The sequence below is a fragment of the Microtetraspora malaysiensis genome (assembly GCF_001528665.1).
Lineage (GTDB): Bacteria > Actinomycetota > Actinomycetes > Streptosporangiales > Streptosporangiaceae > Microtetraspora_A > Microtetraspora_A malaysiensis.
The window spans coordinates 1-55852 of sequence record NZ_BBYJ01000041.1 but is presented as its reverse complement, the minus strand read 5'-3'; the positions used below and the strand labels follow the sequence as shown (position 1 = coordinate 55852).

General features: G+C 69.5%; 58 protein-coding genes (1 of these 58 cut by a window edge). 28 read left to right on the top strand and 30 right to left on the bottom strand.

Annotated features, from left to right (window positions below):
- Positions 1–131: the 5' end (the start) of a trypco2 family protein gene (locus AWQ71_RS37625; RefSeq protein WP_174550790.1), read on the bottom strand. 232 nt of this gene lie to the left of the window's left edge; 131 of the gene's 363 nt are visible here — the first part of the coding sequence; the start codon lies at positions 129–131; its stop codon lies beyond the left edge, outside the window.
- 218 nt (positions 132–349) lie between these two features.
- Between AWQ71_RS37625 and AWQ71_RS37620 the strand changes: the two genes are divergently transcribed.
- The 3 genes from AWQ71_RS37620 (at position 350) to AWQ71_RS37615 (ending at position 2016) form a co-directional block, all read left to right on the top strand.
- The gene (locus AWQ71_RS37620; RefSeq protein ID WP_245658925.1) at positions 350–937 is read left to right on the top strand and encodes an HAD family hydrolase; all 588 of its coding nucleotides are present in this window, start codon (positions 350–352) and stop codon (positions 935–937) included.
- 4 nt (positions 938–941) lie between these two features.
- Positions 942–1235, top strand: coding sequence for a CPCC family cysteine-rich protein (locus AWQ71_RS44800; protein WP_084259733.1), 294 nt, complete (start codon positions 942–944; stop codon positions 1233–1235).
- 289 nt (positions 1236–1524) lie between these two features.
- On the top strand, positions 1525–2016 hold the full coding sequence (locus tag AWQ71_RS37615) for a hypothetical protein (RefSeq protein ID WP_067143504.1): 492 nt from the start codon (positions 1525–1527) through the stop codon (positions 2014–2016).
- Between the two features lie 325 nt (positions 2017–2341).
- Here AWQ71_RS37615 and AWQ71_RS37610 read toward each other — a convergent pair whose 3' ends face one another.
- Positions 2342–3178, bottom strand: a complete 837-nt coding sequence (locus AWQ71_RS37610) for a HEAT repeat domain-containing protein (protein ID WP_084259732.1) — start codon at positions 3176–3178, stop codon at positions 2342–2344.
- A gap of 175 nt (positions 3179–3353) precedes the next feature.
- Positions 3354–4109, bottom strand: a complete 756-nt coding sequence (locus AWQ71_RS37605; protein ID WP_067143498.1) for a Pr6Pr family membrane protein — start codon at positions 4107–4109, stop codon at positions 3354–3356.
- A 195-nt stretch (positions 4110–4304) separates the two neighbouring features.
- Here AWQ71_RS37605 and AWQ71_RS44165 point away from each other — a divergent pair, with 195 nt between their 5' ends.
- Positions 4305–5732, top strand: a complete 1428-nt coding sequence (locus AWQ71_RS44165; RefSeq protein ID WP_067143495.1) for a helix-turn-helix transcriptional regulator — start codon at positions 4305–4307, stop codon at positions 5730–5732.
- Between the two features lie 20 nt (positions 5733–5752).
- On the opposite strand, the gene AWQ71_RS42350 is transcribed toward AWQ71_RS44165, so the two are convergent.
- Both AWQ71_RS42350 and AWQ71_RS37590 read right to left on the bottom strand, forming a co-directional pair.
- Positions 5753–5893 (bottom strand): hypothetical protein, encoded by a 141-nt coding sequence (locus AWQ71_RS42350; RefSeq protein ID WP_157570816.1) that lies wholly within the window; start codon positions 5891–5893, stop codon positions 5753–5755.
- A gap of 152 nt (positions 5894–6045) precedes the next feature.
- Positions 6046–6666: a TetR/AcrR family transcriptional regulator gene (locus tag AWQ71_RS37590; protein ID WP_067143488.1), complete on the bottom strand. Its 621-nt coding sequence runs from the start codon at positions 6664–6666 to the stop codon at positions 6046–6048.
- Between the two features lie 128 nt (positions 6667–6794).
- Here AWQ71_RS37590 and AWQ71_RS37585 point away from each other — a divergent pair, with 128 nt between their 5' ends.
- Genes AWQ71_RS37585 through AWQ71_RS37570 form a run of 4 tightly spaced genes read left to right on the top strand, consistent with a single transcriptional unit; the run spans position 6795 to position 10383 of the window.
- The gene (locus AWQ71_RS37585; RefSeq protein ID WP_067143485.1) at positions 6795–8228 is read left to right on the top strand and encodes an MFS transporter; all 1434 of its coding nucleotides are present in this window, start codon (positions 6795–6797) and stop codon (positions 8226–8228) included.
- A gap of 33 nt (positions 8229–8261) precedes the next feature.
- The gene (locus AWQ71_RS37580) at positions 8262–9050 is read left to right on the top strand and encodes an SDR family NAD(P)-dependent oxidoreductase (RefSeq protein WP_067143482.1); all 789 of its coding nucleotides are present in this window, start codon (positions 8262–8264) and stop codon (positions 9048–9050) included.
- Positions 9047–9868 (top strand): alpha/beta hydrolase, encoded by an 822-nt coding sequence (locus AWQ71_RS37575; RefSeq protein ID WP_218002129.1) that lies wholly within the window; start codon positions 9047–9049, stop codon positions 9866–9868. Before AWQ71_RS37580 ends, AWQ71_RS37575 begins: the two co-directional genes overlap by 4 nt.
- Positions 9865–10383 carry a hypothetical protein gene (locus AWQ71_RS37570; RefSeq protein ID WP_067143477.1) on the top strand — a complete coding sequence of 173 codons (519 nt, stop codon included), beginning with the start codon at positions 9865–9867 and terminating at the stop codon, positions 10381–10383. The genes AWQ71_RS37575 and AWQ71_RS37570 overlap by 4 nt, the downstream gene beginning before the upstream one ends.
- Positions 10384–10520: 137 nt before the next feature.
- Here AWQ71_RS37570 and AWQ71_RS37565 read toward each other — a convergent pair whose 3' ends face one another.
- On the bottom strand, positions 10521–11507 hold the full coding sequence (locus AWQ71_RS37565) for a CU044_5270 family protein (protein ID WP_067143475.1): 987 nt from the start codon (positions 11505–11507) through the stop codon (positions 10521–10523).
- On the bottom strand, positions 11507–12166 hold the full coding sequence (locus AWQ71_RS37560; RefSeq protein ID WP_084259736.1) for an RNA polymerase sigma factor: 660 nt from the start codon (positions 12164–12166) through the stop codon (positions 11507–11509). The genes AWQ71_RS37565 and AWQ71_RS37560 overlap by 1 nt, the downstream gene beginning before the upstream one ends.
- 546 nt (positions 12167–12712) lie before the next feature.
- Here AWQ71_RS37560 and AWQ71_RS37555 point away from each other — a divergent pair.
- Together AWQ71_RS37555 and AWQ71_RS37550 are read left to right on the top strand one after the other, a co-directional pair.
- Entirely contained in the window at positions 12713–13588 is an 876-nt protein-coding gene (locus AWQ71_RS37555) for a DMT family transporter (RefSeq protein WP_084259731.1), read from the top strand.
- A 171-nt stretch (positions 13589–13759) separates the two neighbouring features.
- Positions 13760–14134 carry a DUF1622 domain-containing protein gene (locus AWQ71_RS37550; protein ID WP_067143472.1) on the top strand — a complete coding sequence of 125 codons (375 nt, stop codon included), beginning with the start codon at positions 13760–13762 and terminating at the stop codon, positions 14132–14134.
- A 202-nt stretch (positions 14135–14336) separates the two neighbouring features.
- Here AWQ71_RS37550 and AWQ71_RS37545 read toward each other — a convergent pair whose 3' ends face one another.
- Complete coding sequence (locus tag AWQ71_RS37545) at positions 14337–15227, bottom strand: RNA polymerase sigma-70 factor (protein ID WP_067143528.1); 891 nt, start codon at positions 15225–15227, stop codon at positions 14337–14339.
- Positions 15224–16321: an NAD(P)/FAD-dependent oxidoreductase gene (locus AWQ71_RS37540; protein ID WP_067143469.1), complete on the bottom strand. Its 1098-nt coding sequence runs from the start codon at positions 16319–16321 to the stop codon at positions 15224–15226. The genes AWQ71_RS37545 and AWQ71_RS37540 overlap by 4 nt, the downstream gene beginning before the upstream one ends.
- Before the next feature lie 285 nt (positions 16322–16606).
- Here AWQ71_RS37540 and AWQ71_RS37535 point away from each other — a divergent pair, with 285 nt between their 5' ends.
- The 3 genes from AWQ71_RS37535 (at position 16607) to AWQ71_RS37525 (ending at position 19135) form a co-directional block, all read left to right on the top strand.
- Complete coding sequence (locus AWQ71_RS37535) at positions 16607–17308, top strand: hypothetical protein (protein WP_157570814.1); 702 nt, start codon at positions 16607–16609, stop codon at positions 17306–17308.
- A gap of 148 nt (positions 17309–17456) precedes the next feature.
- The gene (locus tag AWQ71_RS37530) at positions 17457–18125 is read left to right on the top strand and encodes a HEAT repeat domain-containing protein (RefSeq protein WP_067143463.1); all 669 of its coding nucleotides are present in this window, start codon (positions 17457–17459) and stop codon (positions 18123–18125) included.
- On the top strand, positions 18122–19135 hold the full coding sequence (locus tag AWQ71_RS37525; RefSeq protein ID WP_369407238.1) for a MerR family transcriptional regulator: 1014 nt from the start codon (positions 18122–18124) through the stop codon (positions 19133–19135). Before AWQ71_RS37530 ends, AWQ71_RS37525 begins: the two co-directional genes overlap by 4 nt.
- An 89-nt stretch (positions 19136–19224) precedes the next feature.
- On the opposite strand, the gene AWQ71_RS37520 is transcribed toward AWQ71_RS37525, so the two are convergent.
- Positions 19225–19755, bottom strand: coding sequence for a GNAT family N-acetyltransferase (locus tag AWQ71_RS37520; RefSeq protein WP_067143457.1), 531 nt, complete (start codon positions 19753–19755; stop codon positions 19225–19227).
- 482 nt (positions 19756–20237) lie between these two features.
- Between AWQ71_RS37520 and AWQ71_RS42345 the strand changes: the two genes are divergently transcribed.
- On the top strand, positions 20238–20402 hold the full coding sequence (locus tag AWQ71_RS42345; protein ID WP_174550789.1) for a hypothetical protein: 165 nt from the start codon (positions 20238–20240) through the stop codon (positions 20400–20402).
- A 54-nt stretch (positions 20403–20456) separates the two neighbouring features.
- Here AWQ71_RS42345 and AWQ71_RS37510 read toward each other — a convergent pair whose 3' ends face one another.
- Entirely contained in the window at positions 20457–21047 is a 591-nt protein-coding gene (locus tag AWQ71_RS37510; protein ID WP_067143454.1) for a TetR/AcrR family transcriptional regulator, read from the bottom strand.
- A gap of 125 nt (positions 21048–21172) precedes the next feature.
- Between AWQ71_RS37510 and AWQ71_RS37505 the strand changes: the two genes are divergently transcribed.
- On the top strand, positions 21173–21961 hold the full coding sequence (locus tag AWQ71_RS37505; protein WP_067143451.1) for an SDR family NAD(P)-dependent oxidoreductase: 789 nt from the start codon (positions 21173–21175) through the stop codon (positions 21959–21961).
- A gap of 189 nt (positions 21962–22150) precedes the next feature.
- On the opposite strand, the gene AWQ71_RS37500 is transcribed toward AWQ71_RS37505, so the two are convergent.
- Complete coding sequence (locus AWQ71_RS37500; protein WP_067143522.1) at positions 22151–22693, bottom strand: GNAT family N-acetyltransferase; 543 nt, start codon at positions 22691–22693, stop codon at positions 22151–22153.
- Positions 22694–22981: 288 nt separating this feature from the next.
- Positions 22982–23713: a class I SAM-dependent methyltransferase gene (locus tag AWQ71_RS37495; RefSeq protein WP_067143449.1), complete on the bottom strand. Its 732-nt coding sequence runs from the start codon at positions 23711–23713 to the stop codon at positions 22982–22984.
- 451 nt (positions 23714–24164) lie between these two features.
- Between AWQ71_RS37495 and AWQ71_RS37490 the strand changes: the two genes are divergently transcribed.
- On the top strand, positions 24165–25751 hold the full coding sequence (locus AWQ71_RS37490; protein WP_169806723.1) for a serine/threonine-protein kinase: 1587 nt from the start codon (positions 24165–24167) through the stop codon (positions 25749–25751).
- A 48-nt stretch (positions 25752–25799) separates the two neighbouring features.
- On the opposite strand, the gene AWQ71_RS37485 is transcribed toward AWQ71_RS37490, so the two are convergent.
- From AWQ71_RS37485 to AWQ71_RS42340, 5 genes are all read right to left on the bottom strand, one after another.
- Positions 25800–26705: a hypothetical protein gene (locus tag AWQ71_RS37485; RefSeq protein ID WP_157570813.1), complete on the bottom strand. Its 906-nt coding sequence runs from the start codon at positions 26703–26705 to the stop codon at positions 25800–25802.
- Between the two features lie 403 nt (positions 26706–27108).
- Positions 27109–28236 (bottom strand): hypothetical protein, encoded by a 1128-nt coding sequence (locus tag AWQ71_RS37480; RefSeq protein ID WP_067143438.1) that lies wholly within the window; start codon positions 28234–28236, stop codon positions 27109–27111.
- A gap of 114 nt (positions 28237–28350) precedes the next feature.
- Positions 28351–28863, bottom strand: coding sequence for an FBP domain-containing protein (locus tag AWQ71_RS37475; protein ID WP_067143435.1), 513 nt, complete (start codon positions 28861–28863; stop codon positions 28351–28353).
- Positions 28864–29168: 305 nt separating this feature from the next.
- Positions 29169–29903: a Type 1 glutamine amidotransferase-like domain-containing protein gene (locus AWQ71_RS37470; RefSeq protein WP_067143519.1), complete on the bottom strand. Its 735-nt coding sequence runs from the start codon at positions 29901–29903 to the stop codon at positions 29169–29171.
- A 486-nt stretch (positions 29904–30389) separates the two neighbouring features.
- Positions 30390–30833: a hypothetical protein gene (locus AWQ71_RS42340; RefSeq protein WP_157570812.1), complete on the bottom strand. Its 444-nt coding sequence runs from the start codon at positions 30831–30833 to the stop codon at positions 30390–30392.
- Positions 30834–30844: 11 nt separating this feature from the next.
- On the opposite strand from AWQ71_RS42340, the gene AWQ71_RS37465 reads away from it, so the two are divergent.
- Entirely contained in the window at positions 30845–31792 is a 948-nt protein-coding gene (locus AWQ71_RS37465) for a CDP-alcohol phosphatidyltransferase family protein (protein WP_067143432.1), read from the top strand.
- A 169-nt stretch (positions 31793–31961) separates the two neighbouring features.
- Positions 31962–32495, top strand: a complete 534-nt coding sequence (locus AWQ71_RS37460; protein ID WP_174550791.1) for a sugar O-acetyltransferase — start codon at positions 31962–31964, stop codon at positions 32493–32495.
- Positions 32496–32534: 39 nt separating this feature from the next.
- Here the strand turns inward: AWQ71_RS37460 and AWQ71_RS37455 are convergent, their stop codons facing one another.
- Both AWQ71_RS37455 and AWQ71_RS37450 read right to left on the bottom strand, forming a co-directional pair.
- Entirely contained in the window at positions 32535–33386 is an 852-nt protein-coding gene (locus AWQ71_RS37455; protein ID WP_067143426.1) for an SAM-dependent methyltransferase, read from the bottom strand.
- 246 nt (positions 33387–33632) lie between these two features.
- Positions 33633–34448 (bottom strand): glycerophosphodiester phosphodiesterase, encoded by an 816-nt coding sequence (locus AWQ71_RS37450; RefSeq protein WP_245658926.1) that lies wholly within the window; start codon positions 34446–34448, stop codon positions 33633–33635.
- A 377-nt stretch (positions 34449–34825) separates the two neighbouring features.
- Here AWQ71_RS37450 and AWQ71_RS37445 point away from each other — a divergent pair, with 377 nt between their 5' ends.
- A complete protein-coding gene (locus AWQ71_RS37445; RefSeq protein ID WP_067143424.1) occupies positions 34826–35263 on the top strand; it encodes a hypothetical protein in 438 nt (145 codons plus the stop codon).
- A gap of 72 nt (positions 35264–35335) precedes the next feature.
- Here AWQ71_RS37445 and AWQ71_RS37440 read toward each other — a convergent pair whose 3' ends face one another.
- Positions 35336–36235 (bottom strand): LysR family transcriptional regulator, encoded by a 900-nt coding sequence (locus AWQ71_RS37440; protein WP_218002128.1) that lies wholly within the window; start codon positions 36233–36235, stop codon positions 35336–35338.
- A gap of 250 nt (positions 36236–36485) precedes the next feature.
- Between AWQ71_RS37440 and AWQ71_RS43070 the strand changes: the two genes are divergently transcribed.
- The 7 genes from AWQ71_RS43070 to crcB all read left to right on the top strand — a co-directional run bounded on the left by AWQ71_RS43070 (position 36486) and on the right by crcB (position 41886).
- Complete coding sequence (locus AWQ71_RS43070; RefSeq protein ID WP_067143418.1) at positions 36486–37148, top strand: class I SAM-dependent methyltransferase; 663 nt, start codon at positions 36486–36488, stop codon at positions 37146–37148.
- Between the two features lie 99 nt (positions 37149–37247).
- Positions 37248–39509 (top strand): 5-methyltetrahydropteroyltriglutamate--homocysteine S-methyltransferase, encoded by a 2262-nt coding sequence (gene metE / locus AWQ71_RS37430; protein ID WP_067143416.1) that lies wholly within the window; start codon positions 37248–37250, stop codon positions 39507–39509.
- Positions 39510–39633: 124 nt separating this feature from the next.
- A complete protein-coding gene (locus AWQ71_RS37425) occupies positions 39634–40008 on the top strand; it encodes a hypothetical protein (protein WP_218002127.1) in 375 nt (124 codons plus the stop codon).
- 71 nt (positions 40009–40079) lie between these two features.
- A complete protein-coding gene (locus AWQ71_RS37420) occupies positions 40080–40685 on the top strand; it encodes a UTRA domain-containing protein (protein WP_218002126.1) in 606 nt (201 codons plus the stop codon).
- A 42-nt stretch (positions 40686–40727) separates the two neighbouring features.
- Positions 40728–41195, top strand: coding sequence for a fluoride efflux transporter FluC (locus AWQ71_RS37415; RefSeq protein ID WP_067143407.1), 468 nt, complete (start codon positions 40728–40730; stop codon positions 41193–41195).
- Complete coding sequence (locus AWQ71_RS37410) at positions 41192–41530, top strand: DUF190 domain-containing protein (RefSeq protein ID WP_067143405.1); 339 nt, start codon at positions 41192–41194, stop codon at positions 41528–41530. The genes AWQ71_RS37415 and AWQ71_RS37410 overlap by 4 nt, the downstream gene beginning before the upstream one ends.
- Complete coding sequence (crcB, locus tag AWQ71_RS37405; RefSeq protein WP_067143402.1) at positions 41527–41886, top strand: fluoride efflux transporter CrcB; 360 nt, start codon at positions 41527–41529, stop codon at positions 41884–41886. Before AWQ71_RS37410 ends, crcB begins: the two co-directional genes overlap by 4 nt.
- Positions 41887–41995: 109 nt before the next feature.
- On the opposite strand, the gene manA is transcribed toward crcB, so the two are convergent.
- The 7 genes from manA to AWQ71_RS37370 all read right to left on the bottom strand — a co-directional run bounded on the left by manA (position 41996) and on the right by AWQ71_RS37370 (position 51297).
- Positions 41996–43096, bottom strand: a complete 1101-nt coding sequence (manA, locus tag AWQ71_RS37400) for a mannose-6-phosphate isomerase, class I (RefSeq protein ID WP_067143399.1) — start codon at positions 43094–43096, stop codon at positions 41996–41998.
- A 144-nt stretch (positions 43097–43240) separates the two neighbouring features.
- The gene (locus AWQ71_RS37395) at positions 43241–45712 is read right to left on the bottom strand and encodes a glycoside hydrolase family 2 protein (protein ID WP_067143397.1); all 2472 of its coding nucleotides are present in this window, start codon (positions 45710–45712) and stop codon (positions 43241–43243) included.
- Positions 45709–46671 carry an ABC transporter ATP-binding protein gene (locus AWQ71_RS37390; RefSeq protein WP_084259734.1) on the bottom strand — a complete coding sequence of 321 codons (963 nt, stop codon included), beginning with the start codon at positions 46669–46671 and terminating at the stop codon, positions 45709–45711. Before AWQ71_RS37390 ends, AWQ71_RS37395 begins: the two co-directional genes overlap by 4 nt.
- On the bottom strand, positions 46671–47615 hold the full coding sequence (locus tag AWQ71_RS37385; protein ID WP_067143394.1) for an ABC transporter ATP-binding protein: 945 nt from the start codon (positions 47613–47615) through the stop codon (positions 46671–46673). Before AWQ71_RS37385 ends, AWQ71_RS37390 begins: the two co-directional genes overlap by 1 nt.
- Before the next feature lies 1 nt (position 47616).
- Complete coding sequence (locus AWQ71_RS37380; protein WP_067143391.1) at positions 47617–48465, bottom strand: ABC transporter permease; 849 nt, start codon at positions 48463–48465, stop codon at positions 47617–47619.
- Positions 48462–49454: an ABC transporter permease gene (locus tag AWQ71_RS37375; protein ID WP_067143388.1), complete on the bottom strand. Its 993-nt coding sequence runs from the start codon at positions 49452–49454 to the stop codon at positions 48462–48464. Before AWQ71_RS37375 ends, AWQ71_RS37380 begins: the two co-directional genes overlap by 4 nt.
- Before the next feature lie 85 nt (positions 49455–49539).
- Entirely contained in the window at positions 49540–51297 is a 1758-nt protein-coding gene (locus AWQ71_RS37370; protein ID WP_067143385.1) for an ABC transporter substrate-binding protein, read from the bottom strand.
- A 309-nt stretch (positions 51298–51606) separates the two neighbouring features.
- On the opposite strand from AWQ71_RS37370, the gene AWQ71_RS37365 reads away from it, so the two are divergent.
- A complete protein-coding gene (locus AWQ71_RS37365) occupies positions 51607–52626 on the top strand; it encodes a LacI family DNA-binding transcriptional regulator (RefSeq protein ID WP_067143383.1) in 1020 nt (339 codons plus the stop codon).
- Positions 52627–52758: 132 nt separating this feature from the next.
- On the opposite strand, the gene AWQ71_RS37360 is transcribed toward AWQ71_RS37365, so the two are convergent.
- Positions 52759–53232 carry a MarR family transcriptional regulator gene (locus AWQ71_RS37360; protein ID WP_245658922.1) on the bottom strand — a complete coding sequence of 158 codons (474 nt, stop codon included), beginning with the start codon at positions 53230–53232 and terminating at the stop codon, positions 52759–52761.
- 92 nt (positions 53233–53324) lie between these two features.
- Here AWQ71_RS37360 and AWQ71_RS37355 point away from each other — a divergent pair, with 92 nt between their 5' ends.
- Positions 53325–54341 carry a nitroreductase/quinone reductase family protein gene (locus AWQ71_RS37355; protein ID WP_067143381.1) on the top strand — a complete coding sequence of 339 codons (1017 nt, stop codon included), beginning with the start codon at positions 53325–53327 and terminating at the stop codon, positions 54339–54341.
- 35 nt (positions 54342–54376) lie between these two features.
- On the opposite strand, the gene AWQ71_RS43520 is transcribed toward AWQ71_RS37355, so the two are convergent.
- Entirely contained in the window at positions 54377–54703 is a 327-nt protein-coding gene (locus tag AWQ71_RS43520; protein WP_218002125.1) for a response regulator transcription factor, read from the bottom strand.
- Positions 54704–55852: the final 1149 nt, after the last annotated feature.

Sequence of the window (55852 nt, the reverse complement as noted above, 5' to 3'; positions counted from 1 at the left end):
CTCAACCGCTCACCCTCACCAGCGGCCATCGCCTCAGCCAGTTCAGCCCTGACGCTCTTGACAGCGTCAGCCAGGCCAACCCACGCACTTTCGCCCATAAAACGGACACTCCTTTCCGGGAGCTGCTCCATGCCAAAATGTCACAGGAGCCACAAAAAGTCTTGTGCGATTAACGGATAGCTACCACATGTACAGGCTTGAGGTAGAACCGTTCTGACAGTGAGTAGTCCAGCTCTCGCGGACTCCCTCTGATTTGCTATGTAGCATCATCTCTACGATTGACCAATATGCAACAACTTGCGCTCTTTGGCCTGGATAACACTCTCATCGACCTGGACAGGCATTCCGGATGTGGGGCGAGGAATTCGCAGACGAGCACGAATTGGGACACGAAGCGATCGACTGGCTCATTGCGCTCGGCCAGGCCGGTTATCCGCACCGTGAGATGTTCTTCAGCAGGGTCCGAGAGCACTTCGCGTTGCCCGAGCCGGTTGAGGAGCTATGGAGCCGCTACCGAAAGCAGATGCCATACCTCGTGCGCTGTCGGCCCGAAGTCCTGGGCGGCCTGGCTCTGCTACGCGCGTCCGGGTGGCGAGTCGCGATCGTCACCAACGGCATGGCGGACAACCAGCTTGGGAAGATCCAGCAGACCGGATTGGCCGAGGCTGTAGACGCCTACGCGCTGTCGGGAGCCGAGGGCATCCGCAAGCCCGAGGCTGGTCTGTTCGAGATCGCGGCCAAGCGCTGCGGCGTGGCTCTCGCCGAGGGCGGATGGGTGATCGGTGACAACCTCACCGCTGACATAGCTGGAGGACACGCCGCGGGTCTCCGAACCATCTGGATCGACCGGGGCACCTGGCCCGAGCATGAACACTGCGCTGATCATGTCGTGACGGACGTGCTCCAGGCGATGGAGATCCTGGACCGAGAGCGGTGATCGAATGGCCTTCGTGAGCATCTACCGACCAAAGGCAGACGAGCCTTATCCGTGCCCTTGCTGCGGCTACCTCACCCTTGCTGAGAGAGGTGCGTATGGGATCTGCCCGGTGTGCTTCTGGGAAGACGATGGCCAGGACGACCACGATGCTGACGAGGTTCGTGGCGGCCCAAACTGCGAACTTAGCTTGGCGCAAGGACGCCGGAGCTTCAAAGAGTTCGGCGCGAGCCGCAGACAGGATCTCAGCCATGTTCGCGCCCCTTACCCTCACGAGCAGCCGTGCCATCGATCTTGCTAACGCCGCTGCTAACAACAGCGCTGGACGACCATGGACATCGCTGGAATCTCGGAAGCCGGATACCGCCTCTGAGCAGGCGTTTGTGTCAACGCTGGACGCCTGTGGACATCCCCGATCTTGCTACGGATCAGAAGGTTGGGGGTTCGAGTCCTCCCGGCCGCGCCAGACAAAGAAGGTCCCTGAGCAGGCATTACATCTCCAGGGACCTTCTTGTTTTCCCGGATCATCCGGTCTCTTTCCCCTCGTTGGGAGCCACCCTGGGAGCCGCGAGGCGGCGCGCAGCGCCGCTGTGATCGATCCCGAGGCGCCCCTCAACCTGATCGACTTCGGCGTGCACTTTAGCGGTGACCGAGTACAGGGCGATCGGCTACACAACCAGCTGCTGACGCTGCCTGACCAGCCGTCGAGCTGGGCACTGGATGAGACGGGAACGGTTCAGGAACTCGCGCGCCGATCCACGCGCTGGTTCCAGTCCATGCTGTGCAGGCCCGTGGTGTTGTACGTCTGGCTGCATGACGGCTACGCCTACGCGGCCAGATATGTCCTGGCGGACACTGACGAGACCATCAGCCAGTGTTACAACGATCACCTTGCCCCGTCCGGCCAGGCGGAGGAACTGATCGCGGCCGGGCACGTGTACGGCAAGGACTGGATACAGACGGTAGGACTGCCCGTCCCGGACCTCTACTTGCATATCCGCGGGGACCTGGACGAGGCCGTAATGAACAACATCAGAGCCGCCACAAAACGTGGGCCTATCACCGGGGTCTGGTACGAGTAGCCGCAAGCGTTCGACCTGTACCGCCACGGGGTGGTGCCTGCGGCACCTCTGGAGTGGTGCCCAGGGAGACAGGCTTTGCCTTCGGCGGGGGCGCTCCGGCTCCAGGATGCTGCGGAGCTGGAGGGCGCGGGCCGTAAATGGCTGAGGTAGGAGCCCGCGCAGGTCACGAGTCCGTTCTAGTTGCAGTCTTACCGTTCCAGGAGGACCGCCGAGCGGCGTTGGTCCAGGTGGAACGGATCGGGACGGGCAAGATCCGAGCTGCTAATGCGGTTTGGCGGACATGCCGGAGCAGGTTACCGATTTCTCGCTCAAGCGGGCGCAGAGATCAGGCGCGCGAGGCCGGACGCGACGCGCATGCTTGTAGAGCTTGATCAAGAGCTTGGTGTCGCGGCTCGTCATCGTCCGGCCAGCCGTCGGTCTTGAGCCTTTCCAGGAGTGGCAGAAGTTCCGGGTCACCCAGCTCCGCCGCAGCTTCGACGTAGAGGTTGCCCACGTCCGGGGTGGCGAGCACGCGCTTCAACGTGGGCAGGACCCGGGGATCATGCCGTATCGCCAGTGCTACCGCTGCCTCACCAGCTGTATTCGCGCCTGGATCGTCCAGACGCTCGACGAAGGCGTCCCGGATCTCCTTGGTGTCGTTTTCGGCGCGGCTGCCCAGCTTCATGGTGGCCCAGTCCCGCACCTCGGCATCCGGATCACGCATCAACGCCAGCAGCACCCGCACCGCATCCTCAGGAAGCGGATCGACGCCGACTGGAATCCCACGCGCCACCTGCCAGCGGATATCCGCGTCCGGGTCGGCAGCGAAGCGTAAGAGCGGAAACAGGACCCGTTCGTCGTCGCAGATGGTGGCGAGTGCATGGGCGGCGGCCTCGCGCACGAACTCATGTTTCCTGTCCAACGGAAGGGCGTCCGCCGCCTCAATCAGGGGCGGAACGTGCCAACAGAAGTTGAGTGCCTGAACCGCAAGCAGGTCGAATCCGAGCGCCTGCACCCTCTCATCAGGATCAGACCACCAGGCCCGAGCCAGGGCTATGACCTCTTCAGGATCAGAGATCGATTCGAACAGCCTGTCCATGGCCTCGAAATGCTCTCGAGAGGATGTCTCATCCCAGTCGAGCAGCTCGGCGAGTCGGCTACTGGGGATTGATGGTGTCGACATGTCCTTCCCTTCTTAGCGTCAGAGACGAGTTGTGCGTAGTCACCCGATCTCCGCCACGTCGTGATTGCCCGCTTTGCACCGCCAGATCGCGCTGCCGCCGTTCTCCAGCGGGTGGAGCCCGGTTCGGTGCGGGAGCACAGACCCGCGTCGTATCCGCGTCGCCGCGAGCGCTCAGCTAGCCGTTTCCGTGGCGTTTCAGCACGTGCTGCGCCACAATCGTCGGGCTGACAGGATCCGACGTGCCCGCTTCCGGGTGATCTTCGCGCCACAACGCTCGCCACACGCCGCCTGACCACCGCGCCCTGCTGGCGAGCACGGCACCAAGACCGAGTATGGCAATCACGAGGTGGATCACAGCCACGAACACGGCGACACCGCCCCATCCGCCTGCCTCAACGGGATCGAGAAAGAAGTACGGGTACCAGTGGTCGCTCGACTCGGCCGCGTAGGTGAGGGCCATGGCCGTCCAGATGGCCGGGTGGAGAAGCCACAGCGCCGCCGCGGCGACGGACAGCGGCCGGGTGGGCGGCACGACGATCCACCACGTGACCATGAGAACCGGCATCGCCTGGTGGAGCACGAAGTCGGAGAGGCTCCATGGCGCCCCCGGTTCAGCGAGCAGGACGTTGGCGACGATCCCGGTGATGGCCATGTCCACCACGGCGAGCCCGCGCAAGTACTCGGCCGCCTGGCCCGGATGCCGGCCACGCACCAGCGCGACCCCGAACACCACGCAGGCGGTGACGGCCAGCAGGTTCGACTGGGTCGTGAAATACAGGAACAGTCGGCCGCGGCCGAGGAGCGGGTTGGCATCGTCCCAGGCGAGCAGTGGATCGATGACGACAAAGGTGACCGTCGCGAGCAGCAGCAGCGCGACCGCGACGAGGACGGGCAGGATCGGACGAGGGCGGGCGGGAGGAGTAGCGACCACGGGATACCTCTCTGATCGAGTATGTGTTGGGGTACCACCGAGCAATCTCGCGTGCTGGGGTCATGGCCGGTATCCGGAGCAGCCCTGACATGGCCGTTGCGGTGTACGGGGTAGCCCTGAATCTGGGCCTGGCATGTCTTGTCCGGATAAACTCGCTTCCGGATAGGCGCCGGAGGAGAACTCCCTGGAGGGCCGATGCACGACGCACGCATGTGGCCCGACGTTCTGTGGCGGTGGCGGAGTCTCGTGCCCGTCCTATTCATCGCGGGACTCGGGCTGTGCTCGGTGGCCATACTCGCCTTCGCGCGTGCCAGTGGTACCGGCGGTTACGCGACCCACCCGATCTCGACGCTAGCCCTCGCGGGCGGTGCGACAGGGATCGCGCTGCTATCCCGACGGCTTGCCGACCGGGGTGACCGTACCGGCGGCGATTGGCTTCTCGCGCTGGCAACCGCCGTACTCATCTACCTCGTGCTCGGTGCACTCGCCGTCGTCGCGGTCACCGCTGATTCCGGCATGGCGCCTCTCCTCCTCGGCGCCTGGGGTGGATGGTGGCCCGTTCCGCTCGCCGTACTGCAGCTCGCGGCGCTGCGCGCCGAGCCGCGTGCCCGCCAGTGGTCGATCGGATTCGGCGTCGTCGTTGCCGGCGCCGCCGTCTGCATGGCGCTGGCACTGGAGCCTGTGAAGCCGTTCGCCGGCCACCCGCCGGCAGCGCCGGAGGGTTGGCGAACCCCCGCTGTTACAGCTGCCTCCACCATCCTCGTCAGCGTCGTGATGCTCGCCGCTGTGCTGTTCCTGGCTAGTCGCGCGGCCCGCGTCCCGGCGGACGAACGCGCAAGCGCCACGCTGGGCGCGGCCGCTGCGGCTGTGGGACCCCTGTTGATCGTCGTATGCATGGGCACGGCCGTAGCCAGCGGTCCAGGCGACATCGCGCCGACGGACGGCAGTGTCGCATACCTCGTCTCGCTGGCCGCGGGTTGCCTTGTCGGGGCGTGGGCGCTCATCGTGTCCGCTAACAGAGCCCGTCCCTCGGCGGTGCGCCGGCTGCTGCATGGGGTGCTCGGTGGATATGCCGTGATCGGCGTGACTCTCGCGGTGACCTGGACCGGGGCTGTGCTCCGCCCCGCAGGCCCGTTGATCTCCGGTCTCGCCGTGGCCGCTGTCACTGCCGTCATCGGGGTCGCCTGGTGGCGGGCGTCCTCCGCGCTGACGGGGTTCGCCGTACCCCTCGTTCCTGAGCCCGCTGAGCCACCGGCACCGTCAGTCGTACCACCGGCGCCACCGCGGCCGGGCACGGAGTTGCCCCCTGGGCTCGAAGTGCTCAGCCCCCGTGAGCGCGAGGTTCTCGCTCTCGTCGCCACGGGTGCCCGCGACGCGGCAATCGCCGAGCATTTGCACCTTTCGCGGCGCACCGTCGAGACACATCTGCGGCGTATCTTCACAAAACTCGGGCTCGAGAGCGACGACGGCCGCAACCGTCGGTTGCTCGCCGCCCGGGTCTGGCTGGAGGCCATGGGCACCGACGCAGCAACCGACCGCGGACCTGTCAGTGCGATGCACCGTCCAGCCGGAGCCAGGTCAACTCGACACGAGAACGTCCCCATCCGTCGCACAGCAGGTTGATCAGGCCTTATGCCATAGCTCTATAGACAGGCCTCGTCAACGCCGATCATCGTTCCCAGCGCCCCCAGGTCGGTGGTGCTGCCCCCGGGCTCCGTCGACCGCAGCACGTGGGCGTTCTTCTCCAGGGCGCTCACCACGGGGGACTGCTTACTGCCTGACACCGGCGCAGGGGCCGCCTGGCACCCGGCAGTCGCCAGTACCGCCAGAGCCCCCTGGTCATCCGGGTGACGGCCATCGGGTAGGGTCCGCAGCCCCGTTTGGTCACCCCTGAGCAGGCCCACCCGCGAGGCGGCCCCGAATCACACGGCTCCCGTCACGCGACGCCGGCGCGCGCCGCCGCCAGCGCTCCTGCCGCGGCGCGCTCGGCGGCGTCATCGTCGAGCGGTTCCCCCGTGTTGAGCAGCGCGTAGTACAGGGGCGCGGAGACGGCTGCGATCACCCGTCGCGGATCGGTCCCGGCGGGTAGCTCTCCTCGCTCGACGGCGTCGCCGACGCAGCCGGCCCATTCGTCGATGCGTTTGGCGTAGAAGCGGTGCAGCGCCTGGGCCGCCTCGTCGTTGCAGAGCGAGGCGGCGATCAGTGCCTTGAACAGACGTCCCTGCCGGGGGTCGGTGAGGGTCTTGACGACCAGCCGGGCGTTGTCCCGCAGATCCTCCTCGACGCTGCCGGTACGAGAGCGGGGCAACGATCCCTGGGCCATGTCGTCGAGCAGGTCGGCGGCGAGAGCGCCGGGCGTGCCCCAGCGACGGTAGACGGTGGTCTTCCCGACCCCGGCGACACGGGCGATCTCGGCCAGGTCGAGGGCGTCGAATCCCTTCTCGGCCAGGACGTCTCCTGCGGCCTGAAGAACGGCTTCGCGGACGCGGGCGGTGCGCCCACCGGGCCGGACGGCGCCCGGCGGCGGTGCGGCGCTCTGCTGCGATACGGCGGCCATATGGACTCCTCTCTCAAGAGATGCCCTTATTGGGACCCCAGTTCCCTTAGGGCGGCAACGGTGTTATCGTTCCTCACATATTAACGGAACCCGAGAACCGTTTAAGCGCTCATAGGAAGTTCCCTGTCATGACCATGACCACAAAGCCTGTGTCCAGACCCCCGGCCCCGCAGCGGCTGACCGGCCGCATGAAAGCCGTCCTCGTGGTGCTGCTGGTCGCCCAATTCATGCTGGCCGTCGACTTCTCGATCCTGAACGTGGCCCTGCCCAAGATCGGCGACACCCTCGGCTTCTCCCTGGCCGACCTGCAGTGGATCGCCACCTCCTTCGCCCTGGGCGCGGCCGGGTTCACCCTCTTCTTCGGCCGCATCGGCGATCTGATCGGCCGCAAGCGCATCTTCCTCGGCAGCCTGGCCCTCCTCGGCCTGGCCTCACTCGCCGGCGGGCTCGCCCCGAACCCCGAGATCCTCATCATCGCCCGCATCGCCCAGGGACTCGCCACCGCCGCCGCCACCCCGGCCGGGCTCGCCCTGCTCACCACTTCCTTCCCCGACGGCCACCTGCGGCAGAAGGCCCTCGGCCTCAACGGCGCGCTCATGTCCGCCGGGTTCACCGCCGGCGCCATCCTCGGCGGCGTCCTGACCGACCTGCTCTCATGGCGCTGGGCCTTCTTCATCAACGTCCCCGTCGCGCTCATCGTTCTCCTCGTCGCCCCCAGCGTCATCACCGAGTCCCGGCCCGCCACTCGGCCCAAGGTCGACCTGCCCGGCGCCCTGACCGTCACCCTCGGGCTGCTCGGCATCGTCTATGGCCTGACCCAGGCCGGCGAGCACGGCTGGACCCATCCCGTCGCCCTGGTGGGCCTGCTGGCCGGCGCGGCCCTGCTGGCCGCCTTCTACTTCGTCGAGCGCAGGGCCGCCCAGCCCCTGGTTCCGCTGCACGTCCTGAAGAAGCGCACCGTGGCCTGGGGCAACGTGCTGGGACTGCTCGCCTTCGTCACCGAGACCTCCCTGGTGTACCTGCTCACGCTGTACATGCAGAAGACGCTCGGCTTCTCAGCCCTCACCGCCGGGCTCTCCTTCGGCGTCCTGGGGCTCGGAACCGTGGCCGGGGGCCTGCTCGCGCCGAAGTTGATCTCCCGGACCTCCACTCTGACCGTTCTGGTCGGGGGCGGGCTGTTGCAGGCGGCCTTCACCGGCGTCCTGCTCTTCCTGGGCAGCACCTCGGCCTCGATGACGCTGATGCTGCCGGCGACCTTCCTGGGCGGGGTCGGCAACATGCTGGTCATCGTCGGCTTCATGGTCACCGCCACCACCGGCCTGCCGGACCACGAGCAGGGCCTGGCCACCGGACTGGCGTCTATGTCCCAGCAGATCGGCATCACTATGGGGACTCCCGTCATGTCCGCGATCGTCACCACGGCCACCATGGGCGCCATGTCCGCCGGTGCGATCCTGCACGGCGTCACCGTCGCCATAGCCGCCAACGCCGCCCTCGTCCTCCTCGGCGTCCTCATCGCCGCCGTCTTCCTGCGTGCCCGGCACGGCCGCACGCAGAACTGACCGCCGGCCCCTTCCCCCTTCAAGGAACACAACATGGATCTTCAGCTCTCCGGCAAGGTGATTCTCGTGACGGGCGCGACCAGCGGGATCGGTCTGGCGACCACTCACCTGCTCGCCGCGGAGGGAGCCCGCGTCGTGGCGCTCGCCCGCGGCAGCTCGGCCACCCCCACGCTGCCGCCCACCACGCAGTTCATCCGCGCCGACCTCACCGACCCCGCCACGGCGGCCTACGCCGTCTCACAGATCCTGGCTCGTCACGGCAGGCTGGACGGCCTGGTCAACAACGCGGCCACCCTCACCTCCCGCCCCACCTTCGCGGACATCGACGACGATCAGTGGCACACCACCTTCGAGCTCAACCTCCACTCGGCCGTCCGGCTCACCCGCGCGGTGCTGCCGATCCTGGAGAAGAACCCGGGGGGAGGCAGCATCGTTCATGTCGCCAGCGAGGCGGCCCGCCTGCCCGACGTGACCATCGCCGACTACGCCGCGTCCAAGGCGGCGCTGCTGTCAGTGTCGAAATCCCTGTCCGCGGCCTTTGGACCGGCCGGGGTGCGCTCCAACGTCGTCTCCCCCGGCCCCACACGCACCGCGCTCTTCGACGCCCCTGGCGGCTTCGCCGAACAACTCGCCGAGCGGTTCGACCTGCCGCCCGCGGACGCCGTCGAACACTTCATCCGCGTCGAGCGCCGCCTGCCGACCGGACGCGTCGGCACCCCCGATGAGGTGGCCGGCGTCATCGCCTATCTCCTGTCACCCTGGGCCGCACAGGTCACCGGCGCCGAGTGGGCCATCGACGGAGGAGCTCTGCGTCAGCTATGAGCCTGGCCATATCGATGCCGGCCCGTGGCGGGAGCGGCGCCCCGCAGTGGTCCCGCCTCATCCTTCCCGGGCCGGATCCCGTTCCGGTCCAGATCTACCGGCCGGCCCCGGCCGACGACCCCCCGGCCGGCTTCCTGGTCTGGGCGCACGGCGGCAGTTGGCGGCACGGTTCGGCCGCCGAGTGGCACCACGCCACGGCGACCCTGGCCGAACGCTCCGGCTGGACGGTAATCAGCGTCGACTATCGGCTCGTGCCGCGGCACCGCCACCCCCGAGCCGTGCATGACGTTCTCACGGCGCTTTACTGGACCGCCGGGCAGGCGGCGGGGGCACCGCTCGCAGTAGGCGGCGACAGCGCCGGCGGTACGCTCGCCGCCTGCGCCGCCCTGGTCGCGCGAGAGCGCGGCCTGCCGCTGACGGCGCAGGTCCTGGCCTACCCACCGCTCGACCCCACGTGCAGCAGCCCGTCCTACCACCGGAGTCCCCAGGCGTTCCCGCAGGCCGCCCTGCTGCGGCAAGCCTGGCGGGCCTGGCGCGGCGACGGCGAGCCCGCCATCTACGACGAGGACGGCACCCGGGTGTATTCGACGCCCTGGGAGGCGCCGTCCTTGGCAGGCCTGGCACCCGCTGTCCTCGCCGTAGGCGCCCACGACCCGGTACACGACGACGTCGACTCCTACGCGCGCCGGCTCCGCCGCGACGGGGTTCCGGTGCGCCTGCTGCACCCGCCGGGGGCCGTGCACGGAGACGTGCTCCGCCAGGACAGCCCCGTTCTCGACCACATAGCCCGAGCCATCAGCCGGAAGGGCCTGCCATGAGCACCATGAGCACCGGCGGGCACGGCGCCCCGCCCGCTCCCTTGGAAGCCCTCGTCCGCCACTTCAGCGACCTGCGCGACGGTGCCCACGCCGGCGAGATCACCCGGCGCGGCAAGGAAGCCGCGTTCGAGCGGGCCGTCCGCCTGCTCGACGCGCCCGCCCGCCGGGTTCTCGCCGAGTTCGACCAGTACCTCCTGCTTGGTACGGGCACACTGCAGGCCACCGGAACGCGCCGGGACCTCCAAGGCGGCAGCTTCGCCGCCTGGCGGTTGTCGTGGCCGCGGCAGCGCGAGGCGGGCATCGCCCCGATCACTTTGACCGCCCACTACGGCGCCACGTTCCACCATCCGCATCTGCGCGGCGCCACCCTCGGGGAGTGGCCGCTCAACGTCGCCGACGCGGAACAGGCGGCCGAGCTCGTCCCCGTGATGCGCGCCATCGCCGCCGCCGACCTGCACAACCTCGTCTTCCAGCGTGACTGGCGGATCGCCCCCGCCCTCCACCCGCAGGATTAACGGAACTCAGTTGCCATTAAGTGCTACATCCCCTATCGTTCTCATTAACAGAACTGGAGTCCTATTAAGGATTACTTTGGCTGATCGGTGGCGACCGGTGCCTCTGCCCCTGTCACAGGCACCGGCCACCGCCTCGGTTACGGGACGCCCCCCGCGTTGTCCACGATTCCGGCGGTCACCTGAGCCACCGAGAAGACCACCTCGCCCTTTGGCAACTTGCTATACGGGGACTGCGACTCCGATCCGCCGACATAGACCCGGCGCCCCCCGAGCAGGACGTAGGTGTTCGGGTCGATGATGACTTCCTGGCGTATCCCCTCGTCGTCGTCCGTGTAGATTCCCACGCCTTCTCTGCCCAACAGATCGCGCACCTCCTCCACGCCGACGTCGTCCAACTGCGAGAGGACGGTGTAGAGAGCAGCGCGCAGGCGAGCCGCCGGAGCGCCTTCCTGAAGGATCATCAGGACCTGATGGGACACCGCCCGCATCTCGGGCAGGGGAATCACACCCGCCGTGTCCCTTTTCAGGCGTTCCAGCAAAGCGGACGGCTCCAAGGGCAGCGAACGCAGGTAGGCGGGGTCGAACCGCAGACGGGGATCTTCCCCGCCTTGGCGCCTCGTGATCGTCTTGCTGCCTTCGTTCCGCTGGGCCCTTTCCTTGCCGTCCCCCCGAGTCCACATTTCGGCCGTGTACCGCGAGCCTGTCTTGCCTCCTCCGACCGGCGGCACGACTGACTCGGGCAGCATCTTGGGTGATGAGTAGAAGTCCCTTTTGACGTAGACCCACTGATCGGCTCGCGGGTAGACGTCCGTCTGGCGCGCCGCCGCTGCCGTCGCGCGCTTGGCCAGGGTCTCCACGTTCGCCACGGGCAGCCACGCCGGAGCACTGGCGGCTCCCTTCCCCTGGCCATCCGTACGGGGGGTCTGCACCACCATGACGCCGGCCGTGATCGTGACGCCGAGGATGCCGACGGCGGCCACGCGCACCACTATCCGAGGGAGCCGACGGCCCCGTGACTCCCGAGCCATCGAGGCCAGCACCCGCCGTCGAGCGCCGCGAAGATCGCTTTCTTCGCTCTGCCGAACCTGCGACCGCAGGTCGCGGACCATGTCCAAATCGTTCATCATGCCTCCTCGATCACATCGGTCGGGTTGCTGCCGCCCAGCGCGTGGACGACCTTGCGGCGGGCGCGGGACAGCCGGGACCGCACGGTGCCGATGGGCACACCAAGCGCCTGCGCCGTCTCCTCGTAGCTGAGGTCACCCCAGGCGATCAGCAGCAGTACGTCGCGCTCGCCTCGACCCAGCTTGGCCAGAGCGGCCGCGAGCCGTCCGCGGTTCGCCGAAGCGGAGACCCGGGCGGCCACCTGCTCGTCGAAGGCCACCGCCACGGGGTCCTCGCCGGTTCGGGCAAGCGCCCGGTATCCACGTACTTCCGCTCTGCGGTGGCTGCCAATGATGTTCGTGGTGATGCCGTACAGCCACGGCAAGGCGTCGGAACGGTTGAAGGCGTACTTGTGCCGCTGCTCGAACGCCCTGGTGAACGTCTCGGCCACCACGTCCTCCGCCTGGTCAGGGCCGAGGCGCCGGACGACGTAGCGGTGCAGTACCGCGGCATGCCGGTCGAATAGCTCGGCGAAACGCTCCGGCTCGCCCAGCGACGCTTCGATGACCGCCGAGTCCTCTATCGGGACCGGCGCTTCACAGGCCGCCGGAACCTCTGCCCAGACCGGTCCTGATACGTCCGCCCGAAACGGCGCTCGCGCGACCGCTCGTACCGGCATGTCGGCCACCGCTGAACCCTCCGCCAGGTCTGCATCACGCGTATGGTCGGATCTTCGCGGCCGAACGGGTGCCGCCATGTGGAGCGTCAGGCCGGTTAGGGCCGGCTCCTCGTGTGGAGTGGATGTCACAGCCGTACTTATCCGGATGCGGGAGACAGGTTCCAATCCACGGTGCGGGCAGTGCAGGCCGGAAGGCTCCCCCATCTAGGGATCTCGCTAACGCCGGTGCTAACAACAGCCTTGGACGACGATGGACAGCGTTGGAATCTCGGAAGCCGAATACCGCCTCTGAACAGGCTTTTTTATCAGCGGTGGACGACTGCGGACATCTCCGATCTTGCTATGGATATCGCTGCTTGGCTAAGCCGCGCGGGGAGGGCGCAAAGGCGGGTCCCGGCTATGCCCGCACGCGGCGTGGGGTGTTTGCCCCCACCAGCGCGTTCACCAGATGCTCGAGATGACGAGCGCCACGAGACCGCCGGAGCATGTGCGAAGCCCTATGACCTCCACCGACGAACAGCAGGCGGCCTTGGGCCGGAAGGCCGGGTGAGCTCGGTGCTCACGGTGATCCTGGCCGTGTGCGCGGCGGCCTGTAACGCCCTCTCCTCCGTACTGCAGCGCCGGGCGGCACGGACCGCCCCACAGAGCGAGGCGTTCAAGCTGTCGTTGCTGTGGGACATGATGCGCAGACCGGTCTGGCTGGGCGGCATCGGCGCCATGATCGGCGGCTTCCTCTTCCAGGCGAGTGCGCTGAACTTCGGCATGCTCTCCCTGGTACAGCCGCTCCTCATCATGGAGCTGCCGTTCACCATGCTCATCATCTGGCTCAGGTTCGGGATCAAACTGGACCGGAACCTGTGGATGGCCATCATCTCCGTGACCCTCGGGCTGGCGCTCCTGCTCGCCTCCGCCAGCCCGGGAGGAGGGCGCCGGGCCCCGACCGCCCGGGATTGGGTGATCGCCGCGATCGTCTGCGGGGGCATCGCTGCGTTCCTGATCGGGATGGCCAAGATCAGGCGCGGCTCGCACCGTGCGGCGCTGCTCGGCATCACCTCCGGTCTGGGGTTCGCCGTCACCGCCGCGCTGATGAAGGAGAGCACCCGCCTCTTCGACACAGAAAAGGCCGCTGTGCTGACCACCTGGCCGGTCTACGCCATGGTCGCCGCAGGCATATTCAGCGTCTTCGTGCTGCAAACCGCCCTGCAGAGCGGCAGCCTCGTCGTCGTTCAGCCGACGCTCAACGTCACCGACCCCGTGACGAGCATCGGCCTCGGTGTCGCGCTCTTCGGCGAGAGCATCCGCCTGGGCGGCTGGATCGTGCTCGAACTGCTCGGCGTGGGCCTGATCTTCTATGGCAGCGTCAAGCTTGCCCAGTCCCCGCACATCCGCGGACAAGACCTCATGGCCCCGCAGGAAGAGTGAGGAACGACTCGGCGGGCGCAACGTCTAACAGTGTCCGCCCGCTGGCGGCCCGCCGATCGCGTTCTCTGTCCACGGCGAGCCGGTCGACAGCGGTCAGCGGTCCGGCCATAACGTTTGCCTCACCGAGCGCACGACAAGGTGCCAAGTGCGAGCTCGAACAGGGGAGCCGTCATGGAGCTTGCGACCACGGTTGAGACGGTGGGCGCGGCGGTGGACGTCGCTGGAGTGGCCGTCATCGTGTGTGGTGCCTTGATCGCCACGGGTGTGTTCATACGTCGGCTGCTCCACCGCGGCAAGGAGTTCTCGGACGCGTACCGGCTGTACCGCCAGAGCCTGGGCCGGGCCATCCTGCTCGGACTGGAGTTTCTGGTCGCCGGTGACATCATCCGTACGGTCGCGGTCTCGCCAACGTTCGCCGGCGTGGGGGTGCTCGCGGTGATCGTGCTGGTGCGGACGTTCCTGAGCTTCTCCCTTGAGGTCGAGCTGGAGGGCCAGTGGCCGTGGCGGCGACCCGCGATCACACACCCACCGCGAACGGCGGGCTGACCGGGGTCCTCCCGGCCGCGCCAGACAAAGAAGGTCCCTGAGCAGGCATTACGCCTCCAGGGACCTTCTTGTTTTCCCGGATCATCCGGTCTCCTTCCCCTCGTTGGGAGCCACCCTGGGAGCCACCCGCTTCCGTTGCCCCAGCAGAGGTGATCGCGATGCTCGCGTGCCCGAGGCCGTCGGAGACGACAAGGCGCGCGGGTCACACCTTGACCGCCGTGAGCTTCTCCGGGTTGCGGACGCAGTAGACGGCCGTCACGACACCGCCGCGGATCTCGACTGAGGTCACCTGATCGAGTTCTCCGTCGAGGAGCACCACGAGGGAGTGCATCCCGTTGTAGGTGTCGATGCGGACGTCGAGTTCGCCCATGCGGGCGCCCTTGGCCAGGAGGCCGAGAAGCAGCCTGGCCACCTTGTCTGGCCCGACCACGGGGCGCCGAGCCGCGTTCACGACCCCGCCGCTGTCAGCAAGGAACACCACATCGGGTGCGAGCAGGTCCATGAGGCCCTGGACGTCACCGGTCGCGGCCGCCGCCATGAACCGCTCGGCGACCGGCCGTGCCTCAGCAGGGGTGGCGACCGCGGTGTGTCGCCTCGCGCGCACGCTGTTGCGGGCGCGCTGGTTCAGCTGCCGTACCGCGGCCTCGGACTTGCCCACCGCGGCGGCGATCTCCGCGTAGTCGAAGCCGAACACCTCGCGCAACACGAACACCGCGCGCTGGGTGGGGGTCAGGGCCTCCAGAACCAGCAGCATCGCGGTGGTCACGGCGTCGCCGGTGAGCACGTGATCGATGCCGTCGGGTGCGTCGCCGGCAGCGTCGGTCACCAGCGGCTCGGGCAGCCACGGCCCCACGTACTGCTCCCGGCGGCGGACTGCCGACCGCAGTACGCCGAGCGCCTGCCGGGTGACGATCTGCGCCAGATAGGCCCGCGCGTTCTCCACCGAGGTGTGGTTCGCCGACTGCCACCGCAGGTAGCTGTCCTGCAGGACGTCTTCGGCGTCGGCCACCGACCCGGTGATCTCATAGGCGATCGAGAACAGCAGGGCCCTGTGCGTGGTGAACTCGTCCGCAGGGTCCCGCTGCTCGGTCACTTCGAGCCCCACAGCCAGGCGTAGGTGGCGGTGCGGGCGCCGAACCTCGCGTAGCGACAGACTCGTTCCTTGGCCACAGCCGCGGTGCGCCCAGCGAAGTAGAGCCGCCGCACGGTGTCGTTCCTGCGGCTGACCTGCAGCAGCCCGTCGCGCCGGCCCAGGCTCACCGCCTGCCCGATGTACCCCATGGAGTAAGGCTTGGGCTCACGGCCTTGGATCATCCGCGCCAGCGTATCCGCTGCATGTACGCCCTGAGGCATGGCCGTCGCGCAGGACGCTCGAGAGCCGGGAACCGCCGCGCAGTCTCCGACCACGAAGATCCGCGGGTCGGTCACGCTGCGCAGGTGCTCGTCGACCACCGCACGCCCGTCGGCGTCCACCTCAAGTCCGCTGCGGGCGGCCAGGTCGGGCACGCTCCCGATGATCGCCCACAGCGTGAGGTCGGAGGTGAACTGCGGGCGCGAGTTCAGACGCACCATGTCACCTCCTCCTTCCCCGGCGCCAGGGTCAATCTGCGTGACGGAGTCCTCCACGACCTCCACGTTCAAGCGGTCCAGGCCGGTGCGCACACGCTTCTGCCCTCCTGCCGACAGGCTCGCGGCGATCGTCTGTCCCACGATCCGCACGCGGAGGTCGGGTCGGCCGAAGGCGATCTCGGATGCCGTCTCGATGCCCGTCAGCCCGCCACCGATGACGGTGACCGCCCTCCCGCCGGGCAGCTCGGCCAGCGCTGCCCGCGCCTCCTCCGCGCCCTCCCAAGTCCCCACCGGAACGGTGCCCGGCAGCGGTGCGACCGTGCTGCCCACCGCGAGGAACAGGTAGTCGAAGCCGAGACTCGCCCCGTCGCCGAGAATGACCTGGTCGTCGCCGATCTTGTCGACGGTGCCCATCCGCCATGCGACCCCTTCGCTCAGCATCGACGTCAGCGGGGTCGCCGCGGCTCCGGTCCCGGCGATCTGCTCGTGCAGCCGCACCCGCTCGACGAAGTCCGAACGGGGATTGATCACCGTAATCTCCGCTTCCTTCACCTTCCTGGCCAGCCGATTCGCCGCGATCGTCCCCGCGTAGCCGGCTCCCACTACCACGACCCTCATGTGCGCCTCCTGTTGTGCAAGCAGCTCACACACGGGATGCAGCCCACCTCACGGTTGTGACGGGCAAGCCGAGTGACCTGCGTCACTCACGAATCTTCCGGCCTGGTCCGCCTGCAGCGCGCCGGTTGACGCCTACGTTCTGCTGCGTATGCGGATGCTCGCGCATACGGCGGAACACGTAAGTGGGGTGCCGCCTCCGGACCGGCGACGTGATGGGGCCCGGCCGCCAAGCTACTGGCATCGGATCCAGACACCCCATCGCCCCAAGGAGGCGAACCGACGATGATGTCGACGGCCCTTATCGAGACCCGTAAGCCCACACTCCGCCTCGGCGCCCTCACGATCATCATCGGCGCACTGATGATCGCAGGCTTCCGGTTCGCCTACGGCGACCTGCCCGCCGCCGACCCGGCCGCCGCGCTGCACTTCATCACCCATCACGCGTTCTACGCCGGCGTCCACCTCGGCACCGTGCTCGGCGTCCTGCTGTGGACCGCCGGCATCCTCAACCTGGCCCGCACGTTCACGCACCCGATCGCCGTCGTGCTCGGCCGCCTCGCACTGGCCGCCGTCCTGGTCGGCGCGGCCGTCTTCATCACCGATTTCACCATCGACGGGGTCACCGGCCAGGACCTCGCCCACGCCTACGCAACCGCCGCACCAGCCGACCAGCCCTACATCGAACGCGTCGCGCAGACCGCCTTCACCATGCTGCGCGGCACCTCCCTCGTCTCGATCGCCATCCTGTGGGCCATCCCGCTGATGCTGCTCGCGCCCGCCCTGCGCCGCGACGGCTACTCGTCCTGGCTGGCCTGGACCGGCCTGCTCGTCGGTGCCACCAGCTTCCTGGCCGCCGTCGCGCTGCTCTTCCAGTCCGAACTCTTCCCGGGTGTCCTGCTGTACGGGCTGCTCGCCTCCATCGTGATGCCCTTGTGGAGCATCGCCCTTGGCCTCACCATGTGGCGCCATGCGCGCACGGTGTCATAGCGACGGCTCGCATGTGATGGGTGGGCGGCGAGCTTCGCCGGACGTCGTCCCTCTTGGCCGATCCGATCGACGTCCGGGGTCACGGCGTGGTCCCGCTTGACCTTGACACGGTGACAAGGTCTTCACTGCAGCCAAGGAGGTGGCCCCGATGACCATGCCGAAAGAGGACACGAACACGATGCGAGCTCTCCAGGGGCTGGAGAGCAGCAGTTCGTCGGAGCGGCTGCAGGCAACGCTGGCGGTCGGCACGACCCCAGACCCGCGATTCATCGACAAGCTCATCGAACGATGCGCGATCGAGCCCGACTTCTACGTGCGCGACATGCTTACGTGGGCACTCACCCGCCACTCGTCATCAATGACGGTCCCGAAGCTCATCGATGAACTCCGCTCGGCGCGTGCGCAGGCACGAAGCCAGGCGTTGCACACGCTGTCCAAGATCGGGGATCGGCAGGCGTGGCCGGCGATCACACAGGCGCTTCTGACCGACGCCGACGACGAGGTCGCACGGAGCGCCTGGCGCACCGCGGTCGCACTCGTGCCCGAAGGTGCAGAACCCGAGTTGGCCGGAGTGTTGGCGACACAGCTCGGGCGCGGCGAGCGTGAGACGCAGTTGAGCCTCAGCCGGGCGCTGGTCGCGCTCGGTACGGTGATCCTGCCGACCCTGCGCGCCGCGATGACGGATCCCGCCCCTCGCGTGCGTCAGCACGCGATCGCCACGGAACGGCTGTTGCGCGACCCGGATGCCGGATTCGAGTTCGCGATCGAGGAGGCGAAGCGCATCGTCGCCCTCGGCACGACCAGCAAGGAGGGGTGAACGCAGTGTTGATCGGTGATGTGGCACGACGGTCCGGGGTCAGCGCCCGCATGCTCAGGCATTACGAGTCGCTCGGCCTGGTGCGGCCGACGGGGCGTACCGAGGCGGGCTATCGAGAGTACGCCAGCGAGGACATCCGGCGAATCTTCCATATCGAGAGCCTGCGGTCATTGGGGCTGTCGCTGCGTGAAGTCGGGCGCGCGCTGGATGATCCCGGCTTCACGCCCTCGGAGCTCATCGACGACCTCATCCGCCAGACGCGAAAACGCATCGCGAGTGAGACGGAGCTGCTCACCCGACTCCGTCGAATCGGTGCCGCGGAACCCTCCGACTGGGAGGACGTCCTCCAGACCGTTGCACTGCTCCAGGCCTTGGGGTCGGAAAGCGCTGGGAAGCGCCAGCGTGCGGCCCTGTCCTCAGTCGAAGAGGTTCCGGTGCCAGTGGAAGCTCTGGTCGAGGCAGCGTTGAGCGAGACGGACCCGAACGTCGCCGGAGCCCTTCGATGGGCTCTGGCGCAATCGGGCGACGGCGGATTGGTCCTGCTGGCGGAGGGCCTCGGCTCACCGGTAGCCGCGGTGCGGAAACGTGCCGTCCAGGCCGTCGCCGAGATTCCGAACGGTGAGGCGACCGCGCTGCTGCAGCACGCCCTCACGAACGCCGACATCGTGGTCCGCAGGTGTGCGGCTCTGGCGCTCGGGGCACGTGGAGTAGCCGACGCGGTCCCGACGCTCATCGACATGATCGTCGAGGGGACGAACGACGCCGATGCGGCCGATGCGCTGAGCGCGCTGGCGAGTGATCCCGCGTTGGCGGAGCAGATCGCCACCAGGCTCGTTGACTGCCTCACCCACCGCACCGTTGAATCGTCTGCACGTCGACGGCTGACACAGGCGCTCGCGGATATCCCGGGAACCACGACGTCGCGTGCCCTCGCAGATCTGTCACATGACGACGACCGTGCCGTCGCGCTTACTGCGACGTACATTCTCAAGCTTCGCAACGCACGATAAGGAGCGCGGCCAGGCCGTCATCGGGCTGGGCGTCCGGCTGGAGCGCGCCGACGATGCGCGGCCCAGCGGGTACCGTGCGCCCGCGTCGGCTAGCGGTTCAGGGCCTTGCGGTAGCGCAACTTCTTGATCGGCAGGGCGTCACTGCGGTCAACGACGATCGCGCCGTCGTGGTGCCAGCCGTTTCGCTCATAGAAGGAGCGTGCTCGCGTATTCCCTTCCAGGACCCACAGGGTTGCCTCGGCATATCCAGCCGATGCCATCGCGTCGAGGACAGTGGTGATCAGCGCTCTACCCACACCGGTGCCCCAGACATCGGGGAGAGTGTAGATCGAACCGATCATGCCCACCTGTACGGGGTCGTCTTCGTCCTCGTCGTCGGTGGGATAGAAGCGCGAGTATCCAACAACGCGGTCCGCCTGTTCGGCGATCAACGTGCCTGCCCGTGCGCCCCCGAAGTGGCTCAGCAAGCCTTCCCACGTCTTCGCCAGCGCCTCATGGTCGAGAGCATCCAGATAGTCGTCCGATAGAAGCCCGCGGAAGGCCGCACGCCATGATGCCCTCTGGACCCTGGCCAGAGTCGGGGCATCCTGCTGCGTGGCGAGTCTGATTCGATGCGTCACGTGATCTTCTCCGGTGGCGTCGTCATTCCGCGTGCTCGCAGACGCTAGCCACGACCGGGGGCGGACGCAAAGCGATAATTCATCTCGCTCGGCGGCATGCGATCGCAGCTTTGGGAGCTGCCACCGCTGGGCGGTGCGCAGGAGGGCGCTTCAAGCCGGCTCCCGCCCACCGCCCCGGCGGCTGTTCAGCCGGCGACGCGCCTGGCGTCGGCGTTGTCGGTCAGGGCGTTGAGGACACCGGGGAGATCGGCCACGGTCTGGGCGGGCAGGCCGGTCACGGTTTCCTCCGCCAGGACGCACCACAGCTGCTTGACCTGGTCGGTCAGCGCCTTGCCGCTGTCGGTGAGCTCAACGATGCTGGCGCGCCTGTCGGACGGGGAGGGTGCGCAGCAGCGCCGCGGAACGGGCCCGATGGCGCAAGCTCAGCCGGAGGATGGCCTGGTTGATGGTCCAATCAGGTCGGTGGGTCGATCGGCCTGGCGGTGCTCGCGACAGTCGCCGGTGCCACAGCCGCGGCGCAGGCCGGCGGCAGCTCCCCGGTCGCCGCCCTGGCCGCCGGCTATGACCGGGTCTTCCTCATCGCGGCCGGGCTGAGCCTGGTCATCGCGGTGGCCAGCGCGCTGCTGCCACGGCACCAGCGGAACTGACCACCGCCTGTCATCCGCCGTCCATCGCCGACGGCCCGGTGCTGACGGCGGTCATCATGTGCTCCGCAGGCCGGAAGAGCCGGACCCGACGCCATGGAGGAGCGTGTCGACGACGCGCGTGGCGAGCGCGTCGGTGCCGTCGACGCCCTCGGCTCCGCCCCGCGTCGCCTCGTGGATGAGCCCGTAGTAGGCACGGCGCGCCCAGTCCAGGTCGACGTCGGCACGGAGCAGCCCCGCGTCGCGGGCCCGCGTCAGCAGCCGCTCGCACCCGTCGCGTACCTCGGCGTGGATGCGTTCCACCTCCGGATCGGACGACGGACGGCTCATCGCGAACTCCCATCCGATCTTGACCTGCAGGACGTTCGCGGTGACCTGGTAGAGCGCGACCAGCGGTGGCGTGGTGTCGGGGCGGGCCGCCAGCACGGCGGCGTGGAACTGCTGGGCCGCCCATCGGGTCATCGCGTCCACCAGCGCCTCGCGGCTGGCGAAGCGGCGGTGGACCGTGGTCCTGGCGACGCCGGCCGCCTCCGCGATCTCCTCCATCGAGGCCGCCGGGTTCTTGCTGAGCGTGCGCTCAGCGGCCTCAAGGATCGCCTGTGCGGTCCGTTGTGCGTCCGCGCGGAGCGGGCGGTCCTGCAGTTCCACGTGCGTCCCCCTTTCTCACGAAACAGTAACGCGGAATGGCAACTGAGCGACAACTTGCGTCATTTCTGTTGCAAGTAGTACGTTCATCGCATCTTCAGTGACGCCATTTGGAGAGGACGATCTTCATGGACATGCAGTTGAACGGCAAGACCGCCGTGGTGACGGGCGCGAGCAGGGGCGTGGGGCTCGCCGTCGTGAAGGCGCTGGCCGACGAGGGCATGCGGGTCGTGGCCGGAGCGCGAACCATCTCCCCCGAGCTGGACGCGACCGGCGCGATCACCATGCCGGTGGACCTGTCCGTACCCGACGGGCCAGCCGGGCTGATCGAGCGGGCGCTGGCGGAGGTGGGCGACATCGACGTGCTTGTCAACAACGTTGGAGGAGGCGACGGCGGCGATGGGCAGATGGGCGGCTTCCTGGGCTTCGGAGAGGAGCACTGGCAGCAGGCCTGGGACCTCAACTTCCTGAGCGCGGTACGCGCGACCCGGGCGGCCATACCCAGCCTCCTCCGCCGCCGCGGAAGCGTGATCAACATCTCCTCGAACAGCGCGCGCACGCCGCACGCGGGACCGATCCCCTACACGACGGCCAAGGCGGCCCTGACGGCGTTCGGGAAGGCACTGGCCGAGGAGTTCGGCCGGCAGGGCGTGCGGGTCAACACGATTTCCCCCGGCCCCGTCCGCACATCGCTGTGGGAGAGCGAGAACGGGTACGGCGCGGCGCTCGCCGCGTCGATGGGCATGGAACTGGACCAGCTGATCGAGCAGCTACCCGGGTGGATGGGCATGGCGACGGGCCGGCTGATCGAGCCCGGGGAGGTGGCGGCGCTGGTCACCTATCTCGCGTCCCCCAACGCGGCCAGCATCGTCGGGGCGGACCACCTCATCGACGGAGGCGCCGTCAAGACCGTGTGAATCCCCGGACCAGCGCACCGCCCGGAATCGCCCACCAAACACGTGGTCTATCCCTGTCAACTACTCACGCGTCGCGGCGTCGCATCAGCACGGCGCCCGAGATCACGGCGACCGCCACCCAGGCGGGGTAGACCGCGAACCCGCTCCACGGGCCCACGGCCGTCACGAAGGCGGCGCATCCCCACGTGGTCAGAGCTCAAGCACCATCAGGATCTCGTCGCGATCGTCACCAGGCTTGAGCCGGAGCGCACCCGGCCACCGGCCGATCTCTTTCCAGCCCAGCCGCCCATAGAAGTCTTCGAGCCCTACGCCACCCCGGGCGGCGAGGTGGAGCTGTTCGAGCCCCATCTCGTCGCACGCGAGGCGGCGCAGGCGGTGCATCAACGCGGCCCCGATGCCCCTGCCACGGAAACCGGTATGCGTCTGGACGTGATGGACCGTGCCCCAATGAGCGATCAACGGGTTGGCGTCGCGACGCACGTTCAGCCACCCGGCGAGCGTCCCGTCGACGCAGGCCAGGAGCAATCGACTCCGTTGGGGAGCGAGGCCGGCGATGATCTGGTCGGCGACCACAGCCACCTGATCGAAATCGACGGGCGGGAAGGGAAAACCGGCCGCGCCTCCGGCGTTGGTCACCGCGACCCAGCACTCGATCAACTCCCGTCGCAGGTCGGGTGACAGCTCCTCACGGCTGGTGATCTGCAGGAACTCCGGAGTCTCCTCATGGATCATCGCCACAGCCCGGCAGACGCCTCGGACAAAACTCGAAGAACCGCCTCCGGCCGCTGGCCGATCACCCGCGCGCAGTCGCACCCGGCCGGCGATCGGCTAGGCGGCGGAACGGTCCGCGATCGGGCGCCGGCGACGAACGGCGTCGGCCAGCACCGGCGGACGCCCGGCGGGAAGTTCACGGACGTGGCCCGTCGCTCGCAGGATCCGCAGATCATCAGCCATTCCCTCGCGAAAAAAGCGATGCCGGCGATCGATCCGGAGGACGGGCGCACGGTCAACGACTACCCGTCACTCGCCCGTGGGACGGCGAAACACCGCGGTCAGCAGGAAAGAAGCGCCGAAGACGGGGGCGTCGGCCGGCTGCTCCTCCATCCGGCGGATCTCGACCTCGGTGTAGTCGGAAAAGATCCAGCGCACCTCGTCCGGCGTGTACGCGAGGCCGCCGTGCAGATGAGCGTCACGGTAGAACTCTTCGTCGGGCTGTTCGGAACCCATGGCCCCGGCCGCGAAGCAGGTGAGACCGAGATGCCCGCCGGGGACCAGCAGCCGGTCCACCAGAGCCAGGTAGCTCACCCTGCGGTGCGGTGGCAGGTGGTGCAGACAGCCGGAGTCGTACACCAGGTCGTATCCGCCGGGTGTCAGGTCGGCGGTGAAGGCGTCGCCGCACTGGAAGCGGATCTCGGCGCCCGCCTCCCCGGCGCGCTCCTCGGCCCAGGCCACGGCCGTCGGTGAGAGGTCGATGGCGTCGACCTCGAAGCCCATCGAGGCAAGGTAGATGGCGTTGCGGCCGGGTCCGCACCCGAGATCCAGCACTCGCCCCGGTTTGAGCAGCCCACGCTCGATGGAGGACACCAGGCTCTCGTCCGGCTTGCTCACGAAGAAGGGGATCGGCTTCCCGCGATCGGCGTAGAAGTCGTCCCACCAGGACGACGCGTTCCCCGTCCACCGGTCCGCGCCGGGTGCGAACAGCCGGTCGAGCAGATCCAGGACGTCGTCGATCGTGCGCATGGTTCGGTTCACTCGGTCTCCCTCAAGCGATGATCCGCCGTGCGGTGTGGCGTTTCTGATCATATTGGCGAGGAGACCACATAAGCGCTGGTCAGAGGCCATTTACCGACCCTCCGGAGATCGCGGAGAGGGCCGTGGAGAGGCGCGCCGACATCCCGGGACCACCCCCCTCCGGGCACCGGCCCTCGCTCGGCAGCCCCTCACTCAGAGGTGGCCGCGGACATCTCAGCATCGCTTCCGGACCCGCTTTCCCGGCACGCGAATGTGTCCTTGCTCACAATCGCGAAGCGGCCTGGGCCGTCCGTCCGCCGCCTCGCTCATCGCCGTACGACTCGCCGTACGACTCGTCGCCGACGCCCTTGCGGGCAGGACGGCTCTTCTTATGGATCGCCCCGGTAGACGACCATGGTGGGCCGGGTCGCGCATCGCTAGGGTGAGGGGATCACCGCGCATGGAGGAGCCGATGCCCGCTGGCCCGCTGGAGCCGGGAGACCCGCGCGTGCTGGGGGATTTCGAGGTCGTCGGGCGGCTGGGCGAGGGCGGGCAGGGGATCGTCTACGAAGGCTGGAGCCGCTCCGGAGAGCGGGTGGCGATCAAAGTGCTTCGCAGCAGCGCGGACCCCGCCTCGCGCCGCCGGTTGGCCAAAGAACTGCAGTCAGCGCTGCGGGTACCTCCCTTCTGCACGGCCCGGGTGCTGGCGGCGGAGACCGACGGGGCATCCCCTTACGTCGTGAGCGAGTTCATCGCAGGCCCCTCACTGCAGGATCGGCTGCGTGACCAAGGTCCTCTGCGCGGGGGCGACCTCGACCGCCTGGTGATCGCCACGGCTACCGCGCTCACCGCCATCCACAGCGTGCGAGTCGTCCATCGGGATTTCAAACCGGCCAACGTACTCCTCGGCCCGGACGGCCCGCGGGTGGTCGATTTCGGCATCGCCCAGTTGCTCGACGCGAGCACGATGCCGTCGGCGCTGTCCGGAACCCCGCCCTACATGGCTCCCGAGCAGCTCAAGGGCGTGCACGGATCGCCCGCGGCGGACGTGTTCTCCTGGGCCGCGACCATGGTCTACGCCGCCACGGGGCGGGCGCCGTTCGGCAACGACACCGTCGCCGCGGTCTTCGGCCGGATCCTCAATGAGGAGCCCGACCTCACGGACGTTCCGTCGCCGCTGCGGGAGACCCTGGCCGTCTGCCTGGCCAAGGATCCCGAGGTACGCCCCTCCGCCCGAGCGCTCATGATCCGCCTGGTCGACCCCGAAGCCTCGACCGTCACGGTCCCCGATGTCGGGCCGGTGCCGACCGCCTACCTTCCCGCCGACTGGGGCGGCGCGGCGGAGCAGGTTCCGGTCGCGACCGGTCCCGCGCCGACCAGACCGCTTCCCATCGATCCGTCCGAACCCCAGAGTCCGCCCGGCCCCGCCTCCACCCGCCCACTTGGCGGTTCCGATACGGCGCCCCGGCGGGCACGTGCCGTATTGATCGCGGTCACCGGCATCACCGCGGCGCTCGCGGCGGCGGTGGTGCTGTACGCCACGGGGACGATCGGCGGCTCCTCCGGCGGCGGCGCGGCGCGACCGGGGACCCGCACCGACACCGGCACCAGCACCAGCACAGACACGGTCACCAGCACCGGAAGCGGCACCGATACCGCCACCGGCGCCGGCAGCGACGGTGACTCCGGGGGGCGACCGGCGTCCACCGCGTCGTCGACGCCGCCCTCGGCCCAGACGGGAGGCGGAGTCCCGGAGGCGTTCGCCGGAACGTGGACGGGCCAGGTCGTCTCGCAGGACAACCGGCAGGAGACCGCCGACGTCACGCTCACCCTGCCCCGTGACCAGCCGACGGGGACGTGGCGGGACGGCACATGCGAGCAGCAGGTCACGGTGACCCGGGTCAGGGCCGGGAACGTCCTCGACCTGACCCGCGCACAGCGGGATCAGTGTGTGGGCGGGGACATGACCCTCACGCTGCGGGACCCGGCGACGCTGGACTTCGTGGGCCAGGAGGGTGCCGGCGGGCTTGAATATCGCGGGAGCCTGCGCCGGTCCTGACGCGGACCGGCTCAGGCCCATGACCTGCGAGCGAACGCCGGGCGACGCTCAACCCGCCCGCGTGATCTGGAACGAGTAGGGCCCGGTCTTCGCCGTACCCGATCTGACCACGATCGCGTACCGGCCGTCCCCGTTGGAGAGCGGGATGTCGAACTCGTATCCACAGAGGGGGAAGGGCTGCCGCGGGCTGGCGATGTTCTTCTCCGCGGCATCGGTGAGCTCCAGCTCGATGGCCGTGCACGCCCCGGCCCCGCCGAGGATCTTGATGGCCGACGCGCCGTCCGCGTCGAACTCGAAGCGGTCGATGCGTCCCGGGACGTCCAGCCGCCCCGCGCCCGCCGGACTGCCCTCGCCGATATTCAGGCCGATCGTCGCCGGGAACGTGCGGATCTTCACCGTCGCGATCCGGAAGCTGTACGGCCCGACGACGTTCGTGTTCCCGAAGATCTCCAGCCGGTGTTTGCCCGCCTTGGTCAACTTCACGGCCGCCGTGCCCGCGCTGAGCGCGACGCCGGCCGGGCTGACCGGCTGGCCGTCGACCTCGGAGTACACCTGGAACTGGATGTCGTCGCCCGCCATGTCGGTGACGTAGAACTCCCTGGCGTCACCCAGGTCCAGGGGGAACTTGTCCCGCTGCCCGGCCCTGGAGAGCTCGGCCGCGACGGTGCTGCCGTCGGCGAGGGCCCCACCCGGCTGCACAGCCGTCTGGGCCTGAGCCGGATCGGCCGTCTCGGTCGTGGTCGTGGCCGGTTCGCTGCTCTCCGCGGGCTGGGCGGTCTCGGCGGTCGGGGTGGTCTCGGCGGTGGCCACGCTGGTCACACGTTCCGGAACGGACTGGTCGTTCCGAGGCGTGGCGGCGCCGGCACCGCATCCGGTGACGGCCAGGAGCACGAGGGTCGCACCGGCGGCGAGCCGGAGTGGCACGCTGAGGCGCCCGCTGGGAGGAACGTTCATGGCAGCCATTGTGCGGAAGCCCGCTTGCAGCCTGCTTGCCTCATTGACGAATTCGGCCGGAAATCCGGTCCCGGTCAGCCATAGCGGTTGAGGAGTTCCTGAAGGTGGTCCTCCAATTGGGCGGCGAGCATCATGAAGGGATGCCGTCGTAAAGCAACGCCATATTGGACCTAAAGCACGGATACCTATCGTCGGCTTCACAGGCTCAACAAGATCAGCCCGTAGGAGTATTCGCGCGTTCAAAACTCATGGCCAAGGCCGCGGCAGCACTGGCCCTGCCGGCGCAACATGGGCCGGCTCAAGCCCTACAAGATGGTCAGCAAGCCCAAGGGGTGCGGATTGGCTGAGAGCTGCCCAGGGTCTGACCCTTCATCGGCGGCAGGCTCGTCGAACGTCCCGACGATCACGTACTTCTCAGGTCTTGACGATCGCTCCGAAGCTTCCGGACAAGGTCGTCGGAGCCCAGGCCTCCGAAGGAGGGATATCCCTGCAGCGGGGGCGTCCCCCACCCGCCGGCGATCTCTCCCAACAGCGTTCGCATCGTCGCAGCGAGCGCTGGAAACTCCTCAAGCGTGCTCGCCATCGCCCAGCGATGCTCCAGCAGTTGCCTTCTCGTGGGAACCGGCCGGCGAGTGGGGTGAAGCGGCCCGTCCTCCAGGGTGCGCGGCAGCAGCGCCACCGTCGCGTCGACCGTCCAGACCGCGACCGCGCGCCGCACCCCGGCCTGCCACACCGCGTCGTCAGCCAGTTCCGGGTACGCGTTCACGACCTCCGCGCGGAAGGCATGCTCGATTTCCTCCGCCAACCCGGTCGGCAGTCTGTAGACGCACCAGCAGGTGGAGAACGGCATGCGGCAGTACGCGGCCGTCAGAAAGACCGACTGAAAGCAGGCGAACTCGAAGTCAATAAGCCGGAGGCCGTCCGGAGTCAGCAGGTTGTTGTCCGGGCAGGTGTCGCCCGGAGTGAACGCCGGACATTCCGCGCCGACCGTCCCGATCTCCGCCAGTTCCCCGGCCAGTCCCTCCGGCACTGTGATCAAGGTCTGGCCGAGTAGGTCGAGCAACCCGGCCGAGTTCTGTTCTATCCATGGTTCGTCCTCCCAGGACGGCACGCCCTTGTCATATCGGGCCCGCAGTCGCGCGAGATCCGCCCTTTTCGGCACCGATCCGGCGGCCAGCCGGCCAAGTCCGCGCGCCCAGGCCAGCAGGCCCGCTGCCGCGGCTTCCGGATCGTCCCCGAGCAACAGGTCCGCCAGCGTCGGCGCGTCCCCGAGATCCTCCATCACCAACAGCGGCACCGCGGTGTCCACCGCGAACAGCTCGGGACCGGCCATTCGCAGCGAGAGCCCGGCCGCCTCGGACGCGAAGGAGCGCAGCCCCTCCGGCTCGCCCGAGAACGCCTTGACGATCACACTGCCTCTGGAGGCCGTATGGCAGCGCACCACGGTGCTGCGCCGGCTACCGCCGAGATCGATCGGATCCGACAGTTCGGTGCCCAACAGGTCAGCCGCCGCACGCAGGATCGAATCCATCCGGGCATCCTGTCACCGCGACGTACGGCACAGCACCTGCTTATCCGTCACCGGGGTGCGTTCGCCGCACACCGCTCAGGCGGAAAGGGCGCAAGGCCGTCTGACGAGCAGAGCTCAGGTCGCGATGCTGGGGGTGCCGTCGAAGACCTTGTCCAGGAAGGCCGACAGGTTGCCGACGGCGCGGACGACCCGCTCCTCGACCGTGAGCGTCTCGTACGTGTCCAGGTCCGCCCGCTTCTTGCCGCGTACGTACAGGGAGCAGGCGAGGTCCGCGCAGATGTACGTGCCGACGGTGTTGCCCTGGCGGCCCGCCGCGCCGACCCTGGGCGCGGTGAACAGGGCGACACCGGTGCCGGAGTGTGCGGTCAGGCAGATGGAGCAGATCGTGCTCTTGGCGATGCTCCTGCGGACGTCCTGGGCGAGGCGCAATGTCACGCCGACGAGCCCGCCGTCCCGCTCGGCGACGATGTAGCCGCGCTCAGGCGCTCCGGGGTCGCACCAGCCGAGGAAGTCGAGATCGTCCCAGGGGAGATCCGACAGCCCTCTGGGCAGGTTGGCCCGGCGGGCGTCACCTTTGGAACAGTTCACGAAGGATCCGCGGATCTCTTTGTCACTGATGGGCTGCATGTCACGACTCCCCGTCGAAGCGGACGCCGTGCGGCGGCGGGCCCGGCATTCCGCCGGACCACCCTCAGGCCATGCGCGGCCACACGGAACTTGCGATGTCTTATAGGTTGCAGCCTAGGAGTCCTAGGCATGACGGGGCAAACGAATTTCCCGGACCCCGATTGAGGGAGGACCGACGGATCCAAGGGACCGCGAACCTGCGCCGTTCCGGCCCTCGGACGACGGGCACGTCGGTCTGGCCGCGCCCAATCGGCACGCGGACTACCCGTGCCCCGCCCACTGACGTCGGAGGCGACGGATTTAGGTCAGGAGATCCAGTAACGGGCGGGAAGGGCCTTCTCGCGGTAGTGCCCTGCCCCGTCCGGCTCGACGAACCATGCGCTCCGGTCGGGAAGCACGCCGAGCACGTCGTGGAGCCGGGTGCCCACATAGTGCAGAGCGACGCCGTCCTCGGTCGCGTGGCCCGGCGGGAGTTCGCCGCGGCCGACGAGTTCGCGGTAACGGGTGCGCCTCGGCTGCTCGTCGAGGTCGTCATGGACTCCGTTGCTGAACGGCAGGAAGCCCAGCCCGTCGTCCACACGGTCGAGATCATCGCCGAAGGAATCGGTGACCCCGCCGAGATGCCAGCACAGACTCCCCGCGCTCTGCCCGGCCAGCACCACCCCGGCTTCCCAGCACTCCCGCAAGATCTCATCCAGCCGGTGCGCGCGCCACACGGCCAGCAGATTCACCACGCTTCCGCCGGATACGAAGATCACATCTTGGGCGAGCAGGTGAGCGCGGACGTCGTCCACATTCGGCCGGACGAACAATTGCAGATGTGACAGATCAGCGTCTCCCGCCGAGGCGGCGCGCTGATGCCACCGGTCGATGTACTCCCTGGAGTCACCGACCGCCGTGGCGATGAGACACACCCGCGGCCGACGCACATCGGCAAGCCGCATCGCCTGCCAGATCTGCGAACCGATCCGCTCCGGCGGGAGGCCGTCAGGCGGATACAAGACTCCCGAGCACGCCAGAATCTGCCGATCTTTCGCCACCTCCACATGGTCGTGTCGGCGGAGGGCTCGCGCAAGCGATCATGGCTCCGGAGCTGAGCGAGCTGCCCGCGGCGGACCCGGTCCGCGAGCCCCGCGTGAATGCGAATCGGCCTTCCGGCGGAGTACAGGGTGTAGCACTCCACAGAAGGGACCCCTGCGGATGGCCGCTCCCCTGACGCGTCGGCGAAATCCGGCGACGCCGCGCGCACCCGAATCCGCGCGGCGACCCGGCACGCAGCGGTCTCCGCTCAGGGACGGCCGACCCCATGGATGGACGCCCCGCGAGCATGACCATGCCGAGATAGCCCGTCACCTCACCCCGCCCCACAACGCATCACGACTTTTCGCACCATTTCGGGGATTTCCAGATTCTTTCCGAGGCGGGCGCGACAATCGACGCATCTGTACGCCCGAAAAGCGAGACGTTCACCGGAAACGTCGTGCGGGCGACGAAATTCCGTGAGCTAATGAATGGATGGCGAAGAGTCAGATGAAACGCCATCCAAGAGACCGAGTTGGATGCTTGCGATGAATTTTCAGCAAATAGCGGCATTGTTCGGAGGCGACGACGATCCCCACCTGGGTGACGACGTTCACGCGCTCCACCAGGACGAACAACTGGACGACACGGACTACCTGGACGATTTGGACGACGATTTCTGACATTTCCCAATTCATCCAGGACCGCGACCGACCGACAGTGGCACCGACGACATCCCCTGGGCACGCCTCGACTCGCCGGTCAGCAATCGCGGTCGACAGAACGCACCATCCCTGCACGCACCATCCCCCTGCACGCACCATCCCCCTGCACGCACCATGATCCCTCATCGCACCAAAACGAGACTTGACCGAATTCATCGGCATTTCATCGTTCCGGAGCCGCGGCCGGTCCCTGCCGGAGCGGTTCTGGCCGAGGGAACAGATCACGAGGTTTCCCTATGAAGTTCACATTGGACGACGTACGGTCACAGACCTACAAGGCACGGGACGCGTGGTGGACCGTGTTCCTGGTGGACCCCCTCGCGGGCCGCCTGGTGGTCGGGACCGCGAACCGTACCTCGATCACCCCCAACCAGATCACCTGGGGCGCCTTCCTGCTCGGCCTGGGATCGGCCGGCTGCTTCCTGGCGGCGGACCGGCCATGGCTGCTCGCCGGAGCCGTGCTGTACCACCTGAGCTTCGTGCTCGACTGCATGGACGGCAAGATCGCCCGCCTCAAGGGCACGGGAACCGTGCTGGGCGGCTGGCTCGACTACGTCTTCGACCGCATCCGCGTGCTCGTCTGCGCCATCGCCCTCATGTGGGGGCAGTACCAGGCGACCGGCGAGGACCTCTACCTGCTCCTCGGCATCGGGGTCGTCTTCCTCGACATGCTGCGCTACGTCGACGCGCTCCAGATCGCGAAGGTCCGGCGGCAGATGCGCCGCACCCTCAAGAAGGCGTACGACGACTCCGCCTCGGCCGGCGGATCGCCTGCCCTGCCCCAGCGGCTGCTCCATGACGACTCCGACCTGGACGCGGCTCTGGATCTCGACCGCGATTCCGACCTGGACGCCGACGAGATCAGGCTCCGCACGCTGGACGTCGTCGACCTGCAGGAAGAGTTCCGCACCCGGTTCTCCTGGTACATCGGCGTCCGGGAATGGCTGCGCGACCATCGGGTGCGGACCCACCTGATCAGCGGCATCGAGTTCCAGATGGCGGTGTTCATCATCGGCCCGCTGCTCGGGCTCATCGTCCCGGTCACCGTCGGCGCGGCGGCCCTCCTGCTCGTCTTCGAGGCCGCGATCATGTACAAGCTCTGGCTGTCGTCCCGCGACCTGGGACGGGCGCTCAGAGAGATCAAGAACGCGTCCGCGCAGGTGCAGGCCCCGGCCGGAAACTGACCCCCGCGGCAGCCCTCCCGCCTCCGGCGGCTCCGCCTCGGCGCCCTCGAATCCTCGTCACGGTGACGCGGACAGATCGCCCCGGGGCGGTGGGCGGGGCCGCGCTCCGGCTACGGTCGTGTGCGTGCACGACTACTTCGCGGGCGACAGCCGTACGAACCGGGAACGGATGCTGGCGGGCGACCTCTACATCGCCGACGACCCCGATCTGGCCGCCGCGTCGAAGCGGGCCATCCTCCTCGCGCACCGGTACGGCGAGGTCTACGCCACCGACCCGGACGCCGCGCGGCCCATCCTGGAGGAGCTGATCGGCTCGATCGCGCCGGACGCCCACATCCGGCCGCCGCTGTACGTGGACTACGGGGCGCACATCACCATCGGCCCCGGCACGTTCGCCAACTACGGTCTGACCGCGCTGGACGTCGCTCCGATCACGATCGGGGCGGACGTCCAGATCGGCCCGAACGTCCAGCTCCTCACGCCGACGCATCCCGTCGATCCGGACATGCGCCGCGCCAAGCTGGAGGCGGCCGAGCCGATCGTGATCGGCGACAACGTGTGGCTCGGCGGCGGCGTGATCGTGCTCGCCGGCGTCACCATCGGCGATAACAGCGTGATCGGCGCGGGCGCGGTCGTCACCAGGGACATCCCGGCCGGGGTCGTCGCGGTGGGCAACCCGGCCAAGGTCATCCGCCGCGTTTAGGGCGTACAGCCCCTGACGAGCCACCCCGGCCCGGTCCGCTCAGTCCGGCTTGCGGGCGACGCCCCCGGCGAACGTGTGATAGGTGATCCCCTGCGCGGCCTGGTCAGCGGGGCCCGGCCGCCACTCGGGCAGCGGGACCAAGCCGGGGTCGAGCAGCTCGAAGTCCCCGAAGTAGGCGAGGATCTCCTCGCGCGTCCGCCACCGGCCGGTGCCGAGGTTCTCGTTGAACAGCTTCTCGGCCGAGGCCGCCTGCTCGGCGACCTCGGGACGGGCGTCCCCGGGGTTGTGGAAGTGCGAGATCGCCACGAAGCTGCCCGCGGGCAGGGCGTCCCTGAGCCGGGCGGCGATGCCCTCGGGGGCCTCGTCGTCGTTCAGGTGGTGCAGGATCCCGAACAGCAGCAGGCCGACCGGCTGGGAGAAGTCGATGAGCCGCCGCAGGTCCGGGTGGTCCATGATCTGCTCCGGCCGCCTGATGTCGGCCTGGATGACCATGGTGGTGTCGTTCCTGGCCAGCAGCGCCCGGCCGTGCACCAGGACGATGGGGTCGTTGTCCACGTAGACCACGCGAGTGGCCGGGTCGACCTCCTGCGCGATCTCGTGGACGTTGCCCTGCGTCGGGAGGCCGGAGCCGATATCGACGAACTGCCGTACCCCAGCCTCGGCGGCCAGGTGGCGGACGACCCGGCGCAGGAACTCGCGGTTCGCGCGGGCCGCCTGGGGGGCGTCCGGCGCGATCTGGAGGGCCATCTCGGCCACATTGCGGTCGGACGCGAAGTTGTCCTTGCCCCCGAGCATGAAGTCGTAGACACGCGCGACGCTCGGCCTGGCGATGTCGATGCCGGCCGGGGCCTGTTCCTGCCCGGCTTCGGCCGGGCTCCGCTCCTCGGACACAGTCCTTCCTCCCGCTCGATCGAGCACGGACCGAACAAGAAGATCCTAATGGGCAGTTATCCAAAGATGTCAGCCTTGCAGGGCTTTTCGGGGAAATTCACGAAACCCGACCACCGGCGTGCGAGAACTGCGGCAATAGCACTGTTTATTGATTAACGTCCCAGAAGAACCCATTTTTGACCTGATTTACGGTTGACCGGACGGCGTGGCGACGCGCGTCCCTCTCCGCACGCCAGGCCCGCGCGGCTACTGGCACCTGCCTCGCAGCCAGGCCCGGTACTCCCTGGTGTAGTTGGTCATCACGCTCTGCGGGGCCTGGCCGAGCACGGCCGCCCACTGGGACGCGTTGCCGCTCCAGGAGGGGGCGGGCTCGTTCCATCGCACGCTGTCGGTCCACCGCGCGGCCGCCCCCTTGAGAAGCGTGGGATGGCGCTTCGCCAGCTCCCCCTGAATCCAGGAGTCGGTCGAGTAGACCATGATCCGTTGCGAGCCCTGCCGCTCCTTGATCGGGTCCGAGATCTCCTTCCACGCCTTCACCGCGTACCGGGAATCGCTCAGGATGCTCTTCGTCTCCGGCTTGATCTCCAGCAGCGCGATCAGTCCCCGCGACCGCACGTGGTCCAGCCACTGCCGCAGCGAATACACCCCCTCCCCCTTGTACGGACCACGGGTGATGCGCCGGCTGTTCAGGTTCCCCGCGCCGCTCGCCCACCAGATATCGGTGATCTTCTGCTGGCCGCCGGTGAGGCCGTTGGTGGTGGTGTTGTGCCACATCACCGCCTTCGTCCCCTCCCTGGTGAGCTGGACGTCGGCCTCGACGCCGTCGGCCCCCCAGGCCTTCTGGTCGTCCACTCCCCGGAGGTTGTTCGGCTGGCGCACCTGGTCCTTCGCCCAGCCGTTCGCCCCCTCGGGGTAGCCGCCGTGCCCGAAGACCAGCGGACACTTCGGCAGCGCGGCCGTCCCCGCCGGTACGCCGGAGGCCGCGGCGGGCGAGGCGTTCACCACCGCGCCACAGGCGAGGACGGCCGCCGCCGCCGACAGACCGGCCATCGTCTTCGTCATCGTCACGTTCGCTCCACCTGTCGGAAATCGATCCGCCGAATCAGCAGGGCAGGCTAGCGGCGGGTTCCCGAAGGATCAAGGCGAGTGCTCACTGTCGGCATGGCGGACGCGGAGCTCAGGTCACCGACACAAGCCCGGCTGCTCGCGCGCACCGCGGCTTCCGCCAGGGCCGCACTCGGCTCGGGGCCCATCCCGCCCAAATCAGGGCGTGCGAGGCATACGTCCGGCGGAGGAGCGCCGATCACCCGTCCGGCGGACGAATCGGCGGAGCCCTCCACCGTACGCTCCCGCGCTGTAAGGTCCGCGAAGCCGAGGGGCCGTCCGCAGGGAGGGCCGCGGTACCGATCACACGCGGGTGTGCTTATGGAGGGGGACAGGTGGTCTCGATCTTCAATGTGGCGACATCGGAAGAAGACGTCACGGGACGCGACCTGGGGCGGGCGGTGGAATCCCTGCTGGCCGGATGGGCGGAGCGCCTGGCCGTCCCCGTGGAGGTGTGGGCGCTGCCGACGGGAGAGGTGCCCGACGGCACCGCCCGGCTCGCGTACCGGGTCCTGGTGGACGCCCTCGACCGCGGGGCGGGCGCGCGGGAGATCTCCGTCGCGATGACGACGGGCCGGACGCTGCGACTGACTGTCTCCTGCGACGGTGTGCCACCTCAGGACGACGCGCGGGAGGCGGACAAGGAGGCGGACAAGGAAGCCGCCGCGGCGAACCCGCTGCGCGCCCAGGTCGCGGCGCTGCGCGGGGTCTACTCCACCGGCTCCGGGGCGAGCGAACACATGACGATCACTCTGGAGCTCCCGCTGCCCTGACCAGTGACCGGCGACCGGCGCTCGCCGTCGCTCCGGGTTCCCCGCACGACGACCGGCGCCGGCGCGTACCGGCTACCTCGTCCACAGCGACTCCTGAACCGTCTGGGCCAGGGCCATCAGCTCGCCGGAGACCCGGTCCGGATGCCACCCGAGCCCGTACGTCATGCGCAGGTCACCGGCGTCGAACGGTACAAAGCGCACGTCGTGGCAGCGGATCGAGCCCACGACCAACTGCGGCACCGGCAGCAGCCCGACGCCGGCCGCGACGAGGTCGAGCGCCGCGGCGAAGTCGTCGATCTCGTCCGCCACCACATGGAGCCGGTGCGGCCCGCCCAGCAGACCGGCGAGCCGGGACCACATGCCGCCCGGCGGGCGGTCGCGCGGCGCCAGGACGCGACGCCCGGCCAGCCGCTCCGGACGGACCGTCGCCGCCGTCGCGAGCGGATCCCCCGCCGGGACCGCCAGGTGGCCGACCGGTACGTGGAACCGCGCGGCGGTGGTGAGCCCCAGCGGGAACGGAGCGGCGAGGATCGCCGCGGACACGTCTCCGGCCTCCAGGGCGGCGGTGGCGGCGCTCCAGCCCGCGGCCCGCAGTTCCACACCGATCGCCGGTCGGCGGCGGGCCAGCCGCCGGGCGACCCGTGCCGCGAGGCCACCCACGAGCGGCGCGTACGCCAGCCGGATCGCCGGCCGCTGCGCCGCCGCCAGCCGGACGGCCTCGGCGCCGAAGGCGTCCGCCGTCTCCAGCAGCGCCTCCGCCCGCGGCAGGAGCGCGGCCCCGGACGGCGACAGCCGTACCTCCCGGCTGGTCCGCTCGAACAGGCGGAGCCGCAGCGCGCGTTCGAGCCGGGCGATCGCCTGGCTCATCGCCGGCTGCGACATGCCCATCTCCGCCGCCGCCCGCGAGAAGCTGCGGTGCCGCGCGACGAGCGCGAAACACTGGACGTCGCGCACGGGAGGGCTGGGATCCATGCTCCAGTATCGCCCGCTGATCCATAAGCGACGGCAATGAATCAAGCGGCCGCCGCACCCGAGGCGATCGGGCTGGTGCCGTGACCGGCAAGGTTTGCCCGGACGGAGCGGTGATCCAGGGTGGTGCATCGCAAGGCGGAGGAGGAGGCCGTAGCGGAGCCTACGGCCGACGACGACTACGCCGCGAGGTGCCGCCCTGGGCAACGCGACGGGGCAAAGATTGACGGGAGGGGCACTAGGATGCCCGGCCATGATCGAAGCCAACCATCTCCACACCACTCGTGAGTCCTACGGTCGGCTCGCCGAAACCTACGCCGAGTTCGCCCGCCCGCTGTTCGAGCAAGAGCACCTGGACCGCGCGGCGATCGCCGCGTTCGCCGGGTATGTACGGGCCGGAGGCGACGGCATGGTCGCCGACGTCGGCTGCGGCCCGGGGCACGTGACGGCCCACCTGCACGCGCTCGGGCTGACCGCTTTCGGCGTCGACCTGTCGCCCGAGATGATCGATCTGGCCCGCCGCACCCACCCGCACCTGCGGTTCGACGTCGGCTCGATGACCGAGCTCGACCTGGCGGACGGTGCTCTCGGCGGTGTGCTCGCCCGCTACTCGATCATCCACACGCCGCCGGAGCGGATGCCGGAGGCGTTCGCCGAGTTCCACCGGGTGCTCGCCCCGGGCGGCCTCCTGCTGCTCAGCTTCCAGGCGCACGACGAGCCGTCGGCGCCGCCGGAGCCGTTCGACCACCAGGTGGCGCTCGCCTACCGGTGGTCGCCCGACCACGTCGCGAGCCTATTGCGGGAGACCGGGATGGTCGAGGTGGCCCGGCTGATCCTCTCCGGGCGCGAGGACACGAGGCGGCGCTTCCCGCAGGCGCACCTGCTGCTCCGCAAGAGCGCCGAAGCCCAGCCATAAGCACCGGCGATAGATCGGCGGCGGGACACGGCGGCGCGGGCAGGATGCGGCTCGTCCGATCCGCCCGACCGCTCCACGCGGTCTCGTCAGGGAGTCACCATGACCGCCGTGCGCCCGTCGCCCTTCCCCGCCTCCACCGTCCTCGGTTATCCGAGGATCGGCCCGGAGCGCGAGCTGAAACACGCCCTCGAGTCCTACTGGAGCGGCCGGATCGCGTACGACGAGCTGGAGAAGGTCGGCGCCCGCCTCCGCGAGGACACCTGGCGGCGGCTCCACGCCCTCGGCCTCGGCGCGCTGCCGTCCGGCACGTTCTCGTACTACGACCAGGTGCTCGACACGGCCGTGCTGTTCGACGCGGTGCCGGAGCGCTATCGGGCGCCGGCCCCCGAGGACGCCTACTTCGCGATGGCGAGGGGCGCCGCCGGGATCGCGCCGCTGCGCATGACCAAGTGGTTCGACACGAATTATCACTACATCGTGCCGGAGATCGGCCCGGACACGGCGTTCCGTCTCGCGGGCGACGCCCCTCTGGCCGAGGTACGGCAGGCCCGCGCGCTGGGCCTCGACCCGCGCCCCGTCCTGCTCGGCCCGGTGACGTTCCTGCTGCTGTCCGAGCCGGCCCCGGACGCCCCGGCCGGGTTCGCGCCGCTGGACCGGTTGCCCGACCTGCTCCCGGCGTACGAGCGGCTGCTGGCGGCGCTCGCCGCCGAAGGCGTCGCCTGGGTGCAGCTCGACGAGCCCGCGCTCGTGGCGGACCGCTCGGCGGAGGAACTCGCCGCCGTACGGACCGCGTACCGGCGGCTCGGCGCGGCGGCGGCCCGGCCCGCCCTGTTCGTCGCCACGTACTTCGGGGACGCGGGCGAGGCGCTGCCGGTCCTCGCCGTGACGCCTGTCGAGGCGATCGGCCTCGACCTCGTGCGCGGCTCCCTGCCCGCCCCCGACGTCGATCTGAGCGGCAAGACCGTCGTCGCGGGCGTGGTGTCCGGGCGCGACGTGTGGCGGACGGACCACGACCGGGCGCTCGCCGCCCTCGTCGCCCTGCGGGAGCGCGCCGCGCACGTCGTCGTCGGGACCTCCAGCTCCCTGCTGCACGTGCCGTACGACGTGGAGCGGGAATCCGGCCTCGATCCCGCGCTGCGGGAACGCCTCGCCTTCGCCGAGCAGAAGGTCGCCGAGGTCGTCGAGCTGGCCTCCCTCCTCGCCTCCGCCCCGGACGGCGCGCCCCGAGGAGCCGACAGCCGCGCCACCTCCTCCCCCCTCTCCCCGGAACCGGCCGCGCCCTGTCCCCCGCGCAGTCCGTACGCGGTGCGCGCGGCGGCGCAGGCGGAGCATCTGCGGCTGCCGGCACTGCCCGTGACGACGATCGGCTCGTTCCCGCAGACCGGTGAGCTGCGCGCGGCCCGAGCGGCGCTGGCCGCCGGGCGCCTCGACGAGACCGCCTACGAGGCCCTGGTCCGGAACGAGGTCGCCCGTGCCGTCGCCGTGCAGGAGCGGCTCGGCCTGGACGTGCTCGTCCACGGCGAGCCCGAACGCAACGACATGGTGCAGTACTTCGCCGAGCACCTGGACGGCTTCGCGGTCACGCGGCACGGCTGGGTCCAGTCGTACGGCTCCCGCTGCACCCGGCCCCCGATCCTGCACGGCGACGTGCGCCGCCCCGAGCCGATCACCGTGCGGTGGGCCACGTACGCGCGGTCCCTGACGGACCGCCCGGTCAAGGGGATGCTGACCGGGCCGGTGACCATCGTGGCGTGGTCGTTCGTCCGCGACGACCTGCCCCTGCGCGACGTCGTCTCGCAGGTGGCCGACGCCGTACGCGACGAGGTGCGCGACCTGGAGGCGGCGGGCCTCTCGATCATCCAGGTGGACGAGCCCGCGCTGCGCGAGCTGCTGCCGCTGCGCCGCGCGGAGCAGGACGGCTATCTGGCGTGGGCCGTGGACGCGTACCGGCGGGCGACGTCGGGCGCGAGCGACCGGACACAGATCCACACGCACCTGTGCTACTCGGACGCCGACGAGATCATCGCCGCGGTGGACGCGCTCGACGCGGACGTGACGAGCGTGGAGTCGGCCCGGTCGCACGCGCGGCTGCTGCGCGAGCCCGCGGTCGGCGGGTTCGAGCGCGGGCTCGGCCCGGGCGTGTACGACATCCACTCGCCCCGTGTTCCCGAGGTCGAGGAGATCGAGGAGTCACTCCGCGCGGCGCTGAAGGTGCTGCCCGCGCACCGGCTCTGGGTCAATCCGGACTGCGGGCTGAAGACCCGGACATACGAGGAGGTCGAGGCGGCCCTCGCGAACGTCGTCACGGCCGCGCGCAATATGCGGGGAGATCACGAATGTCGACCCCTGACCGTGGAATGACCCGACACCGAGATTAGGCTCCGAACCCAGCGTGTCCGAGCTGATATTGATGGTCGGCAGAGATCCGAAAGGCGTGTCCCCCCAGCCTTCAGGTGTACGACCACAAACATGAAGGACGGACACAGTGAGATCAGCCAAGCTGATGTTGGCCGTGGTGTCGATCGCGGCCTCGGCTTCGCTCGTCGCCTGCGGCAGCAGCTCTTCCGACGGGGCGTCGGATACGGCGGCCGCACCCGCCGCGGTGAACGGAGCCGAGAAGGCCGCCGCCAAGACCAAGACCGGCAAGGTCTCCGCGAACAACGCCCCCGAGAGCGAGCTCGTCGCGGCGCTCCACGCGGCCGGGGTGCCGAACCCCGACCGCTGGGCGCACGAGGTCATCGAGTATCGGCCCTACGCCGCGGACGATACCAAGCTCACCTCGCTCCGTAAGAACCTGGCGAAGCACAAGCCGGGCGAGAAGACCATCAACAAGATCGTCTCCGCGCTGACGGTGCCGTAAAGCGCCGAAGCGCGCCGCGGAACACTCTCACGCTCGCGGCGTAGAACGCTCTCACGGGGAAGGGAATCCCTGTGACCGCAGCTCGCCGGAGACTCCGGCGCACGACGGACCGCTACCAGTGGGAGAAGGACCGCGCGCTCCTCCCTGAGGACGAGCGGCGCCGGGCCGGCGCGGCCGAACGGGACACCGGGCTGCCCCGTGAAGAGCTGGAGTTCTCCACGGAGTTCGGCTCGGCCCCGGCGGGGGCCGAGCTGGCCCGGCGGTTCGGCGTGCCGGAGGGCACTCGCATGCTGCGCCGTACCTATCGGACCCGGGCCCGCGGCGAGAACGCGCCGCTGAGCCTGGTCATCTCCTGGCTCGTGTACGACATGGCCGCCGCCAACCCCGCCCTCCTCACGCCGGAGAACGAGCCCTGGCCGGGCGGCACACCGCACCAGCTCTCCACGATCGGCATCGAGATCGACCGGGTCGTGGACGAGGTCACCGTACGGCTTCCGCTTCCCGAGGAGGCGCGGACTCTGGACGTGCCCGGCGGCGTGCCGGTGCTGGTGCTCCGCAAGACCTCGATCGACACCGCGGGGCGCGTGGTCGAGATCGCCGAGTGCGTCCTGCCCGGCGACCGCGCCGAGATCGTCTCCACGACCCGGCTGCAGCCCTGGCCCAAACGCGACCGCTGATCGGCCCGGGCGTTTCCGCGCCCGGTCGATACCATCGGCACCATGACACCTTCCGGCACCGGGCAGGACGTGTTCCGCGGGCGGCCGGCGAGACGGCGCGGGCGCGCGTTCAGCGTGGTGGGAGTGATCGCGGTCGGCGGGGGGCTGGGCAGCGTCGCGCGCTTCCTGCTCGCCTCGGCCGTACCGGTGGGGGCGAACGGCTTCCCCTGGGGCACCCTGATCGCCAACCTGTCCGGCTGCTTCGCGCTGGGGGCGCTCATGGTGTTCGTCCTCCAGGTGTGGCCACCGAGCCGGTACGTCCGGCCGTTCCTGGGCGTGGGGTTCATCGGCGGATACACCACCTTCTCCACCGTGGCCGTCGAGATCACGCGGCTGGCCGCGCCCACGGCGGCCGTCTACGCGGCGGTCAGCCTCGTCGCCGGGCTGGCCGCGGTCTGGTGCGGCATGACCCTCGCCCGGCTCGCCGCCCGCATCCCCGTACGGCGCGGCCCGCGAAAGGAGACGCGATGAGGCTGCACGGCGACGCCTACCGGCTGACGATCTACATCGGCGAGACCGACCAGTACCGTCACCGGCCCCTCTACACGGAGATCGTCCACCGGGCGCACCGCAAGGGCCTGGCGGGAGCGAGCGTGTTCCGGGGGATCGAGGGGTTCGGCGCGTCATCGCTCATCCACACGAACCGGCTGCTCTCCCTGAGTGAGGACCTGCCGGTGTCCATCGTCATCGTGGACACCGAGGAGCGGATCACCGATTTCCTCTCCGAGCTGGACGAACTGGTGACCGAGGGGCTGGTCACCGTGGAGCCGGTCGAGGTCTACCGCTACGTCGGGCGCCGCGCGTGACGCTGCTGCTGGTGTTCCTCGGCGGCCTGGTGGGCGCCCCGACCCGCTATCTGGTCGACCGGCTGGTCCAGCGATGGCACGACACCGTGTTCCCCTGGGGGACGTTCGTGGTCAACGTCACCGGCTCGTTCGTCCTCGGCCTGCTCACCGGGCTCCAGCCGGGGACGTTCGTCACCACGCTGGTCGGGAGCGGCTTCTGCGGCGCTCTGACGACGTTCAGCACGTTCGGATTCGAGACCGTTCGGCTGATCGAGGAGGGGTCGTACGCGGAGGCGGGGCTGAACGCGGTCGGCAGCCTGCTGCTCGGCGTCCTGGCCGCGGCCGCCGGCTACGGCCTGGCCGTCCACATCCTGTGAACCGGAAGCGCTGGTGGGGTGTCCACAACTCTTGGCCGGGTCGGTCACTGCGCCGGAAAGAACCTCCGCTCCGTTCCCTGGTCCCCGGTGAACGTGTGCCGGCAGCGCACTAGAGGATCTGCGGTTCCGCGCAGAAGACGGTGCCGTCGCCGGAGATCGTGATCGGGCCCTCCGAGGCGGGGACGTAGACCGCGTCGCCGGCGCGGAGTTTGACCTCGTCCCCGGCCTGGACCACGCCATCGACGCAGAGCAGGATCCGCGGCAGTTCGCCCGGCAGGGTGCGTCCGGCGCCCGGCACGATCCTGCGCAGCAGGAACTCGGGGCAGGGCGGCACGTACGCGTCGTCGGCCGGCTCGACGGGCAACGGGACGGCGGGGGCGTCGGTGATCCGCAGCAGCTCGTCCACGTCGATCGGCTTGCCGGTGAGCCCGGCGCGCAGCACGTTGTCGGAGCTGCCCATGATCTCGACGCCGAACCCGGAGATGTAGCAGTGCAGCACGCCCGCGCCGAGGAACATCGCCTGGCCGGGTTCGAGCTCGTGCCTGCGCATCAGCAGCGGCGCGAGGACCGCGGGGTCCTCCGGGTACAGTCGGGCCAGCCGGATGATCAGCTCGTAGTCCGGCTGGTGGACGGAGGAGGCGGCCCACACGATCGACTTCACCAGGTCGGCCCGGGAGCCGGGCAGGCCGAGCAGCTCGCGCAACGCGGCCAGCATGTCACCGGCGGCGAGGCGCGCCACGACGGGCCGCAACGCCGCCACGCCGAGCCGCTCGACGAGCATCGCGGCCTGCTCGGGCGCGCGCAGCCCGGCGAGCGCGGTGAACGGCGTGAGCGCGCAGATCAGCTCCGGCTTGGGCCACGGATCGCAGTAGTTCCGGTCTCCCCTGGCGTGCCCCTCGGCCGCCTGGTCGGCGGTGGGATGCACCTGGAGGGAGAGCGGGCGGTCCACCGCGATCAGCTTCAGCAGGTACGGCAGGCGCGCGCCGAAACGCTCGACCGACGGCCGCCCCAGCTCGGCCACCGGGTCGGCGGCGATCGCGTCGACGAGGGTCCGCTCGACACCGTCGCGGGTGAGCCGCGACGGTCCGGAGGGGTGGGCGCCGAGCCACATCTCGGCCTCCGGTCCCGAAGCGGTCCGCCCGGTCAGCCCGGCGATGGCGGTGCGGGAGCCCCAGGGGTAGGTCTTGATCGGGTTGGTCAGCAGATCCATCTCGAATTCCTCGTGGGTGGGGGAAGCCGGGCTCACTCTGCCCGGAGACGCTCAACGACGAATGAACCCGGGCTGAACCGCATGAACATTCCTCGCTCGTCAGGTCGATCCGCACCGTCGTGGACGGCCCATGCTACCCAGTGATCACGCGCTTCCGGCGAAATCGGCTGAGGTCCGGGCCTCGTTGAGGCAGCGCAGCACCGGGGGGCGGACGAGCGCCTCGAGGTCGAGATCACCCGGACGGCGGCACCCGCTGACTCGGAACACCGCGGTCTCGCCGGGGAGCAGCGTGACGAGTTGGTCGTCCACGGTCGCCCGCGGGTCGAGCCGGTCGGGGAAGATCGCCAGCTCGCGCACGAGGGTCCGCGCGGTCACGGCGATCCGCAGGCCGTCGTCGGCCTCCTCGACCGCCGTGTCGAACGCGGCCGGTGGATAGCCGGCGACGGGGTCCTGCGCGAAGAACCGCAGCGCGCGTACCCCGTCCAGGGTCGCGACCAGCAGCTCCCCCGGGCCGCCCGGTGTGGTGAGCGCGGCGGGCGGCTCCCATCGGGCCACCCCGCGCGGGGGCGTCGCGACCCGGTGGCGTTCCCGTGCCCGGACCTCCCCGCCGAAGGTCATGCGGACGACCTCCAGCTCGCCGGCCCATTCCCGTCCGGTGTCGTTGATCACGGCGACGGCGGAGTCCTGGAACGTGAGCAGCCGGTCGGCGTAGGCGCGCCGCAGCGCGTACCAGAGCGGTTTGCGCCGCCCGTCGCCGTCGACGGCCGCCCAGGAGGTGACCGGCCAGCAGTCGTTGAGCTGCCAGACGATCGTGCCCATGCAGTACGGCGCGAGCGCGCGGAACCGCTCGACGCCGAAGACCACCGCCCTGGCCTGGTTGAGCTGGGTGAAGTAGTGCCAGTCGTCGAACCCCTCGGGCCGGGGCAGGTGGTCGCCGAGGCCGCGCAGCAGCTTCTCGTCGCCGTCGATCGCCTTCTGGTGGTGCCGCACCCCGGGCGAGACCGGCGTCAGCGGCTCGTCGCTCACCGCGCGCCGCAGGGTCGCGTACGCCGGAGGGCCCTGGAAGCCGAACTCGGCCACGAACCTCGGCGTGTACGTCGCGTAGTGCGTGTAGTCGTGGGAGTTCCACACCGTCCAGATGTGCGTGGTCCCCTTGGCCGGGTCGTTCGGCGGCAGGTCGGGAGCGCCGGAGTACGGGCTGCCCGGCCAGTATGGGCGGGTCGGGTCCAGCTCGGCCACGATCTTCGGCAGCAGGTCGTAGTAGAAGCCGGCGCCCCAGCTCCGGCCGGCGAGCGCGTCCTGCCAGCCCCAGTCGGCGTGGCCCTCGATGTTCTCGTTGTTGCCGCACCAGATCGCCAGGCTGGGATGGGCGGCGAGGCGGGCGACGTGGCAGCGCGCCTCGGCTTCCACCTCGTGCGTGAACGGCCCCTCCTCCGGATAGGCCGCGCAGGCGAACGGGAAGTCCTGCCAGACCAGCAGCCCGAGGTCGTCGGCGAGGGCGTAGAAGTCCTCGCTCTCGTACATGCCGCCGCCCCAGACGCGCAGCGTGTTCGCGCCCGCGCCGACCGCCTGGCCCAGCCGCTCCGCGAGCCGCTCCCGCGTGACCCGGCCGGGAAAGCAGTCGTCCGGGATCCAGTTGAACCCCTTCACGAACACCGGCGTGCCGTTGACGACGAGGGTGAAGGCGTCGTCCGTCCGGTCCAGGACGACCGACCTGAAGCCGATCTCCCGCGTCCACACGTCGTCGCCATCACTGTCGCCATCACTGTCGCCGGCGCCATCTCCATCGCCGAGCCGGACGGTCAGCGGATAGAGCGGCTGATCGCCGTACCCCCGGGGCCACCACAGGTCCGGGGCGGGGACGGTGAGCCTCACGAGGGCGGTCCGCTCGCCCGGCGCCAGCCGTACCCGTTCGGTCACCCCGGCCACGGTCGCGGTAACGGTGAGCGGGACCTGCGCGGCGCGGTCCACCGTGACATGGACGTCCACCCTCCCGTCCAGACCGTCGAGTGTGACAAGCGGACGCACCTCGGCCAACCGCGCGGTGCTCCATGTGTGGACGCCGATCGGCCGCCAGATCCCGGCGGTCACCAGCGTCGGCCCCCAGTCCCAGCCGAAGTTGCACGCCGTCTTCCTGATGAACGGGTACGGCTCGGCATACGCGCCGGGCCGGTCACCGAGGGCGGCCCGCTGTTCCTCGGCGTAGCCGTACGGCGCGGTGAAGAGCACCTTCAGGGTGTTCTCGCCCTCACGCAGCAGGTGCCGGACGGAGAACCGGTACGACCGGTGCATGTTGGCGGTGGCCCCCACCTGGGTGCCGTTCAGCACGATCGCGGCGACGGTGTCCAGCCCCTCGCACACCAGGTCGGCCCGCTCGTCGTCGGCGCCCGCCCAGGTGAAGACGGTCTCGTAGGCCCAGTCGGTGCGGCCGATCCAGGTCAGCCGGTCCTCGTTGTCGTCGAGATAGGGGTCGTCGATGAGTCCCGCGGCGAGCAGGTCGGTGTGGACGCAGCCGGGAACGGTCGCCGGGACCCCGGCGACCACCGGGCGGAACTGCCCGGTGGAGGACACGGCGGTGACGGTCCAGCCGTCGTGCAGCGGGTGGTACGAGCTCACACTCTCTCCTTGGCCGAAGGCTGTCGGAACTCGGGCTCCTCGGCGGCCGGGCACGCGCCGGGCCCGGCACACGCCACGTGATGGTCCTTCTCGGGCTCGGCCAGGTCACCGCGTACGGGCGTGCCCGGGGCACGGTCGTGGAACGGGCACACGGTCCGGCCCGCCCGCTCCTCGTCCCGCCGCTCCGCCCATTTGACGTGCAGCCGGGGGACGGAATCCAGCAGCGTCCGGGTGTACGGGTGCAGCGGGTCGCCGAAGACGCGCTCGGTCGGGCCCATCTCCGCGATCCTCCCCCGGCGCAGCACCACGGTCCGGTCGCTGACGTACGTGCCGAGCGACAGATCGTGGGTGACGAACAGGACGCCGAGCCCGCGCGAGCGCAGGTCGGCGAGCAGGTTGAGCACGTCGACCCGGGTGGAGGCGTCGAGCATGCTGATGATCTCGTCGGCGACCAGCAGCCGGATGTCGAGCAGCAGGGCGCGGGCGATCAGCATGCGCTGGAGCTGCCCGCCGCTGAGCTGGTGGGGATACCTGCCGAGCACCTGCCCGGGGTCGAGCCGGACCCCGGCGAGCGCGGACTCCACCCGCTCCCGCCAGGCCGCCCGGGACACGCGGGGGAAGTACTCCCGCCTGATCATCTCGAAGACCCGGTCGGCGGCGAAGATCGGGTTGAAGCCGCTGAACGGATCCTGGAACACGCCCTGGACCTGCCGGTAGTACGCCTTCGGAGACCGGATGGCCGAGACGTCCTCGCCGTCGAACGTGATCGTCCCCTCGGTGACGGAGGCGAGCCGCAGCACCATGCGGCCGATCGTGCTCTTGCCGCTGCCGCTCTCGCCGATCAGGGACACCACCTCGCCGGCGTTGACCTCGAAGCCGACGCCGGAGACCGCGCGCAGCTCGCGCCCGCCGAAGGGGCCCGCGCGATAGATCTTGGAGACACCGTCGAGTCGCAGCATCACACGGCCTTCCAGCAGGCGACGGAGTGCCCGGGAGCCACCTCGGCGAACGGCGGCCGCTCGGCGCACCGGTCGAACGCGAGCGGGCAGCGGTCCCGGAAGCGGCAACCCTCCGGAGGGTCGAGCAGCGACGGCGGGGTGCCCGGGATGCCGTCGAGCCGCCGCTCCGCCTGCCGTACGCCGACCTCGGGCAGTGAGGAGATCAGCAGGCGGGTGTACGGGTGCCGGGGTGCGGTGACGATCACGTCGGCGGGGGCCTTCTCGGCCAGCCGCCCGGCGTACATCACGGCGATCGTGTCGGCGATCTGGTACACGAGGGAGATGTCGTGCGTGACCATGATCATGCTGGTGACCAGGCCCTCGTCGCGCAGGCCGAGGAGCATCCCGGCCACGGCCTTCTGGCTGGACACGTCCAGCGCCGAGGTGACCTCGTCGGCGATGAGCAGCGACGGGTTCAGCAGCGTGGAGACGACCATGACGACCCGCTGCTTCATGCCGCCGGACAGCTCGATCGGATAGCGGCCGAGCACGTCGGGAGGCAGCCCCACGAGCGCGAGGCGGCGCTCCAGCTCGGCGCGGTCCGGCCGCTCGCCGCGCGAGGCCAGCAGTTCGGCGACCATCTTGCCGATCTTCCTGGTCGGGTTGAGCGCGCTCATCGAGTACTGCGGGATGACCGAGACCGCGCGGAAGCGGAACCGGTCCATGGCCGCAGAATCGGCGACGGGCAGCGGGACGCCGTCCAGCTCGACCGTGCCGCCGACGTGCCGCATCCGGCCGTCCAGCCGGACCAGGCTCGTGCCGAGCGTGGACTTGCCCGAGCCGGACTCGCCGGCCAGGCCCATGATTTCGCCGTCCGCGACCGTGAACGTGACGCCGTCCAGCGCCCGCACCTCGCCGCGCGGCGTCCGGTAGTGGACCCGGAGGTCGGTGACCGTCAGGGACACCTCACATCTCCCTCAGCTTGGGGTTGAAGACCTCGTCCAGCCCGACGTTCACGACGTAGAGAGAGCCGACGACGGCCGTGATCCCCGCGCCCGGCGGCACGAACCACCACCACATGCCGAGGTGCAGGGCGCTCCACCGGGCCGCGTTGTTGAGCATCAGCCCGAGGGAGACGCCCTGGGACGGCCCAAGCCCGATGAAGTCCAGCGAGGCCGCGATCAGGATCGATCCGCCGAACAGCAGGATGAACGTCATGAACAGGTAGGAGCTCATGTTCGGCGCGATCTCTCTGACGATGATGCCGGGGGTGCGCATCCCGCTGAGCCGGGCCAGGTCCACGAAGTCGCGCGAGCGCAGCGAGAGCGTCTGCGCCCGGATCGCCCGCGCCGCCCAGGGCCACGAGGTCAGGCCGATGAACAGCGCCTGCACGCCGACGTCGCGCACCCCCAGGTACGCGTTGACGATCAGCAGGACCACCAGCGCGGGCAGCACGAGGACGATGTTGGTGATCATGTTGAGGATCTCGTCGACCAGGCCGCCCCGATATCCGGCGGTGAACCCGACCGCCATCCCGATGACCGCCGCCAGCCCGCCCCCGAGCAGCCCGACCAGGAAGGTGGCGCGCAGGCCGTACGCGAACTGGGCGAAGACGTCCTGGCCGAAGGTGGTGGTGCCGAACCAGTACTCCGCCGAAGGCGGCGCCGCGGCCGGGCCGACGTACTCGTTCGGGCCGTACGCGATCGTCGCGGGCACGACCAGCGCGGTCAGCAGCAGTGCCAGGACGACGGCCAGTCCGGCGACCAGCTTGCCGTTGCGCAGCGCGACACGCAGCGCGTTCCGGACGCCGGTCACGCGGCCCCTCCCATCCCGACCCTGGTCCGCGGATCGACCACGACGTACGCGACGTCGATGACGAAGTTGGCGATCAGCACGCCGACGACGATGAAGAGGAAGATCCCCTGGAGCAGGAAGAAGTCCTGGTTCTGGATCGCCTGGAGGATCAGGTGGCCCAGCCCGGGATAGGAGAAGACGATCTCGGTAACCAGGGCGCCGGCCACCAGAACGCCGAGTTGCAGGGCCAGGCCGGTGACCTGCGGCAGGATCGCGTTCCTGAAGGCGTACCGCCGGATCAGCCGCCCGGACGCGCCGAGCGACCGCAGGTAGCGGACGTAGTCCGCCTCCAGCTCATAGATGATCATGTTGCGCATGCCGATCGCCCACCCGCCGAACGCCACCAGGAACAGCGAGGCGAACGGCAGCAGCCAGTGCTGGAGCAGGCTGCCGGCGAAGTCCCACGACCACTCCGGCTGAATCGCGAAGCTGTACGCCCCGGCGACCGGCAGCACCCCGGCGACGACGCCCAGCCCCCAGGCGAGCAGGATCGCCAGCCACATGTACGGGGTCGCGGTCAGCAGGTAGCCGATCGGCAGCGCCGTGTTGTCCAGCCACTTCCTGCGCGCCGCGAACGCGCCGAACCTGTTGCCCGCGACCCAGCTCAGCAGGACCGCCGGGAGCAGCAGCCCCAGCGTGTACGGCACGGCCCGGGCGATGACGTCGGCGACCGGCGTGGGGAAGAGCCAGATGCTGATGCCGAGATCACCCCGGAAGAGCGCGGCCCAGAAGTTGGCGTACTGCTTCCACAGGGGCAGGTCGAACCCGAACAGATCGGTGTAGTGGACCCGCATGGCCTCGACCGCCTCGGGCTGCGCGATGTTGGCCCGGGCGAGCATGCTCTGGACCGGGTCACCCGGCATGAACCGCGGGATCATCCAGTTGATCGTGACGGCCACGAAGAACGTGAGGCCGTAGATGAGCAGCTTTCTGCCGAAATATCGGGGCAAACTGACCTCCCGGTCGCGATGTAAGCGCCCCTCCCCTCACGGAGGGGGCGGGAAGCCCCTCCGTGAGGGCGGGGAGCGGGAAAGATCAGCCGGCCACCGGCTGGATCTCGGTCAGCATCAGGACGCCGCCCATCTCCAGCCAGTTCCGCCACACGGTCGGCGCGTGCTTGGGCGCGCCAGGGACGCTGGACGGCCAGTTCTTCCACACCACGTCGGTGGTCTGCGACCAGAGGCCGTTGTACCAAAGCGGGATCACCGGCATGTCCTCCAGTTGGATCCGCTGGAGCTCGGAGGTGACCCGCTTCATGCCCTCGACGTCGTCCGTCCCGACACCGTCGAGCCGCTGGGTGAGCGCCCACGCCTTCTCGTTCTCGTACCGGGCGAAGTTCACCGTGGTCTGCAGCTTCCGCACCGGCGTCCGGAAGAGGTAGTCGTAGTACAGCCACGGCGTGTTCGCGAGCTGCTTCTCGTTGTTCAGCACCAGGTCGAACGTGCCGGAGTTGCGGGCGTCCACCAGCGCGTTGTAGTCCGGGAAGTCCGGCTCGACGTTGATCCCGACCGCCTTCGCGCCCGCGCTGATGACGCGGCTCGCCTCCATCCAGTCGGTCCACCCGGCCGGGACCATCAGCTTCAGCGCGATCTTGCCGCCGCCGGGCGTCTCGACGAAGCCGTCACCGTCGGTGTCCTTGTATCCCGCGTCCGCGAGCAGCTTCTTGGCCCGCGCCGGATCGTAGGAGAAACCGAGCCGGCCCACCACGTCCTGGTCGACGTACTTGTCCCACTGCGGCAGCAGGCCGGTCGGGTTCGACGCTTTGACCAGGTTCCCGTACACGTTCTCGACGATCTTCTTCGTGTCGACGGAGAAGGCGATCGCCTTGCGGAACTCCGGGTCGTCCAGCGGCTTCTTCGTGGTGTTCGGCACCAGCCACGCCGTGTTGGCCGACATCATGTACGGCGCCTCGGGATAGTACGTCTTGATCCCGAAGTTCCCCTTGACCAGGTTGGCGACGCCCGGCAGGAAGTTGGTGCTCAGGTCGAGGCCCTTCTGGAGCAGCAGCCCCATCGCGACCTCGTTGCTGGAGTTGACGATGTCCACGATGTACTTGGGCTTGACCTCCTTGTCCAGCGCCTTCGTCGCCCACCAGCCGTCCCGCTTCACCCACACCATGCGGTCCTGGTCGTGCGAGTGGTACGTGTACGGCCCGGTGCCGACCGGCCGCTCGTTGGCGCCGTTCATCACCTCGTCCTCGGAGCGGCCCTCCCAGAGGTGCTTCGGCAGGATCGGCCTGCTGTACAGGTTGTTCGCCCACTGCTGGTAGTTGGCCTTGGTGAACGTGAACTTCACCGTCCGGGCGTCCACCGCCCGCGCGTCGCTCAACCACGTCCACATCGGGTGGTACGGAACGGTCTCCATCTTGCCCAGCTCGAAGGTGAAGACCACGTCGTCGGCGGTGAGCGGCTTGCCGTCCGACCACGTGACGCCCTGCCGCAGCGTGAGCGTGTACTCCTTGTCCCCCGTCCACTCGCCGCTCTCCGCCAGCCACGGGGTGAACGTGTCGGCGTCCGGGTCGTACAGGAAGAGCGTCTCGTAGACCAGGCCCTTGGTGCCGGTCGCGAAGTCCCACTCCCGCAGCGGGTTCCAGTTCGCCGGAGGCCCCCACTGGGTGCCGCTCGTGTAGAGGGTCTCGTTCCGCGGGAACGCCCCGCCGGCCGCCGGGGGCGCCGTGGCGTCCGCGCCCGGGGGCGCCTGGGAGGCGGGCTCGCCGGCCCCGCCGCCACCGGAGCACGCGGCGACCAGGCCGGCCGCGAGGAGCGGAACCAGGATCCGCACTCGGTTTCGCATCGTGATTCTCCTTCCTCCTCGCGGACGGCCGCGTGGAGGTACCGAAACAGCTGAGCCCCGATGTCGACATGAACCGGTCCAGATAGTGCGGCTCCCCCTTCGCTATCTCGCCTTTCGTCTGGGTACAGCGCTCTGCAGAATCCCTGCCGAATCTCTGCCAAATACCTGCTGAACCGGATAAGTACCGCGACCGTAAATTCCCTATGTCCGGAGTGTCAATACCGCAGGGCGCTGGTGTGACGCGTCTGAGACATCTCGGACCGATGTAGTAAAGTGCGTGCCGACTGGACCGGTTAACCAAGGGGACCCGTGAGAAGACCGACGATCGCCGACATCGCACGGCGGGCCGGGGTTTCCAAGGGCGCGGTCTCCTACGCGCTCAACGGCCGGCCCGGCGTGTCGGAGGCGACCCGGGCGCGCATCCTCGCGATCGCCCAGGAGATCGGCTGGCAGCCCAACAGCGCCGCCCGCGCCCTGAACGGCGCCCGCGCCGAGGCGGTGGGTCTCGCACTGTGCCGGCCCGCCCGCTTCCTCGGCATGGAGCCGTTCTTCATGGAGCTGATCAGCGGCATCGAGAGCGAGCTGGCCGCCCACTCGTGCGCCCTGATGTTGCAGGTCGTCCGCGACCACGAGACCGAGATGGGCGTCTACCGGCGCTGGTGGGGCGAGGGCCGGGTGGACGGCGCCATCCTCGTCGACCTGCACGTGGCCGACCCGCGCGTCCCGGAGATGGAGGCGCTCGGCATGCCGGTCGTCGTGATCGGCCACCCCTCGGCCGCCGGCTCGCTGCTGCCCGTCTGGTCCGACGACGGCGCCGCCGTGCGCGAGACGGTCGAATACCTCGCCGCGCTCGGCCACCGGCGCGTCTCGCGCGTCGCCGGACTGCCGCGGCTCGTCCACACCGCCATCCGCGACCGGGCGTTCGAGGAGGCCTGCGCCGCGCTCGGCCTCGCCGAGACCGGAGTCGTCCACACCGACTACACCGGCGAGGAGGGCGCCAGAGCCACCCGCAGGCTGCTCAGCTCCCCCCACCGGCCGACCGCGATCGTCTACGACAACGACATCATGGCGGTGGCCGGGCTGTCGGTGGCCCAGGAGATGCGGCTCGACGTCCCGGCCGACCTGTCCATCGTGGCCTGGGACGACTCCCCGCTCTCCCAGGTGGTCCGCCCGCCGCTGACCGCGCTCGGCCGCGACATCTCCGCGTACGGCGCGCACGCGGCCCGGCGGCTGCTCGCGCTGATCGACGGCGCCGACCCCGGCCCGCTGGAGGACGACACCGCCCGCCTCACCCCCCGCGGCAGCACCGCCCCGCCCCCGGAATCCTGACCCGATTCGCCCCGCCCGTCCCGGGGCAGATCACGCCCGCCCTCCCCGGAGCCGCGCCATCCCGGAGCGACCTCACTCCACGGCGATCTTCCACTCCACGGCCGCGCGGGGATCAGAGATTCCGGAGCGACCTCACTCGCCGGCGATCTCCCGTTCGTAGGCGGCCAGGGTGTCCACGAACATCTGCCGCTGCTCGGCCGTGAGAGGTCCGAGCGCCTTCCGCCAGGCGGTGGCGCCGTACCCCAGCCAGCCGTCGATCGCCGGACGGTGTTCGTCGGCGATGCTGACGATCTTCCTGCGCCGGTCGGCGTCGTCCTCCCGCCGCTCCAGGATGCCCTTGCGACTCAGCTCGCCCACCATCAGGCTCACGGTCGTGGGCGCGACCTCAAGCCGGGCGGCCAGCTCGTTCACGCTCATCGGCCCGTCGAAGAGCAGGTAGGCGAGCAACGAGAGATGCCGGGGCGCCAGCGCGAACGATCTCAGCTCCTCCGGGACCCCGAGCCGCTTCGCACGTCCCACCATCCGTGGCATCACCAACAGCAGCGTCCGGATCGCGGCATCGACGTCCAGGCCGGATCCACGGCGCCCCGGGTTACCGGTTGACACTCGCGATCCCTCCAAATAGCTTTGCACTCAAATAAGTTTTGCTTTCAAAGCAAATTTTCCTGGTCGGCCGATGCTATCGGAGGGGACGTTTCATGACAGAGCACCGCCCGGGGCCGTCGGAGTTCAACAGGCAGGTCATCGAGGAGTTCCGCGCGAACGGCGGCAGAGTGGGCGGCATGTTCCAAGGAGCCACCCTCGTGCTCCTGACCACCACCGGCGCTCGCAGCGGCCGACCGCGCACGAACCCCGTGGTGTACCTCCGGGATCGCGACCGGATCTTCGTCTTCGGCTCCAACGCGGGCCGGCCGAAGCACCCCGACTGGCACCACAACCTGCTCGCCGACCCGCGCTGCACGGTCGAGATCGGCACAGGAGACGGCCAGATCGCGACATACGCCGCGACGGCCGAGCCGCTTGAGGGTGCGGAACGCGACCGGATCTACAACATCCAATGCCGTCGCGACCCCGCTTTCACCGCCTATCAGGCCGGCACCTCGCGCACCATCCCCGTGATCGCGCTGACCCGCGCCGCCCCCGGCGCCGGCGAAGAGCGGAACCAGGCGATCGCCCGGTTCCTCGTACGCGTCCACGACGACCTGCGCGCGGACCTCGCCGCGATCCGCGCAGAAGTCGACGACTACTTCGCGGGACCACACGCCAACGGGCAGGCCGCGCCGTACGGCTCCGCGCGACAGCGTCTGGACCGGAAGCTCGCCCAGCACTGCCTGCTCTTCTGCGACGCGCTCCACGGCCACCACACCAATGAGGACGGGGCGTTCGCCGACTTCGAGAAGCAGTTCCCCCACCTCACCCCCGCCCTGGACCGAATCCGCAGCGAACACCGGCTGGTGGCCCAGGCCGTCACCGACCTTCAGGCGCTTCTCGCCAACCTCACGTCCGAGGCCGGCGAACCCTCCATCGCCACGTCGGCCCCCGAAGCCCGCGACACGACCGCTCCCGGCACCCGTCCTTCCCGGATCGGAACTGACGACGCCGCCACATTCCTGGCCGAACTGGAGCGGCTGGCCTCCCAGCTCGAAGAGCACTTCGCGTACGAAGAAGCACACCTCCTACCGGCACTGACCGGAGAGCCCCCACGCGCCGGCTGAGCACATACTGAGCACATCCGGACCACGCCGCCCTCTCAGAGCCGGCCGTACTCCTCGGCGATGAGGGCGGCCTCGGCGCGGGTGGCGGCGCCGGTCTTGCCGATGGCGGCGGACAGGTGGTTGCGCACGGTCCCGTTCGACAGGTGGAGCGCCTTGGCGATCTCGCTCACCGTGCCGCCACACCTGGCCTCGCGCAGCGCGTCGCGTTCCCAGGCGGTGAGCGGGCCGGTCCCGCTGGCCAGCGATTCGGCGGCGAGGGCGGGATCGACGACCCGCAGACCGGCGTGCACCCGCCGTACCGTCTCCACCAGGTGCTCGGGCGAGGAGTCCTTGACCACGAAGCCGGAAGCCCCATGCTCCATCGCGCGGGCGAAGTAGCCGGGCCGCCCGAAGGTGGGTCGGGCGAGGCCAGGCCGAGCATCAGGGCGACCGTGGTGGACTTGCCCGCGCCGTTCGGGCCGAGCAGCGCCACCGCCTCTCTCGGGGCGATCACCAGGTCCACCCCGTCGACGGCGCGGACCCGCCGTAGCGCTTCCGTAGGCCGCGCACGGCCACCGCAAGTTCCACTTCATGTGTCATACGGCTCAGCATTCGCCCCCGGCGCCCGCCGTTCCTGCGCCGTTTGTCACGACGGACCCACAACAGATGTCACCCCTGGGCGTGATCTGACGGCGGATGGTCGCGCGCCCCAGCCGCACGCCCCGTTCGGGCAGTGTGGCGACGCCCCTCGCGAATACCCACCAAACGGAATGCCGTACACAGTTCTCACAAACAGTGCAAGCGTGACTACTTAGAGTTGCCTATCGAACGCATGAACGATATCCTCGCAGAGGGTCGACCATCAGGCCGGGAGGGGAGGTGCGAAGAGATGATGCTTTCGGGTGGTGTACTGCTGTCGCGCCGACCGGAGGACGCTCCTCCGTCCCGGCCGTCCGACGCGCCTTCCGCATCCCCGCAGCGGCGGGGCGGGTCCAGGCGGCATACGCCGTTCATCGGATCGGATCGCTTCTCCGGCGACTCTTATGGGGCGGTGCTCCTCGACCGTGCCCGCAGTGCCGGGCTCCTCGATGACGGCCGCAGCTCCGGTGGCCGCGAAGGAGTCACTCATCCCGCCCCACACGACCCGGCCCGCCCCGAGGGGCGAGCTGCGCGGCGCGGCCAGCCGGACGCCACGGCGCGCTCCGACGGGCGGGGTGGGCGACGCGGCGGGCCGGAGACGACGCACTCGTGGGCTCGGCGGCTGCTCGGCCTCCCGGACGCGCCGGAAGACCAGAAGCCTGACGGCGGGGAGGGGTCGCAGCGCCGCGGAAGCGATGGCGGTGCCCTTTCCGGTCGGGACGAGCCGTGGCCCGAATACGACCGTGACGACCTGTCGGCCTGGGACGGAATCTGGCAGGGCCGCCGCTCCACCCTCCACGAGCCATCGTCGAACGGATCCCAGCGTGCCGGTCGGGACGATCGGCAGCAGAACGTGGGTCGGCGTGGCGGTGACCGGTGGTCCGGTGGCGATG

Bases quoted from the DNA above. Each gene is read 5' to 3' on its own strand.
- AWQ71_RS37535 (WP_157570814.1), top strand. From the start codon at position 16,607: ATGTCGACGGCCCTTATCGAGACCCGTAAGCCCACACTCCGCCTCGGC.
- manA (WP_067143399.1), bottom strand. From the start codon at position 43,096: ATGGATCTGCTGACCAACCCGATCAAGACCTACCCCTGGGGCTCCCGC.
- AWQ71_RS37540 (WP_067143469.1), bottom strand. From the start codon at position 16,321: ATGAGGGTCGTGGTAGTGGGAGCCGGCTACGCGGGGACGATCGCGGCG.
- AWQ71_RS37465 (WP_067143432.1), top strand. From the start codon at position 30,845: ATGAAGTTCACATTGGACGACGTACGGTCACAGACCTACAAGGCACGG.
- AWQ71_RS37500 (WP_067143522.1), bottom strand. From the start codon at position 22,693: ATGATCCATGAGGAGACTCCGGAGTTCCTGCAGATCACCAGCCGTGAG.
- AWQ71_RS37505 (WP_067143451.1), top strand. From the start codon at position 21,173: ATGGACATGCAGTTGAACGGCAAGACCGCCGTGGTGACGGGCGCGAGC.
- AWQ71_RS37415 (WP_067143407.1), top strand. From the start codon at position 40,728: ATGACACCTTCCGGCACCGGGCAGGACGTGTTCCGCGGGCGGCCGGCG.
- AWQ71_RS37565 (WP_067143475.1), bottom strand. From the start codon at position 11,507: ATGAACGATTTGGACATGGTCCGCGACCTGCGGTCGCAGGTTCGGCAG.
- AWQ71_RS37475 (WP_067143435.1), bottom strand. From the start codon at position 28,863: ATGCAGCCCATCAGTGACAAAGAGATCCGCGGATCCTTCGTGAACTGT.
- metE (WP_067143416.1), top strand. From the start codon at position 37,248: ATGACCGCCGTGCGCCCGTCGCCCTTCCCCGCCTCCACCGTCCTCGGT.
- AWQ71_RS37480 (WP_067143438.1), bottom strand. From the start codon at position 28,236: ATGGATTCGATCCTGCGTGCGGCGGCTGACCTGTTGGGCACCGAACTG.
- AWQ71_RS37560 (WP_084259736.1), bottom strand. From the start codon at position 12,166: ATGCCGGTACGAGCGGTCGCGCGAGCGCCGTTTCGGGCGGACGTATCA.
- AWQ71_RS37485 (WP_157570813.1), bottom strand. From the start codon at position 26,705: ATGAACGTTCCTCCCAGCGGGCGCCTCAGCGTGCCACTCCGGCTCGCC.
- AWQ71_RS44165 (WP_067143495.1), top strand. From the start codon at position 4,305: ATGCACGACGCACGCATGTGGCCCGACGTTCTGTGGCGGTGGCGGAGT.
- AWQ71_RS37355 (WP_067143381.1), top strand. From the start codon at position 53,325: ATGACAGAGCACCGCCCGGGGCCGTCGGAGTTCAACAGGCAGGTCATC.
- AWQ71_RS37575 (WP_218002129.1), top strand. From the start codon at position 9,047: ATGAGCCTGGCCATATCGATGCCGGCCCGTGGCGGGAGCGGCGCCCCG.
- AWQ71_RS37585 (WP_067143485.1), top strand. From the start codon at position 6,795: ATGACCATGACCACAAAGCCTGTGTCCAGACCCCCGGCCCCGCAGCGG.
- AWQ71_RS37610 (WP_084259732.1), bottom strand. From the start codon at position 3,178: ATGTCGACACCATCAATCCCCAGTAGCCGACTCGCCGAGCTGCTCGAC.
- AWQ71_RS37460 (WP_174550791.1), top strand. From the start codon at position 31,962: ATGCTGGCGGGCGACCTCTACATCGCCGACGACCCCGATCTGGCCGCC.
- AWQ71_RS37450 (WP_245658926.1), bottom strand. From the start codon at position 34,448: ATGACGAAGACGATGGCCGGTCTGTCGGCGGCGGCGGCCGTCCTCGCC.
- AWQ71_RS37580 (WP_067143482.1), top strand. From the start codon at position 8,262: ATGGATCTTCAGCTCTCCGGCAAGGTGATTCTCGTGACGGGCGCGACC.
- AWQ71_RS37490 (WP_169806723.1), top strand. From the start codon at position 24,165: ATGCCCGCTGGCCCGCTGGAGCCGGGAGACCCGCGCGTGCTGGGGGAT.
- AWQ71_RS37590 (WP_067143488.1), bottom strand. From the start codon at position 6,666: ATGGCCGCCGTATCGCAGCAGAGCGCCGCACCGCCGCCGGGCGCCGTC.
- AWQ71_RS37390 (WP_084259734.1), bottom strand. From the start codon at position 46,671: ATGCTGCGACTCGACGGTGTCTCCAAGATCTATCGCGCGGGCCCCTTC.
- AWQ71_RS37410 (WP_067143405.1), top strand. From the start codon at position 41,192: ATGAGGCTGCACGGCGACGCCTACCGGCTGACGATCTACATCGGCGAG.
- AWQ71_RS37620 (WP_245658925.1), top strand. From the start codon at position 350: ATGTGGGGCGAGGAATTCGCAGACGAGCACGAATTGGGACACGAAGCG.
- AWQ71_RS37530 (WP_067143463.1), top strand. From the start codon at position 17,457: ATGACCATGCCGAAAGAGGACACGAACACGATGCGAGCTCTCCAGGGG.
- AWQ71_RS37550 (WP_067143472.1), top strand. From the start codon at position 13,760: ATGGAGCTTGCGACCACGGTTGAGACGGTGGGCGCGGCGGTGGACGTC.
- AWQ71_RS37440 (WP_218002128.1), bottom strand. From the start codon at position 36,235: ATGGATCCCAGCCCTCCCGTGCGCGACGTCCAGTGTTTCGCGCTCGTC.
- AWQ71_RS37370 (WP_067143385.1), bottom strand. From the start codon at position 51,297: ATGCGAAACCGAGTGCGGATCCTGGTTCCGCTCCTCGCGGCCGGCCTG.
- AWQ71_RS37570 (WP_067143477.1), top strand. From the start codon at position 9,865: ATGAGCACCATGAGCACCGGCGGGCACGGCGCCCCGCCCGCTCCCTTG.
- AWQ71_RS43520 (WP_218002125.1), bottom strand. From the start codon at position 54,703: ATGGAGCATGGGGCTTCCGGCTTCGTGGTCAAGGACTCCTCGCCCGAG.
- AWQ71_RS44800 (WP_084259733.1), top strand. From the start codon at position 942: ATGGCCTTCGTGAGCATCTACCGACCAAAGGCAGACGAGCCTTATCCG.
- AWQ71_RS43070 (WP_067143418.1), top strand. From the start codon at position 36,486: ATGATCGAAGCCAACCATCTCCACACCACTCGTGAGTCCTACGGTCGG.